Annotated in this window: 50 protein-coding genes (1 of these 50 running past the window's edge); 29 read left to right on the top strand and 21 right to left on the bottom strand. The window is 41.0% G+C overall.

Annotated elements, in window-relative coordinates; translation table 11 throughout:
- Nucleotides 1-433 precede the first annotated feature (433 nt).
- Nucleotides 434-754, top strand: a complete 321-nt coding sequence (locus J7338_RS10990) for a helix-turn-helix domain-containing protein (protein ID WP_228732967.1) — start codon at nucleotides 434-436, stop codon at nucleotides 752-754.
- Nucleotides 755-1,127: 373 nt separating this feature from the next.
- Here J7338_RS10990 and J7338_RS10995 read toward each other — a convergent pair whose 3' ends face one another.
- On the bottom strand, nucleotides 1,128-1,946 hold the full coding sequence (locus tag J7338_RS10995; protein ID WP_210797098.1) for a substrate-binding periplasmic protein: 819 nt from the start codon (nucleotides 1,944-1,946) through the stop codon (nucleotides 1,128-1,130).
- Between the two features lie 198 nt (nucleotides 1,947-2,144).
- Here J7338_RS10995 and J7338_RS11000 point away from each other — a divergent pair, with 198 nt between their 5' ends.
- Complete coding sequence (locus J7338_RS11000; protein WP_210797226.1) at nucleotides 2,145-2,384, top strand: putative quinol monooxygenase; 240 nt, start codon at nucleotides 2,145-2,147, stop codon at nucleotides 2,382-2,384.
- Nucleotides 2,385-2,652: 268 nt separating this feature from the next.
- Here the strand turns inward: J7338_RS11000 and J7338_RS11005 are convergent, their stop codons facing one another.
- Genes J7338_RS11005 through J7338_RS11015 form a run of 3 tightly spaced genes read right to left on the bottom strand, consistent with a single transcriptional unit; the run spans nucleotide 2,653 to nucleotide 4,060 of the window.
- Complete coding sequence (locus J7338_RS11005; RefSeq protein ID WP_210797099.1) at nucleotides 2,653-3,018, bottom strand: response regulator; 366 nt, start codon at nucleotides 3,016-3,018, stop codon at nucleotides 2,653-2,655.
- Nucleotides 3,019-3,071: 53 nt separating this feature from the next.
- Nucleotides 3,072-3,614: a DUF6942 family protein gene (locus J7338_RS11010; RefSeq protein WP_210797100.1), complete on the bottom strand. Its 543-nt coding sequence runs from the start codon at nucleotides 3,612-3,614 to the stop codon at nucleotides 3,072-3,074.
- Complete coding sequence (locus tag J7338_RS11015; protein ID WP_145239874.1) at nucleotides 3,611-4,060, bottom strand: YaiI/YqxD family protein; 450 nt, start codon at nucleotides 4,058-4,060, stop codon at nucleotides 3,611-3,613. Before J7338_RS11015 ends, J7338_RS11010 begins: the two co-directional genes overlap by 4 nt.
- Before the next feature lie 263 nt (nucleotides 4,061-4,323).
- Between J7338_RS11015 and J7338_RS11020 the strand changes: the two genes are divergently transcribed.
- Together J7338_RS11020 and J7338_RS11025 are read left to right on the top strand one after the other, a co-directional pair.
- Nucleotides 4,324-6,198 (top strand): alkaline phosphatase PhoX, encoded by a 1,875-nt coding sequence (locus tag J7338_RS11020; RefSeq protein ID WP_210797101.1) that lies wholly within the window; start codon nucleotides 4,324-4,326, stop codon nucleotides 6,196-6,198.
- A gap of 78 nt (nucleotides 6,199-6,276) precedes the next feature.
- On the top strand, nucleotides 6,277-7,953 hold the full coding sequence (locus J7338_RS11025; RefSeq protein WP_210797102.1) for a hypothetical protein: 1,677 nt from the start codon (nucleotides 6,277-6,279) through the stop codon (nucleotides 7,951-7,953).
- Between the two features lie 219 nt (nucleotides 7,954-8,172).
- Here the strand turns inward: J7338_RS11025 and J7338_RS11030 are convergent, their stop codons facing one another.
- From J7338_RS11030 to J7338_RS11040, 3 genes are read right to left on the bottom strand one after another with little or no spacing between them, the layout of a single operon-like run.
- Nucleotides 8,173-8,508, bottom strand: a complete 336-nt coding sequence (locus tag J7338_RS11030) for a DUF3325 domain-containing protein (protein ID WP_210797103.1) — start codon at nucleotides 8,506-8,508, stop codon at nucleotides 8,173-8,175.
- Nucleotides 8,508-10,115: a PepSY-associated TM helix domain-containing protein gene (locus J7338_RS11035; RefSeq protein WP_210797104.1), complete on the bottom strand. Its 1,608-nt coding sequence runs from the start codon at nucleotides 10,113-10,115 to the stop codon at nucleotides 8,508-8,510. The genes J7338_RS11030 and J7338_RS11035 overlap by 1 nt, the downstream gene beginning before the upstream one ends.
- Entirely contained in the window at nucleotides 10,112-10,456 is a 345-nt protein-coding gene (locus tag J7338_RS11040) for a hypothetical protein (RefSeq protein ID WP_210797105.1), read from the bottom strand. Before J7338_RS11040 ends, J7338_RS11035 begins: the two co-directional genes overlap by 4 nt.
- Before the next feature lie 259 nt (nucleotides 10,457-10,715).
- Between J7338_RS11040 and J7338_RS11045 the strand changes: the two genes are divergently transcribed.
- The 4 genes from J7338_RS11045 to J7338_RS11060 are packed head-to-tail and all read left to right on the top strand — an operon-like array spanning nucleotide 10,716 to nucleotide 12,641.
- A complete protein-coding gene (locus tag J7338_RS11045) occupies nucleotides 10,716-11,078 on the top strand; it encodes a VOC family protein (RefSeq protein WP_210797106.1) in 363 nt (120 codons plus the stop codon).
- A 46-nt stretch (nucleotides 11,079-11,124) separates the two neighbouring features.
- Nucleotides 11,125-11,301, top strand: a complete 177-nt coding sequence (locus J7338_RS11050) for a VOC family protein (protein WP_210797107.1) — start codon at nucleotides 11,125-11,127, stop codon at nucleotides 11,299-11,301.
- A complete protein-coding gene (locus tag J7338_RS11055; RefSeq protein WP_210797108.1) occupies nucleotides 11,291-11,881 on the top strand; it encodes a uracil-DNA glycosylase family protein in 591 nt (196 codons plus the stop codon). The genes J7338_RS11050 and J7338_RS11055 overlap by 11 nt, the downstream gene beginning before the upstream one ends.
- Before the next feature lie 4 nt (nucleotides 11,882-11,885).
- Nucleotides 11,886-12,641 carry a phytanoyl-CoA dioxygenase family protein gene (locus J7338_RS11060; RefSeq protein WP_210797109.1) on the top strand — a complete coding sequence of 252 codons (756 nt, stop codon included), beginning with the start codon at nucleotides 11,886-11,888 and terminating at the stop codon, nucleotides 12,639-12,641.
- Nucleotides 12,642-12,732: 91 nt separating this feature from the next.
- On the opposite strand, the gene J7338_RS11065 is transcribed toward J7338_RS11060, so the two are convergent.
- Together J7338_RS11065 and J7338_RS11070 are read right to left on the bottom strand one after the other, a co-directional pair.
- A complete protein-coding gene (locus tag J7338_RS11065; protein ID WP_210797110.1) occupies nucleotides 12,733-16,794 on the bottom strand; it encodes a DEAD/DEAH box helicase in 4,062 nt (1,353 codons plus the stop codon).
- A gap of 104 nt (nucleotides 16,795-16,898) precedes the next feature.
- Complete coding sequence (locus J7338_RS11070) at nucleotides 16,899-17,459, bottom strand: short-chain dehydrogenase (protein ID WP_210797111.1); 561 nt, start codon at nucleotides 17,457-17,459, stop codon at nucleotides 16,899-16,901.
- 134 nt (nucleotides 17,460-17,593) lie between these two features.
- Here J7338_RS11070 and arfB point away from each other — a divergent pair, with 134 nt between their 5' ends.
- On the top strand, nucleotides 17,594-18,007 hold the full coding sequence (gene arfB / locus J7338_RS11075) for an alternative ribosome rescue aminoacyl-tRNA hydrolase ArfB (protein ID WP_210797112.1): 414 nt from the start codon (nucleotides 17,594-17,596) through the stop codon (nucleotides 18,005-18,007).
- A gap of 1 nt (nucleotide 18,008) precedes the next feature.
- Here the strand turns inward: arfB and hemH are convergent, their stop codons facing one another.
- On the bottom strand, nucleotides 18,009-19,028 hold the full coding sequence (gene hemH, locus J7338_RS11080; protein ID WP_210797113.1) for a ferrochelatase: 1,020 nt from the start codon (nucleotides 19,026-19,028) through the stop codon (nucleotides 18,009-18,011).
- A 96-nt stretch (nucleotides 19,029-19,124) separates the two neighbouring features.
- On the bottom strand, nucleotides 19,125-20,411 hold the full coding sequence (gene nosR / locus J7338_RS11085) for a response regulator c-di-GMP phosphodiesterase, NosR family (RefSeq protein ID WP_210797227.1): 1,287 nt from the start codon (nucleotides 20,409-20,411) through the stop codon (nucleotides 19,125-19,127).
- 162 nt (nucleotides 20,412-20,573) lie between these two features.
- On the opposite strand from nosR, the gene J7338_RS11090 reads away from it, so the two are divergent.
- The 8 genes from J7338_RS11090 (at nucleotide 20,574) to J7338_RS11125 (ending at nucleotide 34,326) form a co-directional block, all read left to right on the top strand.
- Nucleotides 20,574-21,533, top strand: a complete 960-nt coding sequence (locus tag J7338_RS11090; protein WP_210797114.1) for a sensor histidine kinase — start codon at nucleotides 20,574-20,576, stop codon at nucleotides 21,531-21,533.
- 110 nt (nucleotides 21,534-21,643) lie between these two features.
- On the top strand, nucleotides 21,644-22,294 hold the full coding sequence (locus J7338_RS11095) for a UPF0149 family protein (protein WP_210797115.1): 651 nt from the start codon (nucleotides 21,644-21,646) through the stop codon (nucleotides 22,292-22,294).
- Between the two features lie 286 nt (nucleotides 22,295-22,580).
- Nucleotides 22,581-25,106 (top strand): TonB-dependent receptor plug domain-containing protein, encoded by a 2,526-nt coding sequence (locus tag J7338_RS11100; RefSeq protein ID WP_210797116.1) that lies wholly within the window; start codon nucleotides 22,581-22,583, stop codon nucleotides 25,104-25,106.
- 184 nt (nucleotides 25,107-25,290) lie between these two features.
- Nucleotides 25,291-25,491 (top strand): alternative ribosome rescue factor ArfA, encoded by a 201-nt coding sequence (gene arfA / locus J7338_RS11105; RefSeq protein WP_210797117.1) that lies wholly within the window; start codon nucleotides 25,291-25,293, stop codon nucleotides 25,489-25,491.
- A gap of 455 nt (nucleotides 25,492-25,946) precedes the next feature.
- Complete coding sequence (locus J7338_RS11110) at nucleotides 25,947-29,102, top strand: glycosyl hydrolase family 18 protein (protein WP_210797118.1); 3,156 nt, start codon at nucleotides 25,947-25,949, stop codon at nucleotides 29,100-29,102.
- A 58-nt stretch (nucleotides 29,103-29,160) separates the two neighbouring features.
- Nucleotides 29,161-30,756 (top strand): lytic polysaccharide monooxygenase, encoded by a 1,596-nt coding sequence (locus tag J7338_RS11115; RefSeq protein ID WP_210797119.1) that lies wholly within the window; start codon nucleotides 29,161-29,163, stop codon nucleotides 30,754-30,756.
- Between the two features lie 66 nt (nucleotides 30,757-30,822).
- Nucleotides 30,823-33,450 carry a glycosyl hydrolase family 18 protein gene (locus J7338_RS11120; protein WP_210797120.1) on the top strand — a complete coding sequence of 876 codons (2,628 nt, stop codon included), beginning with the start codon at nucleotides 30,823-30,825 and terminating at the stop codon, nucleotides 33,448-33,450.
- Between the two features lie 198 nt (nucleotides 33,451-33,648).
- Nucleotides 33,649-34,326 carry a substrate-binding periplasmic protein gene (locus J7338_RS11125; RefSeq protein WP_210797121.1) on the top strand — a complete coding sequence of 226 codons (678 nt, stop codon included), beginning with the start codon at nucleotides 33,649-33,651 and terminating at the stop codon, nucleotides 34,324-34,326.
- Between the two features lie 29 nt (nucleotides 34,327-34,355).
- Here J7338_RS11125 and J7338_RS11130 read toward each other — a convergent pair whose 3' ends face one another.
- Nucleotides 34,356-35,306 carry a helix-turn-helix domain-containing protein gene (locus J7338_RS11130; RefSeq protein ID WP_210797122.1) on the bottom strand — a complete coding sequence of 317 codons (951 nt, stop codon included), beginning with the start codon at nucleotides 35,304-35,306 and terminating at the stop codon, nucleotides 34,356-34,358.
- Between the two features lie 245 nt (nucleotides 35,307-35,551).
- Here J7338_RS11130 and J7338_RS11135 point away from each other — a divergent pair, with 245 nt between their 5' ends.
- Genes J7338_RS11135 through eat form a run of 3 tightly spaced genes read left to right on the top strand, consistent with a single transcriptional unit; the run spans nucleotide 35,552 to nucleotide 39,272 of the window.
- Nucleotides 35,552-36,958 carry an ethanolamine ammonia-lyase subunit EutB gene (locus J7338_RS11135; protein WP_210797123.1) on the top strand — a complete coding sequence of 469 codons (1,407 nt, stop codon included), beginning with the start codon at nucleotides 35,552-35,554 and terminating at the stop codon, nucleotides 36,956-36,958.
- On the top strand, nucleotides 36,955-37,824 hold the full coding sequence (eutC, locus tag J7338_RS11140; protein ID WP_210797124.1) for an ethanolamine ammonia-lyase subunit EutC: 870 nt from the start codon (nucleotides 36,955-36,957) through the stop codon (nucleotides 37,822-37,824). Before J7338_RS11135 ends, eutC begins: the two co-directional genes overlap by 4 nt.
- A gap of 50 nt (nucleotides 37,825-37,874) precedes the next feature.
- A complete protein-coding gene (gene eat, locus J7338_RS11145) occupies nucleotides 37,875-39,272 on the top strand; it encodes an ethanolamine permease (protein ID WP_210797125.1) in 1,398 nt (465 codons plus the stop codon).
- 52 nt (nucleotides 39,273-39,324) lie between these two features.
- Here eat and J7338_RS11150 read toward each other — a convergent pair whose 3' ends face one another.
- Together J7338_RS11150 and J7338_RS11155 are read right to left on the bottom strand one after the other, a co-directional pair.
- Nucleotides 39,325-40,830 (bottom strand): phospholipase effector Tle1 domain-containing protein, encoded by a 1,506-nt coding sequence (locus tag J7338_RS11150; RefSeq protein WP_210797126.1) that lies wholly within the window; start codon nucleotides 40,828-40,830, stop codon nucleotides 39,325-39,327.
- Between the two features lie 288 nt (nucleotides 40,831-41,118).
- Nucleotides 41,119-42,423: an NAD(P)/FAD-dependent oxidoreductase gene (locus tag J7338_RS11155; protein WP_210797127.1), complete on the bottom strand. Its 1,305-nt coding sequence runs from the start codon at nucleotides 42,421-42,423 to the stop codon at nucleotides 41,119-41,121.
- Nucleotides 42,424-42,690: 267 nt separating this feature from the next.
- Here J7338_RS11155 and J7338_RS11160 point away from each other — a divergent pair, with 267 nt between their 5' ends.
- Nucleotides 42,691-44,640 (top strand): RecQ family ATP-dependent DNA helicase, encoded by a 1,950-nt coding sequence (locus tag J7338_RS11160; RefSeq protein WP_210797128.1) that lies wholly within the window; start codon nucleotides 42,691-42,693, stop codon nucleotides 44,638-44,640.
- A gap of 45 nt (nucleotides 44,641-44,685) precedes the next feature.
- Nucleotides 44,686-45,012 carry a YkgJ family cysteine cluster protein gene (locus tag J7338_RS11165; protein WP_210797129.1) on the top strand — a complete coding sequence of 109 codons (327 nt, stop codon included), beginning with the start codon at nucleotides 44,686-44,688 and terminating at the stop codon, nucleotides 45,010-45,012.
- Nucleotides 45,013-45,095: 83 nt separating this feature from the next.
- Here J7338_RS11165 and J7338_RS11170 read toward each other — a convergent pair whose 3' ends face one another.
- Genes J7338_RS11170 through J7338_RS11185 form a run of 4 tightly spaced genes read right to left on the bottom strand, consistent with a single transcriptional unit; the run spans nucleotide 45,096 to nucleotide 47,676 of the window.
- Nucleotides 45,096-46,460, bottom strand: coding sequence for a TrkH family potassium uptake protein (locus J7338_RS11170; RefSeq protein WP_210797130.1), 1,365 nt, complete (start codon nucleotides 46,458-46,460; stop codon nucleotides 45,096-45,098).
- A gap of 2 nt (nucleotides 46,461-46,462) precedes the next feature.
- Entirely contained in the window at nucleotides 46,463-47,116 is a 654-nt protein-coding gene (locus J7338_RS11175) for a potassium channel family protein (protein WP_210797131.1), read from the bottom strand.
- A gap of 12 nt (nucleotides 47,117-47,128) precedes the next feature.
- Nucleotides 47,129-47,389 carry a hypothetical protein gene (locus tag J7338_RS11180; RefSeq protein ID WP_210797132.1) on the bottom strand — a complete coding sequence of 87 codons (261 nt, stop codon included), beginning with the start codon at nucleotides 47,387-47,389 and terminating at the stop codon, nucleotides 47,129-47,131.
- Nucleotides 47,377-47,676: a hypothetical protein gene (locus J7338_RS11185; RefSeq protein ID WP_210797133.1), complete on the bottom strand. Its 300-nt coding sequence runs from the start codon at nucleotides 47,674-47,676 to the stop codon at nucleotides 47,377-47,379. Before J7338_RS11185 ends, J7338_RS11180 begins: the two co-directional genes overlap by 13 nt.
- 189 nt (nucleotides 47,677-47,865) lie before the next feature.
- Here J7338_RS11185 and J7338_RS11190 point away from each other — a divergent pair, with 189 nt between their 5' ends.
- Nucleotides 47,866-49,203 (top strand): DUF4118 domain-containing protein, encoded by a 1,338-nt coding sequence (locus J7338_RS11190; RefSeq protein ID WP_228732968.1) that lies wholly within the window; start codon nucleotides 47,866-47,868, stop codon nucleotides 49,201-49,203.
- On the top strand, nucleotides 49,196-49,864 hold the full coding sequence (locus J7338_RS11195) for a response regulator (protein ID WP_210797134.1): 669 nt from the start codon (nucleotides 49,196-49,198) through the stop codon (nucleotides 49,862-49,864). The genes J7338_RS11190 and J7338_RS11195 overlap by 8 nt, the downstream gene beginning before the upstream one ends.
- A 52-nt stretch (nucleotides 49,865-49,916) precedes the next feature.
- On the opposite strand, the gene J7338_RS11200 is transcribed toward J7338_RS11195, so the two are convergent.
- A complete protein-coding gene (locus J7338_RS11200) occupies nucleotides 49,917-50,534 on the bottom strand; it encodes a glutathione S-transferase family protein (protein WP_210797135.1) in 618 nt (205 codons plus the stop codon).
- A 46-nt stretch (nucleotides 50,535-50,580) separates the two neighbouring features.
- Nucleotides 50,581-51,612 (bottom strand): NADP-dependent oxidoreductase, encoded by a 1,032-nt coding sequence (locus tag J7338_RS11205; RefSeq protein WP_210797136.1) that lies wholly within the window; start codon nucleotides 51,610-51,612, stop codon nucleotides 50,581-50,583.
- 655 nt (nucleotides 51,613-52,267) lie between these two features.
- On the opposite strand from J7338_RS11205, the gene J7338_RS11210 reads away from it, so the two are divergent.
- From J7338_RS11210 to J7338_RS11225, 4 genes are all read left to right on the top strand, one after another.
- Nucleotides 52,268-53,398 carry an alpha/beta hydrolase gene (locus J7338_RS11210; RefSeq protein WP_210797137.1) on the top strand — a complete coding sequence of 377 codons (1,131 nt, stop codon included), beginning with the start codon at nucleotides 52,268-52,270 and terminating at the stop codon, nucleotides 53,396-53,398.
- 185 nt (nucleotides 53,399-53,583) lie between these two features.
- Nucleotides 53,584-54,144, top strand: a complete 561-nt coding sequence (locus tag J7338_RS11215; protein ID WP_228732969.1) for an AHH domain-containing protein — start codon at nucleotides 53,584-53,586, stop codon at nucleotides 54,142-54,144.
- A 144-nt stretch (nucleotides 54,145-54,288) separates the two neighbouring features.
- Nucleotides 54,289-54,876 carry a hypothetical protein gene (locus J7338_RS11220; RefSeq protein ID WP_210797138.1) on the top strand — a complete coding sequence of 196 codons (588 nt, stop codon included), beginning with the start codon at nucleotides 54,289-54,291 and terminating at the stop codon, nucleotides 54,874-54,876.
- Nucleotides 54,877-55,455: 579 nt separating this feature from the next.
- A complete protein-coding gene (locus tag J7338_RS11225) occupies nucleotides 55,456-56,328 on the top strand; it encodes an SMP-30/gluconolactonase/LRE family protein (RefSeq protein WP_210797139.1) in 873 nt (290 codons plus the stop codon).
- Nucleotides 56,329-56,364: 36 nt separating this feature from the next.
- On the opposite strand, the gene J7338_RS11230 is transcribed toward J7338_RS11225, so the two are convergent.
- Nucleotides 56,365-56,892, bottom strand: coding sequence for a TetR/AcrR family transcriptional regulator (locus J7338_RS11230; protein WP_210797140.1), 528 nt, complete (start codon nucleotides 56,890-56,892; stop codon nucleotides 56,365-56,367).
- Nucleotides 56,893-56,959: 67 nt separating this feature from the next.
- Between J7338_RS11230 and J7338_RS11235 the strand changes: the two genes are divergently transcribed.
- Nucleotides 56,960-57,671, top strand: the 5' portion of a protein-coding gene (locus J7338_RS11235) for a DMT family transporter (protein WP_210797141.1). 194 nt of this gene lie beyond the right edge of the window; 712 of the gene's 906 nt are visible here — the first part of the coding sequence; it begins with the start codon at nucleotides 56,960-56,962; its stop codon lies off the right edge, out of view.

A 57,671-nucleotide genomic window follows, 5' to 3' on the forward strand; every position in this document is an offset into this window, starting at 1 on the left:
ATATTGCTTTAAAGAAAATAAGCCACACCTTAATTTAACTGACGTAGAGCTTAACGCATTAGTTATCGCTTAAGCAGATCTCAGGTTAATTAAAAACCAAAGCGCGAGGTAAACTCCCGCCTACAATTTTAAAGCTGCGCTTTTCGCGTCAGCAAGCTTAACGCCTACGGTAGTAAAAGGTGTTAGGCTTTAGGGAAGTGACTAGTGGCTAGGGTTAATTCGTAGCCTGTTTTTCAACTTGCCAGTTTTACGCTATAAACTAGTCAATTAAAATTTACTTATGGGTTTTAATTTAATTACAAGCCACCATAAGTTAAATACATTTTACTTATGGTCTTGTTGATTAATTATTTAGTCTAAAAGTAAAGTATCGTTGACTTTTTCTTAAGGTATTCTAGAATTGGTTGTATAAGTAAACTATAGTTGACCATAAATGAGCGATTCCTCCGTCAAAAAAACACTCGGAAGAGTTGTTAAGCGTACTGAAATGCCTGAGCTTTCTAAGCCATTTTCACCCATGCAGCTGGCTAAAGCCATTACTGCAAAGCGAACTGGTATGAAGCTGACATTAGTGGATGTATCACAAGCGCTTGCTATTTCTAAGCCTACGCTAATAAAAATAGAAAAAGGTGATGTAACTGTGCAACTGCATAATATACTAAAAGTTATGGAGTATTTAGGGTTGTCGTTCAGCCTTGTCAGTGATGATATAGCTCATAGCAATGAAGAGGTGAGCGATGAACAATGGTACTAACACCAATCGTTTAGATGTGTTTATCGGTCAATCGCAAAAGAAGGCTATAACTACAACGTTTGGCAATTAGTGGCTGTTGGCTGTCTTGCCTTTATGGGAGTGTTTGGCTGTTATCGCTGGTTTAAAGATTAAGCGCAAAACAAGTCGCGATATAAAATCGCTGCAACGAAGGTCGATTATTTAAATCTCAGCGGTAGTGCATTTTACAGCTTTTCTCTGTTAGCCCGCCAACTTAACTCTTTCTAACTCATCTAATGAGGCGAATGATAGTTGCAATGCCAGTATCTGATTAAAGTGTAAAAGGTCGCTCTAAGTATACGCCGGGTTAGGTTAGGCTTATTGTCACATAAAGCATGATCTACGGGTTAACTCGCTACTGTAACTTGACTTGGGGAAGATAATCACCTTGCTCTAAACCTTTAAAGTAAGCTTGGTAACGGCCGTTTTGCTTAAACTGTAATAAGTACTGATTAAAGGTGTTAAGCAGTTTTTCACTTTCGCTGCTATTTTTTGGAAATAGTAAGAAGCTTTTATTAATTAACAGGGGTTTGGGGTGATGGTTAATAACATTAACAAGCTCGGGGAGTTGATGTTTGAGGGTAAAGTAGCCAACACTTTGCTCTTCAGCAAAGGCGTCGATGCGCCCTAGTGCTAAACGGCGGAAGTTTTGCTCGGTATTACCTACCCGCGACATTTCAAAAGAGCCTTCGGCAAGGGCTTTATCAAACTCTGAGCCATAACTATAGCCAAGCCCACCACCGAGTAATAGGCCTTTTAAATCTGCAATATTTTGCCAATCAAAATGGCGTTGCTTTTGATAAAAAAACACAAATTTTTCACTGAGTACCGGTTCGCTATATAAGTAAGCCGTTGCTCTTTCGTCACTGAACATCCATACCGCAGTAGCGGCATATTTGTTATTTTCGGTATCGTGATATGCCCGTGACCAAGGTAAAAATGTAAAGTTAACGGTAATCCCTGCTTCTGCAAATATATCGCGAATTAAATGCGCTACTACACCTTGGTAGGGCAGCGAGTCACTAAGAAAAGGCGGCCATTCACCTGCGCTAAGTTGAATTGTCGTTGAGTCAATATTTTGCGCTGCTGGCACCGCTTTACTGGCGTTACTTACACACAACAGGAGTAACAGACTGACGGTGCATATGTTGCGTAATCGTTTAGCTGTTCGCATTGTGTAATTTAGTATTTATGAACATGGTAAAAAATCTGTGTTGGTTATAAATTATTCATTTATGATACTACAGTAGCGATCACGCAAAAGCGAATTAGTTAATAAACATGTGTGCGGCTTATAAGAGTTGTCTGATGAGTGAAACCTGATTGTGGTGTAAGGTAAAGCAACGTAAACCTCGCTGACAACGACGCTTTAATTGCTGAGTGTAAACGTAAATTACAAGCGATTGTGGCACCCACTTTAGCTGAAGCGGGCTGTATTCGCTTTGAGTTATACACGGGTGATAATAAAACATGCTTATTTTTGGTTGAGCGGTTTGTATCGCAACAAGCATTTGATGAGTATTATCAACAAGCTTATACAAAACAGGTTTTTACATTTTATGAGAGTGCATTAGCGAAAGCTGTGGAAATAAATAACTTAACTGAAACCTAAATATAGTGGCTTTATGTCGCTGAAAGGTTGATTTGGGCATTCGTTTTGGGGGGCAATATCCAGAGTTACACAGTTAGAATTCCCCTCCATTTTGAATATAACTGCCACTATAAATATTATTTAGTGGGCCCTAAGGAGCATTTTAATTGGCCAAAGGTAATCGCTTTTCAAGCTTGGTTATTATCTAGATTTGAGCAAGATGATGACGCACTTAAATAATGTTTAAAGTAACGTTGAGATTGACTAACTAACTTTCTCAATTTCTACTTCATAACTTCATAACTTTCTTTAACTGGCTATCTAACACATTTAAATTAAAAGGTTTTACAATAAAGCCAGACACTTTCGCGGCGATAATTTCTTTGATTGCTGTGGAGCTGTCTTCGCAGGTGATCATTAACACCGGAATTTCGGCTAACTCTTGGTCATCACGAATACGATTGAGTAAAGTTTTGCCATCCATTTTTGGCATATGCAAGTCGGTGATAACTAAATCATAGCCTTGGTTTTGTAATAAAGTTAATGCTTGTATTCCATCTGTCGCTTCAACAATATTGTGATAATTTAGTTTTCTTAACATATTTATTAATACATGGCGCATCAAAGGCATATCGTCAACGACGAGGATTTTCATAAAGTTAAATTGTCCATAATACTCAAATTACCTTAAGGTTAGTTAACAAAGTCTTACTCTGCCACAAAACACTGGGCAACTAGCTGACTAAGTCGTGCTATTTTTATATTGCTAAGTTGGCGGTAATCAAAGTATGGACACACAATCAACTTGTTTACTTTATCGATAGCAAATTCTTCATCTAACCACAGTAATTGGCACTGTAGGTGTCCTTGCTGAAGCAGCGCTTTAGCATAGGTGCGTCCGGCAATAATATGCAAGGTATTATTGTTATTTAAAACCGGAGGGCTAAAAAGTAAGGCAGTTTGGCTATTAAGCTGCAGCAGTTGTTCATCACGATAGTGTTGCCAACTCGGGGCGAGTTTGGCGAATTGGTAATGCTCGCTAGGCAGTGCAAATAACACTTTAGCATATACATTAAATACTTTACGCCAGCCATTACCACAGGCTTGGTTGATGCAGGCAATTTGTCCATCCACACATGACGTCACTGTTCTTAGGTTGGTGTACTGTGGCATCGGTGGTACATTTGCTATATACACAGCGACTGTAAAAGCTGGGTCACCAAAGCCTATATTACTTGCAGCCTTACTCATTTATTTTTAGCTAGAATGCGGTCTAGATTATTAGCAAAGTTTTGACGATCACTTTGGCTAAGTGGTGGCGGTCCGCCGTTCATTTCAACGCCACTTGAACGCATAGTATCCATAAAATCGCGCACATTTAGTAACGAGCGAATATTTTCACTGGTATACAGTTCGCCGCGAGGATTTAGCGCTTGGCCGCCATTATCGATTACTTCTGATGCTAGCGGAATATCACCGGTGATCACTAAATCATTGGCTGCAATACGTTTGACGATTTCGTCATCAGCCACATCAAATCCTGATGAGACCTGCAACCGGCTAATGTATTTTGAAGGCGGAATACGCATTGCATGATTAGCGACTAAAATTGTTTCAGTTTGCGTACGCTCTGCGGCACGAAATAAAATTTCTTTGATCACCACTGGACAGGCGTCAGCATCAACCCATATCTTCATTGTTAGCTTCTAATAGTTAGTAAAAAAATGATCCTAACCTAAGGCTTTTAGAACAACTAGTATTTTTTAGCTTTTAATAATTAATACCCCTTGTTAGTTAATGCAACTATGAAAATGTAATTCATTAGCCAAGGTGATGTCCCTAAAGTATCATTTATATGTAAGAAAATGGAAACAACTTCTGGTCATACTTATTCTTGAAATTTCTAACAATAATCAGGCTCGGTTAAAACTTTTAACAGGCCAATTTCAAGGAGTAAGTAATGAGGCGTGTAGCATTATCTTTAATTGCTGGAGCCGTCACTCTAGCACTAACAGCGTGTAACGGAGACGACGGAAAACAGGGCGAGATCGGTTCACAAGGCCCTGTTGGTGAAGCAGGTGTAGATGGCAGTAAGGGTGTGAATGGTTCTGATGGAACTAACGGCAGCGATGGCACAAATGGTGTTGATGGCAAAAATGGTGGCAGTGGCTTAACACGATTAGCAACTGTGCCAGCTGGTGCTGAAGTAACAGGCATTTTCTTAAGTGATGGCGGTGACTTATTTTTTAACGTTCAACATCCGTCAGATACAAATACGGCAAAAGATTCTGTTAATGATAAAATTATCGATCGAGGAACTGTTGGCGTATTACGTGGGGTAAACTTTAATAATTTACCGCGTAATATTATCAATTCACCAGTACCTGAAAGTGAGTTTGAACGCCAAACTGTGATCGCAGCGCTTGGTGAATATCAAATTCTTGGTCAAACCGGTGATACTTATACTGAGTTAGGTGACAGTGGTTTGGCAGGTGGTTTAGGTGTGCACTACGGTATTAACAATAATCAAAAAATCATCGAAAATAATAATCCAGATTTTAATGGTTATATTGCTGCAGGCGAAAACGAAGGCTATCTATTTACTAACTGGGAATCATACCCAGGTGGCGTAAGCCGATTAAAAATGTCAAAAAGTGCTGAAGGTGCTTGGTCTGTGACCGATGCTATGATGATCAACTTTGATGCAGTGAAGGGTACAGCTGCTAACTGTTTTGGATCCATTTCTCCGTGGGGCACCCCGCTAACTTCAGAAGAGTGGATCGTTAATTCAACAGTTAACTCAACCACAGATGCATCATGGAATGACCCCAGTGATACAGGTACAGATGGGATGGAAGCACTCGTTGCTCCTGATTTCCCAAATCCTTACCGCTATGGCTATATCGCGGAAATTCAAAAACCAATGACCGATGCGCCAGAAGTGGTAAAGCATTACACCATTGGTCGTTATGAGCATGAAAACTCAGTGGTTATGCCAGATCGTCGTACAGTGTATTCATCACAAGATGATACCGGTGGGGTATTATTTAAATTTATTGCCGACCAACCAGAAGATTTATCTGCAGGTACTTTATATGGCGCAAAATTGACTCAAGATGCCGGCTTAAACGAGCCTACTGTAACTGGTTTTGATGTGCAGTGGGTTGAGCTTGCCAGTGGTAGTAATGTTGATATTGAAACCTGGATTGCACAATATGATGGCATTAATACCAGCGATTATGTTGCTGGTAAAACAAGTTATTTGTCACTGGCTGATGTACAAGCATGGGCAGATGGTAAAGCTACATACCCTAGCGAGGCTGAAGGTGGTAGCCCTGTTACAGCAGGCAAACCGATGGATAACCGCGCAGCATTTTTAGAGTCTCGCCAAGCGGCTAAAATGAAGGGGGCAACCGCTGAATGGCGCAAGCTTGAAGGTATTAGCATCAATCATGATCGCGTACTCGAAGCGATCACAGGGCAAGATGTTATTGCAAATGAAGTTGTCACAAAAGCGTATATGTATATCGGTATTTCAGATCTCGATAAGACTATGGTTGATGATGAAGGGGATATTCAACTATCACGCCGAGTAAAAGACTGCGGTGGTGTATACCGCGCGCACATTGATTCAAGTTACAGCTTAACTCGTATTGAACCGGTGATTATGGGCGGTACATATCGTTCAAGCTTGACGGGCGCAGAGCGTTGTGATGTTGAACAACTTTCACAACCAGACAACGTGATTGTAATGCGTGATGGCCGTATCATTATTGGTGAAGATGGCTTCCAAGAAAACAACACATTGTGGATGTACGATCCACAGTCTAAGTAATTTAAGCGTTAGATAAAGCGTTTTTAGGTGGGTAAACCCTGCGTTTACCCATTTTTTGAAAAAAATAGAGTCATAAAAATGAAGTATTTATCCCCCTTTATATTACTGAACGTTGTTTTACTCTCTGGGTGTTTTGATAACGAGACGCCGATGGGCGACGTTGCGTATGTTCAACACTCTTCATCATCTGCCACAAAATATTCAGCGCCTTATCAAGAGGGCGATGATATTCCTGCACTTGCGTATATGCAACATGATGAAGAATATAATCCTGAATCGGTTATTCCACCGCAGTGTTATACCAAAACCGAGGGCAAAAATAACCCTTGCTATGCTTGTCATCAAACCGATAAGCAAGATAAAAACCGCCCAAATACAATGAATGATGGTCATTTACAAGGTGTGTACGAGTTTTCAGATCTTGGACTTAAAAACCATTGGAAGAATCTTTTTATTGATAGAAGCAATTTAATTGTGGGAATTTCTGACGATCAAATAAATAGTTGGGTAAATCAAGATAATTACAGTAATTTTATCAAAAAACTCAAAGCTAACCCTGATTGGCAAGGTGAAATAGCGGAAGTTAAAAATTTAGCTTACCCTGATCAAGCATTTAATGAGAAAGGTTTTGCTAAAGATGGTAGTCATTGGGTTGCCTTTAACTATAAACCTTTTCCAAGTACTTTTTGGCCAACCAACGGTTCAACCGATGATGTAATGATCCGCCTTGGTAAAGTATTTCGTGAACGTGACGGCATTTATAATCAGGATGTTTATATTGCTAACTTAAGTCTGGTTGAAATGGCGATAAAAGATTTAGCACAAATAAGTACACCAGATATTTCAGAGCAGCGTATTGGCCAGGATCTAAATAACGATGGCAGGCTATCAGCATTGGTAAGTAATATAACTAAGCAGCCCACTTATGTAGGGGATGCAAAAGGCATAGAGTTAAGTTATCAGTTATATCCACAAGATACTGAGTTTTTACATACGGTACGTTACATAGGTGTTGATGAGGCTGGTCAAGTCTACAATGCACCCCGCATGAAAGAAGTACGCTATATGAAAAAGCATCGCTTTAAATCTAAGCAACTGCTGGCCTCCTCGTATTATAAAGAGGCGAAAGAAAAGCACTTTGAAAACTTGCCACAAACTCGTTATCTAGGCGATAAAGGCATAAATAATATGTTTGGTTGGACTATAAACGGTTATATCGAAGATGCTCAAGGTGAGCTGAGGCCTCAACATAAACAAGAGCTGGCATTTTGTAATGGCTGTCATAAAACGGTGGGATCAACTTATGATCAAAGCTTTTCATTTCCGCGTAAAGTACAAGGGCGTGATGGCTGGGGTTATATTGATTTAAAAGCCATGACCGATGTACCAACTAAAGGTGAGCAGCAAGGGGAGTTTTTAACTTATTTTGAACGTGTTGGTGGCGGGGATGAATTTCGTCAAAATCAAGAAATGCTCATGCGTTGGTTTAATCAAGATGGCACTGTGAACAAGCAAAGAGTGAAACAGGCGAAAAATTTATATGAGTTAATTACGCCTTCTAAAGAACGCGCAACTAAGCTTAATAAAGCCTACTTTACGATCATGAAAGAGCAGAGCTACTTATTTGGCCGCGATGCCACATTACTAAAAGCTAAAAATGTACTGCAAACAGTTGACGACTCACAAGCACCACTTGAAGAACAAAACCGTTATGTGTGGGACATGCAATTAGATTGGTCTACTGCTACACAGTAATAGGTTTGATATTTTTTATATTAAAAAGTAATTACTAGGTAATAAATATGACACATTAGGGGGATATCATATTCCACATAGCTTGATTGGCAATAGCTTCAATCAAGCTATTTGTGACATGAGTATCCCCCTACTATTTATAACCAAATCATTTGGATAGAGGCAAACTAAGTTAGTTTGCCTTTTTTTTTGTTCAGATCATATTTTTACTAACTAAGCTTAAAAAACAGTTAAAAATAGTCCGCTGAGCATTACAACGGTGATATTTAAAGCACTCATTATTTTTACCCAAGATGCTTTGAAACTGTAAAAAATCATTAATATTAAGACACTTAGCGCCATATAACCACAAAATAGTAAAGCACCGTAGCCGTTATTTTGTACAACACTCAGCGCTAAGCTTAGTAAAATACTGATCCAAGCAGCAATCAAAAACTGTTTACTTAGTTTGTCGCTAGGGCGGGTTTTAAATACATCACGGTAATGATTAAATTTAGCCAAAGCAAAACAATTAAAGGCCAGTAAACATAGGTTCAATTGCAGTAATTCATGCATTATGATTGCTCCTGTAACTTAGTTTTTGCTGAACGGCGTGTCCGTTGTTGCGGTGTTTTAGCCGGAGTGTGAGTTGGTATTTTTTTGGCCTGAACTACAAATAAGGCTGCAAATACTAAACACATTAAATCAAAACTAAATAATGCCCACTGGCCGTTTAGTAAGTAGCTGATTAGATTGCCATTGGTGGTAAGAGCATTAATAACAGGCACGCTGATACAGGCGATAGCGTTTATCCACGCGAGTAAAATCCACTGCGGCCTTGCGCGTTTAAATAGCGCAAACAAAGCAACGGCTAGCCAAGTCATAAAGAATGCAAGTATTTCTTTATCTGCGCGCTCAGGGGTTGTCATAGGCAGTAACCGGTTGGCAATAAAAAATGCGCAGGTTGCAAGTGGTAAGCCCATTAATGTGGCAAGGTTTAACCCTTCTACCAACTTTAAGCCAATTGTAGCGGGTTGGTCTTTTTTCATGCGTTCGCGAATACGCTTAGCCCACATAATACAGCCAGTTGCTATCATTACACAGCCAGCTACGCCGCATAAAAAGTATAACCAGCGTAATAATGGGTTAGCTAAACGGCCTGTGTGTAGGGCTGTTAGCGAGTCATAGAACACCTCAGTATTGGTTAACTGGGCAGCAGTTTTAGCTATTAAGCTGCCATCTACACCGTTAAATAATAAGGTGGGTGTTTGGTCGCGAACTAGGCTACCGGTATCTGCACGGACTGTAATTGTGGCTGAGGCTTTATTTGGATCACGAATTGAAATTTGTGTTAAGTCAGCATCAGGCCAGTTAGTATAAACTTGATCTAAAATAGTATCGATGGCTATTAATGGAGCGCTATCAGGGCTAGTTTTGGTGCGTACATTAGTGGGTGACACATCGTTAAATAAACCACGAATGCCATCTTCGTATGCGGTCAATGCGGGATAGGGGAATAACATAAATATTAGCGTAATTAGGCCTGTATAGGTGATCATAATATGAAAAGGTAACGCCAATACTGACGATACATTATGACCATCTAACCAACTGCGGCTGCCTTTGTTGGCACGAAAGCTAAACATATCTTTAAAAATACGTTTGTGGATCACCACCCCAGATATCAGCGCTACCAACATAAATAAGCTCGCAAAGCAGACAATCCAACGAGCTGTGCGTACATCAATATAATGTAGGTCAAAATGCAGTCGATAAAAAAAGTTACCCCCTCTGGTGTCTCTTGTTTGTGCTATTTCGTCACCGGTTTGTGGGTTGATATTGTGCTCTTGCCAACCACCAAAACGCTTCCCTTCAGGACGAGGCTTTTCATAAGCATAGTTAAGCTGCGGTTTTCGCTCTGTGGGCAAGTAAATTCCCCAACGCGTAGACTCTGGGCCTGCATTTTGTAGGTAATTAATACCACTGATGATTTGGCTGCGCTGTTGCGCTACACGCTGTTCTGGCGCTTGTACATTGTGCAGTGCTGGTTGATTCCAAAGCGTTATTTCGTCCCGAAAAAAACTCACTGTACCGGCAAAAAATATTAAATAGAGTAGCCAGCATACTAATAACCCAACCCAGGTATGCATCCAGGTCATGGAGCGGAAAAAACTCTCTTTCATAGCCAACCTTTAAGTAATGATAAGATCAGAGCACACCCTGAAGTAGTTAGTAAAATAGTGATCCATATTTTATTGAGTGATTTAACTGCAAACACCCAAATAAACACGCAGCTGTACACTAAAATAGTCAGGGTGATACTAAGTAATACGGCATCTGACTTTTTCAATGGTAAAATAATACTCAGTAACGCAGTAAACACGGCAGTAAAGACATAACCACCAACAATGGCAGCAAAAAAGCGCGAGATAACAGCAAAACGATATGTATGAGCTTGATAAGCCTGGTTTAATTTAGATCTTATAGAGAGTATTTGGCTGTTTTTGACAGATTGAGCATGCATGATGATCCCTCAAAGTCCCAAGTGGGGGCGAATAAAGAGGCTATTATATATTATAGATATGGAAAAGATAGTGATTCGTATTTTCTTTGTTGTTTGTTGCGATGAGAGCTTGGCAATACTCAGCACATTTACTTAGTTAAATAATGATCTATTGCTATCCTTTACTGTTTTAATTGGAAAAGTTCGCAAATTTTTCAGCTGCTTGTATGCTTAGTTATTGGTAGGCTATAAGCAGTTAGTTTAATTTATAGGGATCACTATGTTAGCACATAAAAAACTTAATTATGTTGAATTCGCCGCCGTTGATTTAATTGCCACAAAGACATTTTTTAGTACGGTTTTTGATTGGCAATTTATTGATTATGGCCCTGAATATACGTCATTTAATGCTGAGACAGCAGGACTCGATGGCGGTTTTTATCAAGCACCACTTAGCTCATTAACGCAACATGGTGCAGCTTTGTTAGTATTTTATAGCGAGGATATTGCGCAAACACAGGCTAAAGTAGAGCAATATGGCGGGAGTATTATAAAACCAATTTTTGATTTTCCAGGGGGCTGCCGATTCCATTTTACCGAGCCCAGTGGCAATGAATTTGCAGTGTGGTCAGAACATAATTGAACGAAAAAATAGATCATAATTTTACTAACTCAAGGAAATGAATTGAATGACAGATTTGAGTTGCGAAGAAATTAAAGCATTTGTACCAGCAAAAGATTTTGCGCTTAGTTGTGCGTTTTATCAGCATATGGGCTTTCAAATCGCGTGGCAAATGATTGATTTTATTATTTATGATCCAAGTGGTGTGCTGTGGCGAATAGGGCAAAGTAGTGATGATGGCTAGCACCTTGTTAAAGCAAGTTAGTCAATGCGTGATCTGTGAGCCTGAGCTGGCGCTTGGCGCGCGTCCGGTGCTGCAATTTAATCCCAGTGCGCGTATTTTAATTGCAGGGCAAGCGCCGGGGCTTAAAGTACACCAAAGTGGCATTCCATTTGATGATGCCAGTGGCAAGCGGCTGCGCGAGTGGTTAGGGCTTAAGCCATGCGATTTTTATGATGCAACTAAGGTTGCTATTTTGCCGATGGGCTTTTGTTACCCAGGTAAAGGTAAGTCAGGCGATTTAGCGCCGCGTAAAGAATGCGCACCTGCATGGCGTTCGCAGCTTTTAGCGGCACTGTCCAATATTAAGTTAACCATAGTGCTGGGTAAATATGCCCAAGCGTACCATTTACCACACACAAAACATTTACCCCTCACTGAGTTAGTAAAATCATGGCGTGAGTATTGGCCAGAAGTTTTGCCATTGCCGCACCCGAGTCCGCGTAATAATATTTGGCTAACTAAAAACCCTTGGTTTGAGCGTGATGTGGTGCCACAGTTGGCGCAAACTATTCAAGCAATTTTGCAATGTGAGGATGATTAGTTTGATGATCAATACCCAATTTGAGCAGCATGGTTTTTTTCATGTAAAAGGTTTTTACACTGAACGTGAACTTGTGCATGAGCGAGAAGTGATCAATTGTTTTCATCATCAATGGATTGCTGATAATCAACAGTTTTATCAAACCAAGGCGGTTAATAGCGCTTACTTAACTGCAAACACCTATTTAGATGAAGCCCAGCGATTGGTGTTGTTTAAGTTTATTGCCAGCCATAAGTTAATGGCCCAAGTTGATTCGATACTTGAACCTGCGGCTTTTATGAATACTCAGTTGTTTTTTAATCCGGTTAACCCTGAGCAAGAAAATTATTGGCACCGTGATATGCAGTACCATTTAAGCCTAGCGGAGCAGCAAGCTGCGTTATTGGGTCCTGAAGTAATACATTGTCGGATTGCGCTCGAAGACGAGCCGGGCATTGAGTTAGTCCCAGGTACTCATCGGCGTTGGGATACACCAGATGAGCTGGCAACTAGGATGGCCATTGAACACAACAACACCAGTGATGATTTAGCCACCGGCCATGTGATAGAAATGCATGCGGGGGATTTATTAATTTTCTCGGCAAATATGATCCACCGTGGTTTATACGGTAAAGACCGTTTAGCACTGGATATTCTTTTTGGTGAGCCACAGCCCCATGTACTGCATTTTGTTCAGGATATCTGTCTGCCTACTCCAGCGATGCTTTCGACATTAGAAGATGCCAGTGCCTTTGCGGTTACTTTGGCACACCAAGAATAACCGCGCTACATAGACCTTGCATAAAACCACATAGGCCTTGCCTAAAACCACATGGGCTGCTGTTATATCTCGAAAGATAAACAGGTCTGAGCTACATTTCGCTGTTACTTAATAGCGCCAGTAGTTGATCTTTAGACATTTGCCCAGCATCACCACTGCCGGCGAGTACTTTATCTGCGAGTGCTTGTTTATGTTCGTGCAATTGCAGGATTTTTTCTTCAATGGTATTTTGTGCTATCAGCCGGTACACAGTAACGGGGCGTGTTTGCCCTAGGCGATGCGCGCGATCGGATGCTTGTTGTTCAACCGCAGGATTCCACCACGGATCGAGATGCAGTACATAATCAGCCGCGGTTAAATTAAGCCCCGTGCCGCCTGCTTTTAAGCTGATCAAAAACAGTGGTGCATGACCTGCTTGAAATTTATCAACTTGTTGTTTGCGTTTGTTAGTGCTCATGCTGCCGTCAAGATAACAATAATCGATGCCGCGTTTTTGTAAGCGTTTTTCAACCAGTTTTAACACATCGACAAATTGGCTGAAGATCAGCGCTTGGTGGTTGTTTTCTAGTAATTCTTCAATAATCGCTTCTGCAGTGTCGAGTTTACTCGATGGCAACTTACTATTTTCCAGTAACAACTGCGGGGCAATACAAGCGCGGCGTAATTTAGTTAATGACGCCAAGATAGCAATGTATTGGCTGTCTTCCTGATTTGCTTGTTCAAGTGCGTTTAAACGAGTTGCTTCGTACAGTGCTTGCTCTTTTTCACTTAATGCGAAGGTTAAGTTTATTTCGGTTTTTTCTGGTAACTCGGTCAATACCGTTTGTTTGGTTCGACGCAGAATAAATGGAGCAATGAGGGTTTTTAGAGTATCGGCTTGTTGTTGATTTTTATCGGCGTTACCAAAGCGCTTTTTAAATACTGGCAGGGTATGTAAAAAGCCTGGCATTAAAAAGTTAAACAAGCTCCACAGTTCACCTAAATGGTTTTCGATTGGCGTGCCTGACAGGCCAATTTTAAATTGACCATTGAGTGCAAATGCGGCTTTAGCTCTTAAACTCAAGGGGTTTTTAATTGCTTGTGCTTCGTCAAAGACAATATTAGCAAAAGAAAATTGCGCCAGTTGTTCACCAATTAGTGGCAGTAAACCATAACTGACGATCACTAAATCGTGTTTACCAGCCGTTGCCAGAATATCAGCGCATGCAGTGGCGTTTTCAATGATTTTTACATGCAAAGCCGGCGCGAATCGCTCGGTTTCAACTTGCCAGTTATGACACACAGATTTTGGCGCAACCACTACACTGGCACCTAAACTACTGCGCATTTGTAACACGGTTAAGGTTTGTAAGGTTTTACCTAGCCCCATGTCATCGGCTAAACAAGCATTGAGTCCCCAGTTGGCCAGTTGCATTAGCCATTTAACCCCGACTACTTGATAGTCTCGTAAAATATGGACTAAATGTGCAGGTAAGGTAGGGTCGATAGTTTGCTCAAATTTAGCTAAACGCGTTTTCCAGCTGTCACCAAATGTGACATCACCTAAGTCGGCAATGCTTTGGTGTAAAGGCAATGCACGCGCGTTGGCAATCCGTAGTTCATCACTTGAGTTGTGCTTATCAATATTTTGCATCCCTTCTAAGCGATTTAATAAGTTAGTTAAACGCTGATCCAATAATAATGAATTGCCTTCCGAAAACTCTAAAATGCTGCCGCGGCGCGGGGCTTTAAGCAGGGTTTGTAATTCGTATATTTGGCCGCTAGGGAGTGAGATTTTACCACTGACGCTTAACCAATCGTTATCATCATTTAAGTTAAGAGAAAGGTGCTGGCTTTTGGCAACTTTCATGCCTTGGCTCGTTTCGTCCCAACTTAATACCAGAGACTGTGCTTTTTGCGCAGCTTCAAGTAACTCAATTGCTTGGCTAATATCTTCAGGTAAATAAAATTGCTGTTGAATTTGATTATGTTGCGGTGATTGCCGATCAGCAAATAATCCGGCCATATTTTTCAGTAATTTTCTAAACGCTTTTTGCTCTGCTTTTAAATCACGTTTAATAACAATGCTGTCGGTTTGATCATCATCAGTATGTGCGAGTGTCAAAGCACCAATGCCGGGTTCAACCCAAGGGCCGTCTACGCCATTTGGCATGGCATAAAAGTTAATGTTGATACCTAATTGGGTAAGAGCGATCACTGCGGCAAATTCACACAAGCCTTGGCGTACGTTGTTGATATGAGCAAACTCGGTACGCTGGCTGCTAATATGATGCTCGTTAGCCAGTACTTGTAATGCGGCATTTAGTTGTGGCAGTTTTTCTTCGGTTAAATTATTGGGTTGTTGGTCAAATAATTGCAGTAATTTGAGCTGTTTGTCATCAATGGCGAATACTTGGTAACAATTTGCGTGACTGTGGATAAGTAAAAAGTCACAGTCCGGATCGCTGATACTCGGTTGCATTACCAGGCGATAGCAATCATTGCTGTCTTGTGCAATTTCAATGACAAACTCGCCTTTGATCAGCGTAAGTGGCTGTCCATTGTGATCTTCAAGCCCTTTAAACCCTATTAGTGCTTGTAATACCGCGGCCGTTGCATGTATTTCGTGATAACCAAATCCGGCATGGTTATTTAGCACTTGTACTAAGTTATGATCGGCGCTGGTTAATGCATCTTGATACTGGTTATAAGCAAGTTCTTGGGCGTTTACTTTACGACCTTTGGTCCATTCGCCTTTGGCATTGAGTTGCTGTACTTTGGCTTGTATGAGCGGTAAATCTAAATGGGTTAAATCCAGTTGCCATACAATTCGTTGCTGCGCAGTGGGCGTATCAATTTGGCTAATATCATTAAGCCAACGCTGCCATTGTGGGACGCGGGTAAAGTGCTGTAATAAACCAGTATTGGGTAATGGTGTGTCATCGCTAAGCCAATTAACTAAGTGCTGGCATTGCTCAGCTAACCAGTGTTGATGCGCACTAATTGCGCTATTGAGCTGTTCTAACAGTTCAGTATCACCCCTTAGATGATTTACCTGTTCGTCTGTGGCGTTTTTAATAATTGCCAGTAATAAGCAAAATAATGGCGCTAATGCATTCGGGTTACCAAGTAGATGACTTAAGCTGTTGCTTAAACGATGGTTTTGATAGTTAGCTAAATCCTCTTCCAGCAAATAATCAATCGCTTGGCTTGGGTGGCTTAATTCCCCAAGATTTTTTTGATACCATTTTCGACAGGTATTTAGTTGTTTAATATCTGCAGCGGTTGCACTGATAAATAGGCATACAGTGTAAAGTAATCCGGTGATCTCGGTCGGATAGATGCCTTTGCCAAAGTTTTTTCTAAACGCTGTTAAAGCGCTTTTATACTGTATCAAAGCAATATCAATAAACTCACCCTTGATGGCATTGGTATTTGCTTCATAAAAAGTGGCTAAAACACGGTCTCTTTTATCATCTAGCAATTCAGCAAAATTATCTTCTTGTAATAATATGGCTAAATTTTCATTCAGATAAATGCGTTTTCTCAGCTCTGTTGTTGGGAGCGCTTTGGCAATCAGAGTCGGCCATGCATGCTCACTGGTGAGGTTGAAAAATTGACCGCGGATAAAGTTATCTAAGCAAAGCTGTTGCCATTGCTCAGGAAGGCATTGCCACAGTTGCTCGCTGTATGGTGATTGCGCGAGCAAATTAACAAAAGCGCTATCAAGCTCAAGTGATAAATCACTAGGGAGCGGTTTTTTTCCGCTTTTTGCGCGGTCAAGATCATTAAATAGCAGGTGCAGAAAGTGCACGGCTTGATCGTGGTAATAATAGCTTTTTGTAGCTTCGGTTAAAAAAGCATGCAATAAAACTGGCTGATGTTTTATCGCATTAATAGCTACATAAGCAACTGCGCTAACTGATATACGAAAGTTTGGTCCGTAGGGGAGCTTCCAAATTAAATCTTTAGATTCGAGTTGTTTAGTGTATTTAGCGACTTCAGCTTGAGAAAACGAATAGCCATTTTTAATGTGACTATAAAGACGTTTAGTGAGCTGCTGGACAGAGTTCTCATAGCCATGCGATGAGCCACTTATGATCAGTGCAAGTAATACACACAGTTGTTTTTGGTCGTTATCAGTTGTGGCGGGCGAAAAAGTACTTAATGGCATAAAATCAATAATTAAAGTCGCTAACGGTTGCAGCCAGTATAAGTTTCAGCTGGGGGAGTTACAACTATAAAAAAGCGACCCTAAGGTCGCTTTTTTATAAAAACCTATTGCACTCTGGCAAATAGTTTTTGTAGTTGCGGCATATATTCTTTAATTAGTTTTAAATTACTTTCGCTAACAACCGGCGCATCTGTATTAGCAGCATTAGCTGAGTTACCAAGTGTGCCCATCATTGAACTAGCGCTGTTATTTTTCGAGCCGCCCATACTTTGCAAACCGCCCATTAACTGATTTACTTTATCTTTGTTTTCTGGCGATAAATTACCTTTGATGTTTTCAAGGTAAGCCATCGAGACTTCAGAACCCACAGTAATTAGTTGTTCAGGCGTGAAACCATATTTATTGGTAAGGGCTGCAAACTCTTTGTATAAATCATTATTTTTGATTGTACCAAGGGCGCCTAATGCCATTGCCGTCGAGCCCCCTTCAGAGCCACCTAACATACTACCCAAATCCATGCTTTTTAATGAATCTTGATTTTGTGACCAATCAACAACCGCGGGTAATGCTTGCATATAACCTTGTAAATCTTTTTCTGTGATATCTGCCGCAAGGCTTGAAAAACTCATTGCTAACAAACTAAGAGATAAAATTATTTTTTTCATGTTGAGCACCTTTTTTATTCAATTGTTAGTTGCATTAAAGACTATTAATTAGATAACCGCTATAAATTAAAGAGGGTTTTAGTCTGTTAACATCAGATGATATACTACATTTTTGCCTGATGTAGCTGAACCACATGTTAATTATTTCAAATACCGTAACAATCGATGAATGGGAAGTCGAGCTGTCAGCTATTCGTTCACAAGGAGCGGGTGGTCAAAATGTTAATAAAGTGGCCAGTGCGATCCACCTTCGCTTTGATATTAATCGCTCAAAGTTACCAGAGTTTTATAAAGAGCGGTTGTTGGCGTTAAATGATAGTCGTATCACTAAAGAAGGTGTGATTGTTCTCAAAGCGCAAAGTCATCGAACTCAAGAGCTAAACAGGGAAGATGCGTTAAAGCGACTAAAACAGCTTATTTTATCAGCCACTAAGGTCGAACGTGCTCGTCGTGCTACAAAGCCTACACGTAATTCACAGCGCAGACGCATGGATAAGAAAACCAAACATGGTAATACCAAAGCGCTGCGCGGCAGTGTTAAAGTTTAATTTATAAGTTTGGTTTAAGCACCTCAAATAACGCGTTAATATGATCGTCTCTATCATTTAGCGCAGCTATATAACGGTATTTTTCACCGCCAGCTTGTTCAAAAATCTCTCGGTTTTCACCTTCTAATTCTTCAAGTGTTTCAAGGCAATCAGCGCTAAATGCAGGGCTGATAATAGCCACGTCTTTAATCCCTTCTGCGGGAAAACTTTCTAATGTGGCGTCTGTGTATGGTTTTAACCACTCAGCTTTACCAAAACGGCTCTGAAAGGTGCTGATAACTAACTCTTTATCGAGCCCCAGCTTTTCGACCACTAAGCGAGTTGTTTGCAGGCATAAGCAATAATACGGGTCGCCGCGTTCTAAAAACAGTTTCGGCATACCATGATATGAAAACACTAATTTTTGTGGTATGCCATTAGTTTGTAAGTCTTCACTAATACTATTAGCTAGGGATTCTATGTATGTGGTGTTTTTATGATAACCATTAATAAAATGCAGCTCTGGCACCCAGCGCCATTTGCGCAATACTTTAGCCACGGCATCAAATGTTGAGCCTGTGGTTGGGCTTGAATATTGTGGGTAAAGTGGCAACACAACAATGCGGGTTAAGCCTTTATCTCTAAGCTCTTCAAGGCCGGCTTCGATTGATGGATTACCGTAGCGCATCGCCATAACCACTTCGGTATTGGTATAGCCATGCTGTTTTAATAAGGCATTTAATTTAAGGCTTTGCTGGCGTGTAATATGGGTCAGTGGCGAGCCATTTTCAGTCCAGATACTTTCGTACAATTTTGCTGAGCGCTTCGGACGAATACGTAAAATAATGCCATGGAGGATAATCATCCATAGTAAGCGAGGGATCTCGACAATACGTGGATCAGATAAAAATTCTTTTAGGTAAATTCGAAGTGCTTTAGCGGTTGGCGCATCTGGGCTGCCTAAGTTGGTGAGTAAAATCCCTGTTTTTTGATTAAAACGCTGATCATGAGGGTTATCGGTAACGGCTGAAAATCGCGACACGCAATGCTCCTAAAGCAAAATAGACGGTTATGGAATATAGGCTATTAATATTAATAGCCTATTGTAACGAATGAAAGGGTAAATAGGATCACTGATTTACAATGATTTGATCATGATCCTAAATGGAGTCGGTTTTTTAGCTTCTAGTTGCTGTAACTTTTCAATGGATTTAGCACTAAATATATGCCCCTTTGGTAGCAACATTATACCCGTGTGACTATGCAGTGCATGGCTAAGTACCATATTGATGGCTAGCTCTTTGGCCGTTATTATTTTCATCGAGCCTACTTTTGCTTGCTGCTTAATGCATTTAACTCGGCAAGCCTCCAAAGCTTGCACTAATTTAGGATGGTAAAAGTTACCGCTGTACATTTTTACTGTTTCGAATGCATGTTGGTGCTTTTCTTCATCTTTTAAATTACTTTGTTCAAATGCATCCCAATAGTCACGTGCCAGCGCGAGTATCATTGCACTAAGAGGAATATCATTACCTTTTAATCCTTTAGGAAGGCCATTCCCGTTATAGCGTTCGTACTGGTGATAAATGGCATCAGACACTTCATGCAGATGAGTCGCAGGCATTAACATCAATTGTGCGGTACTTGGATGCGTATAATAACTTTTGCGTTGCTGTTCATTAAGCGCATGCACGGGTTTTTCATAAAGTGCGGGATCCATTGCTAACAGCCCTATTTGAGCTAAGTAACCAGCCATTGCCGCCATTTCGATATTTTTTGGTGGTAGCTGCAACTGTTTTGCTATTTGCGTACAGGTATTGGCAATGTTCTGCGCTTTGGTGCCATCTAAATATGGATTGGCATTAATGAAGTTATAGAGCAATTCAACGGTTGAACTATGTTCGTGTTTTTCATGGGCGTTGGCAATTTCGAGTTTTTTAAGTACTTGTTTTATTTGTTTGGTTCTTTTTTCAACGCGCTGTTCAAGGGAGCTATTAAGTTCTTTGAGGACTTCATTATGGCGATTAATTTGTTGTTGGAGTTTCAGGTTTTGTTTTTTAAGTTGATATTTTTCAATGCTATCGGTGATGCAACGTAGTAATAAGTCATTTTGCCATGGCTTTTGGATATAGCTATGGATCTTGCCTTGATTCACCGCAGCTAAGGTGATTTCTATATCGGCATAACCGGTAAGTAAAATACGTTGAGTATCAGGTGCTAATTTTTGCGCTTGTTGAAAAAACTCAGCGCCATTCATTTTTGGCATCCGCATATCGCTAATAATTACATCAAATTCATACTGTTTGATTAATTTTAGTGCATCTATGGGCGAGTCACTGGTAAGTACCGTAAGTTGCTGCGTTTTGAATAGCCTTGATAAAGAACGTAGCACAATCTCATCATCGTCAACGCATAAGACTTGCATGGTTGGTAGGTCTGCTGATTGACTCACGATTGTACCTATGGATAAACAATATTATTAACCATAGCTTGTCTGCTATGGTTTTTCTAATTAAACCGTGTCATTAGCATTAGGTGTGCTAATTTTAATGACACGATAATCGTTTTTAATTGCTGGTTAATTAAGATGGATACGATAGATGAAGACTACAAGCAAGCTTATTTTCGTGAACGTGCCGCACGTATAAAGGCGGAGCAGCTGATTGAAGATAAAAGTCGTGTATTATATGCACTAAATGAAGAGTTAATAAAAAAAGTAGCTGATCTTGAGTATCAACAACAGTTATTTATTCAAGCAGAAAAAATGGCCACTTTAGGTACTTTATGTGCCGGGGTTGCCCATGAAATTAATAATCCCTTAGCTTATGCAATGAGCAATGTAGAAAGTTTGCAACAGGGCATGGATGGCTTTCGTGAGTTACTTGATTTAAATCAGCAATATTTAGCCAAGAGGATTAGTGAAACAAATTTTCAACAACAGTTAGCATCACTTAGTGAGCAGCAATCATTTGCTGAACTGCAGCAAGATATTCATCAACTAGTGGCAGATAGTGCTGAAGGTTTACGGCGTATTAATCAAATCGTGGGCAATTTGCTTAATTTTGCGCGACCAACAACTAACAAGAAACAATTGGTTGATATGACAGATGCCGTAAAAAATGCACTTAAATTGCTTAAAAATCAATTAAAAGGTTGTCAGCTAACCACCGCTATTGCGGCATTGCCGCTAAGTTATTGTGATTTGGCAACTATCAATCAAATAATGGTTAACATACTTATTAATGCAAAACATAGCTGTGAAGCGTTAATTGATAGACAAGCACATATTCATGTGCAAGTTGATAGTGACGAGCAACAAATAATTATTAGTGTTAATGACAATGGTTGTGGCATGAGTGAGCAAGTGCTTGCAAAAGTTTTTGATCCATTTTTTACTACTAAACCAGTTGGCAGAGGGACCGGTATGGGCATGCCATTAGTGTACACTATGGTTAATGATCATCAGGGTAAAATTGAAATTGAGAGCACTGTAAATGTAGGTACATGTGTGCGATGTATATTTCCAGTATTGAGTGAACGACCTTAACTCTAGCAAAAACCATTTAACCGTAGTTAGGTTAAGTAATAATTTGCTTTTAAATTAGCCAATTGTTGGTTAGTGTAGGAATGAATTTTATAACAACTTGAGGGTGAATAATGCTTAATGAAAAAAGTACATTGGTTCTTAGGGATTATCTAAGTCAGCACCCTGAACTAAAAGTGGTGAGCACTGACAGTGTGATTGGTTTTATCAGTGGTTTATTGGCGTGCTCGGAGTTTTATGGTGAGTCAGAAATTGCCAATTATATTGCTGATAAAAATGACCCTATTTATACCCGATTAATGACAAGCTCAGCGGAGCATGATGCAATGATCACTCTGCTGGATAATGTGACCGAAGCTCAGGTCGCGCAGCAGCATATACTGGTAAGTATTTACCCTCATGGTAAAGATGCTAAAGCGCCGAGTGAGCAACTACAGCAATGGTGTGTAGGTTATTTAGCTGCTTATATGGTGAATCAAGAAGTCTGGCAGCATGACTTTAACTTTTTACTCAGTGCCGATAAACAGGTAGTTGAAAATCAGGCGGATGGACAGTTATTTATTGATAACTTTGAAGCGACGCTTAATTTACTCGCCACTTTTGCGATGTGGCCAGACTCGCTTAAAGAGCATCCAGAACCGGCGATACTTAGTGAAGGCTTTACGCTACTTTATAGCGGGTTAGATGAAAGTCTTACTGGCATTGCATCCATGGCATTGATGCTAGAAGACGAGAAACTGGCTTTGTGGGAAGAAGAAGGCTAGTAAACTGAGTTTTAACAACCAGCATGATTTGAATAATCATGCTTTTTTTTGTTCGAAATTCAATCAAAAACATAAAATAATAGAAAATTAAGCTAATTTTTGCATATATCGACCATTTTCGCAGTTAAATATGTTTCTTTTTAGGTGTGTATGTTGCTAGGATGTTTGCCAAGGCGTGATTTTGTAAATCATGCTTGATCATACTAATTATAACTTTTATTAATCTACCTGTTTACTACTGCAATTGAGTAAATAGGTGAAGAGTCAACAGGGTCGAATAACACACATGACAACACTTCGTTTAAATACATTGGCTATTGCCGTAGGACTTGCATTTAGCGCCTCTTCAGTTATTGCTGAAGAAGCAACAGTTCAAGCAGATAAAAACATAGAACAAATTTCCGTTTTAGGTTCGCGGGTCTCTAACCGCACAGCAACGGAATCTTCGTCACCCATTGATTTGATTGACGCTGATGATTTAAATAAAGGCGGTTTTACTGAGCTGGGTCAAAGCTTACAAGCTACAGCACCATCGTTTAACTTTTCGCGTACTCAAGTATCAGACGGCTCTGATTTATTCCGTCCTGCAACATTACGTGGCTTACAGCCAGATCAAACACTGGTTTTAGTCAATGGTAAACGCCGCCATAACCAATCTATTTTTGGTCTAGTGGGTACTATTGGTGCAGGTGCTGCGGGTACTGATATGAATGCGATCCCGCTATCAGCCCTTAAAGGGGTTGAAGTATTGCGCGATGGTGCAGCGGCGCAGTACGGTTCAGATGCGATTGCTGGGGTCATTAACTTATCATTGAATAACTCAACGGGTATAACAACGGGTTATGTGCAATACGGCGAAACGGCAGAAGGTGATGGAGAAACAATTTCTGCAGGTTTAAATCGCGGTTTTGATTTGGGCACTGAAGGCGGTTTTATTAATTTATCACTTGAGTATCGTGATGCTGAAGGTACTAACCGCGCAGAGCGTGATACCGGTGGTTCGCTTGATGTAGAGCCTGGTACGTTATCTGAGAATGTTCGTTGGAGCCAAGGTAATGCTGAAAGTGAGTTTACTTCCGTATTTTACAATATGGCATTGCCTATGGGTGAGGGCGAGCTTTACTCATTTGGTGGTTACTCTGAGCGCACAGCACTGGGTAACGGCTTTTATCGTAACTTTAATGAAGCAGCTAAAAATGTTACTCAAGTATACAGTGATGGTTTTTTACCGCGCATTTATAACGAAGCACAGGATATTTCAATTGCGCTAGGTTTTAAAGGTGATATTAATCCAGATTGGAACTACGATGTATCGGCAGTGTATGGTGAAAACCAATATGACTTTACATCACGCAATACATTAAACGCTTCCTATGCGGCGGAGTATTTATTTAATAACCCAACGGCAAGTGATGCTGATATAGCAGCAAATACAGGCCCTAGTGGTGGTTATTCGGGTGGTTTTAGGTTCGATCAAACAACAGTTAACCTAGACGTAAATGGTATTGTTGACATTGGTCGCAATGAACCTATTTATCTGTCATTTGGTGGCGAATATCGAAAAGAAAATTACGAAATAGTACCAGGTATTGCAGCATCATACGCCTGTGGTTTAGCTAATAATAATACTTTGTACCCTTCAGTAAACAATCCTAATTTTGTTGCTGAGTGCGGTTTTCAAGCTTATAACGGTTTAAGGCCAGAAGCATCAAACAAGCAAGGTCGTGACAGTTATGCATTTTATGTGGATGCAGAAACCATGCTCACTGATGACTGGAATATCAGTGGTGCACTTCGCTATGAAGACTTCTCTGACGCTGGAGATGATTTAATTGGTAAGTTAGCTACGCGTTATGAATTTAACGATGACTTCGCAGTTCGTGGCGCGTTATCAACTGGTTTTAGAGCGCCATCACTTCAGCAAAGCGCATACACTGCGTTTACCACAAATTTGAATGATGTTGGTGAACTTGAGCAATCATTTATTGCTAAAGCAGGTTCAGATCTTCCTGTTGCTTTAGGTGTTGAAAGTTTAGAATTAGAAAGCTCCAGAAATACTAGTTTTGGTTTTGTTTATGATGTAAGCAGTGAGTTGTCATTAACAGTAGACTTTTATCATATAACAATAAAAGATCGAATCACTTTGGGTAACTTTATTAAAGCTGAAGATCTTGCATTTAACCCTACTGCTGTTGCTGCTCTTCAGGCAACAGGATCTGACCAAGCTGCTTATTTTTCAAACTCAGTCGATACAACAACAGAAGGTGTCGATATTATTGCGTCATACCGCACCGATTTATACGACGGTAATTTCTCTGCAACGTTTGCCGGTAATTTAAACGAAACCAAAATTGACCGTATCAATGCAGCACCTGGTATTCCTGAAAATCTAGCACTTGATGATATTCAAAGTAGCTTTTTAACTGATGGGCAGCCGGGTGAACGTGCAACGTTAACCTTTGATTATGAGCGTGATGCATACAGCTCAATGATCCGCTTTAATTACTTTGGGGAAACTGATGTGAAGTACTTTGGCAATGACCATATTGAATTTGCAACAGATGGTTCATTTAAAGCAACCAGTACGGTAGAACCAGCCGTATTAGTGGATTTAAATGTAAGTTACCAAATTAACGATATCTTTACGTTATCTGTAGGTGCTGACAACGTATTTGACGAAACACCAGATGAGTTAGGTGATGACGAAGTATTAAACGCTATTTCAAATGGGGCATTTAAATACCCGTTACGTGCCGTACCATACGGTTTTGATGGCCGTAGTTACTATGCAAAAGTAAGCTTTAGTTTTTAATTTTTTAGGCTAAGTTAAACCAGCAAAGGCGCTGTTATAAACGGCGCTTTTTTTATGGCAAAAATAGATTAAAAAGAGCATTAAAAATGATTGCATGCTTGAAAATTAAGCATACAATCGCCATCAATAACACGGTGGGATGGTATCCCTCGTTATACTTTAAACTTACTTAATAGGAAATAATATGGCTAAAAAATCGAAAGAAAAAACGGTTAGCAAATCCGCAGTAGACACTGGGCGCGGCGTGATAAAGCACAACGCATTGGCAGCGCTGGTTACCTCTAAAGTATTTAAACCGCAAGTGGTTAAAGCTAAAAAAGGCAAAGGCGCTTATCAGCGCAACAACAAACATGTAGGACGAGAGTCCTATTTAATCGCAGCCTAATGATGTAGCGATCAAATAGAGCTTTTATTCTAAATGCTGTTTTTACAAAAAACAGCAAACACGCGCATTTTTATAAAACCTCGCTTAGATAATTTTTTTCTAGGCGAGGTTTTTTGGTTATATAGCTATCTATTATTGTTGTTTTATCCACTTTCACTCTCATTTACGCTTTCGTAAAGGTTGCTAGAGCCCACTAGGTACTTGTAAATAAACCTTAACCAGAAGTTAACCTTATGTTCATTTTTTGTGTGCTAATTTACCGACTATTTAGACTAGGTGGCTTTTTTTAGTGTTAAATGACTATTAAAAATATTTTTAATAGTCCTTTTTAACTGTTTTGCAGGCTGTTTTATATACATTGCATATCCAAATTAAGTTGACGTATGGGTAAACTGTGGTAGTTTTTAAAATGAATTGTAAATTTGATGTTATTTTTAACCTTGGGTGGAGGAGCTATGAGCTCACAAATGGCAATAAAAAATGCATTTAAGCTAAGTGCTGTATCACTTAGTTTTATAGGCTTGAGTGCCCATGCAGCAGTTGACTGTAGTGTATTAACACAATGGCAAACGGGGCAAACTCACAGTGGTGGCAGCCAAGTACACGCACAAGATAATGCGTATGAGGCAAAATGGTGGACACAGTCAAATCCAGTTGAAAATGCTGGTGACTGGCAAGATTGGAAACTTTTGGGTTTGTGTGACAGCGCTGTCACAGAGAATCAGGCGCCAAATATTACAGTATTAACCCCAGTAAACAATTCTCAATTCGTTGATAAAGACAGCGTTGTCATAGCTGCGCAAGCAACCGATGATGATGGCTCTGTAACAAAAGTTGAGTTTTTTGTTGATGATGCATTAATCGCAACTGATAGTAGCGCACCGTTTAGTACTAATTGGCCTGCGGTTGTCGGCACTCATCAAGTGAGTGCTGTGGCAACTGATGACGACGGCGCGCAATCTACGCAAGTGATCAATACGATCAGTGTTACTGATATTGTGGATCCGGTTAATCAAGCACCGGTGGCAACAATTAGTTTTAGCAGTTTACCAACAGAGTTAACGGTTGGTTCGCAAGTGGTGTTTGCGCTTGCCGGTACTGATAGTGATGGTCAAGTAACGGCGCTTAACTTTGCTGTTAATGGTGCTGATGTGCATCAAGCAAGCACGGCATCAAGCAGTTATGCTTGGCAAGCAACAGCGCTTGGTCAAGTAACCTTTACGTTAACGGTAACCGATAATGAAGGCGCCGCAGCCCAAGTCACAAAGGTGCTTACTGTTGTTGAAGAAAATACCGGTGGCACTGATTGTCATCCGCAGGGGTTATATCAAACACCGGGTGTCAATACGCCGTACTGCACTGTGTATGATGCAGATGGTCGTGAGATCATGGGGGTAGATCATCCGCGTCGTGTGATTGGTTACTTTACCAGTTGGCGCAATGGCGAAAATGGCCAACCGAGCTATTTAGTCAATGATATTCCATGGGATAAAATAACTCATATCAACTATGCGTTTGCTCATGTTGATGTCAATAATAAAGTATCGATTGGCGATCCAAATGCAGCAGGTAACCCAGCTACAAATATGGAATGGCCAGAAGTGGTAGGTGCCGAAATGGACCCAAGCTTCTCGTATAAAGGTCACTTCAATCTTTTAAACAAATTCAAAAAACAACACCCACACGTAAAAACATTAGTATCTGTTGGAGGTTGGGCTGAAACGGGTGGCTTTTTTGATGAAACAGGCCGTGTTGAAAGTGGCGGCTTTTATACCATGACTACTAATGCCGATGGTTCAGTTAATCAAGCGGGCATTGATGCCTTTGCAAAAAGCTCAGTCGAATTCATTGAAAAATATGGTTTTGATGGTGTTGATATTGATTATGAATACCCATCATCAATGAAAGACTCAGGCCATCCTGATGATTTTCCTATTTCAAATGCACGCCGCAGTGGTTTAAATGCATCTTACCAAGTACTAATGAAAAAGCTGCGCGAAGAGTTAGACCGTGCTGGTGAAAAAGCGGGTAAACATTACTTATTAACGATTGCATCGCCTTCTTCAGGCTATTTACTGCGTGGTATGGAAACATTTCAAACGGTTAAATACCTCGATTATGTCAATATCATGTCTTATGATCTTCACGGTGCATGGAACTCTCATGTTGGCCACAACGCAGCCTTATTTGATACCGGCCTTGACTCCGAGCTTGCGCAGTGGAATGTATATAGCACTAAAGAGTTTGAAGGGATTGGTTATTTAAATACTGATTGGGCGGTTCGCTATTTTCGCGGCGCAGTATCGGCAGGGCGTATCAATATTGGTATTCCTTACTACACCCGTGGTTTTAAAGATGTTAGTGGTGGTACTAATGGGTTGTGGGGGCAATCTGCTTTACCTAACCAAGCGGACTGTGCAAAAGGTACTGGTGTTGGCGAAAAGAACAAGTGTGGTAATGGCGCATTAGGCATTGATAATCTTTGGCATGATAAGAACGATGCAGGTCAAGAAATGCCTGCAGGCTCTAACCCTTTGTGGCATGCTAAAAATCTTGAAAATGGTATTGCTGGTTCGTACTTAGGTGTGTATGGCTTAACGCCAGAGACTGATGCTGATGATCAATTAACGGGTACTTATACACGTCATTATGACAGCGTTGCTGTTGCACCTTGGTTATGGAACGCAGAGAAAAAAGTATTCCTATCTATTGAAGATGAGCAGTCTATGGCAACTAAAGTTGATTACGTAATCAACAATGGCCTTGGCGGTATCATGTTTTGGGAACTTGCTGGTGATTATGATTTTGATTCAGCAAAAGGCGAGTACTTCATGGGCTCTACCTTAACAGCTTTGGCTTATGACAAGTTTAACCAAAGTGGCGTGGCGTATGACACTCACCCAGGCAATCCAAACTTTGTACTACCAACCGAAGCGGTAGATGTAACGTTTGCAGCCAAAGACTTTCCAATTGGTGATGATAACTACCCAATTAGCCCAACATTTGCGTTCACTAATAACTCAAACATTGATCTAAGCGGTGCGAAAATCTCGTTTGATGTGCCGGTATCAACATCGGCTATTTTTAAATCTAACTGGAATGCACAAGAAAAATTGGGTATGGCAGTTGAAGTAAATGGCTCAAATGCAGCAGGTAACAACATTGGTGGTTATGAAAATGAATTCCACCGTTTTTCAATCACTCTTAACAATGAATGGGGCGGTCAACCGAAAGATTTCAGTGGTGGTAAAACAGTTAATGCGCAGGTGATGTATTACATGCCAATTACCGGTCCTAGTAACTTTACTATAGAAAAAGACGGCAAAGTTTACGCGTTCAAATTTGAGTACCCGCAGTTGCCCGATGGTACTACCGGTGGCGGTGATACAACGGATCCAGGTGATGGTGATACATCTGGTATGTGTGAAGGTGTGGCTGTGAGCTTAATTCCAGTATATCCAAACTTCCCTCAAAAAGATTGGGCTGGCAATCCAAGCCATGCCGCAGGCGGTGACTTAATGGTTCATAACAATGCGGTTTATAAAGCAAAGTGGTGGACAAGTTCTGAGCCAGGATCAACGGCTGACTGGACTAAAAGTTGTAGTCTGTAAGTAATAATAGGGGCTAGTTCATTAGCCCCAAAATTTTAGCTTTTTTAAGGATAAAACAATGAGACTTATTAATTATAAAACATTATCACTTTCGGCAGTGGCAGGCAGTGTATTACTAACAATTATGTCTGCGCAAGTGAACGCCCATGGCTATATGGATAGCCCAAAAGCGCGTCAAGCTTTTTGTAAAGCCGACGGAGGGTATTGGTGGCCTGAAGATGGCAGTAGCATTCCAAACCTTGCTTGTCGCGCCGCATTTTTAGAGTCGGGTACTGTGCAATTTGTACAAGATATTGAGTTTTCAGCTAATACACCAGATTACTTAAATCAAGCAGCGGTAGAGGCTAAGGTGCCAAATGGGTCGTTATGTGCTGGTGGCGACAACGCAAAGCGTGGTATGGATCTACCTTCTGCGCATTGGCAACGCAGTGATGTGGTGCCCAATGCCAATGATGAAATTCAAATTCGTTACTTAGCAGCAACGCCGCATAACCCCAGTTTTTGGCAGTTTTATTTAACCAAGCCAAGTTTTAATGCGACAACTGATGTATTGACATGGGCTGATTTAGAGCTAGTTCAACAACATGGCAATATTGACGTTATTAAAGATACCGATGGAAAGCGTTATTACGAAATGAATGTTGCTATTCCACAAGGGCGTAGCGGCGATGCTATTTTGTATAGCCGTTGGCAACGTAACGATGCAGCGGGTGAAGGCTTTTACAATTGTAGCGATATTACCATTGTGACCGACGTAGGCCCAACGGATCCAAGTGTTTGGACAAGCGTGGGTTATTTTGTTCGTCAAGGACAAGATGCAATTGCTGGTGACACTGTGTGGGCACGTTTGTTTGATGAAAATGGCCAAGAAGTGATTAACCAGCAGTTAAAAATCACCGCTGAAAACCAAGTGAATTGGCAACAAACACTCGCTGCGCAGCTGAACTTAGATTATGCCCACTTAATACAAATTGGCGTGCAAAATCAAGCTGGTGACGTGGTTTATAACAGTACAGATGTGCTGACTAATCAAGTATATAGCAGTAATGAAAATTACACTTATACCTTAAGTGTGCAGAGCGCTCCAGCTAACACTGCACCAATTGTACATACGCCAGATGATGTAGTCATGGAAGAAAATACTACGACAGCAGTGCATTTACATGCTTTTGATGATGAACAAACGCAATTGACTTACAACTGGTCAGTGCCAGCGCCGCTGAGTTTTACTGGTGGTGATGCAAACGTGGTGATTAGTGCGCCAGAAGTATCGGCAAGCACCGATTATACCGTGTCAGTGTCGGTTTCAGATGGTCAATTAAGTACTCAAACTAGTTTTAAAGTCACCGTAAATGACAGTGTTATTACTGATCCTGATGTTGCTGCTTGGAATAGTAGTGCTGTTTATCAAGCTGGGGACAAAGTCAGTTTTCAAGGTGTTGTTTATACAGCGAAATGGTGGAACCAAGGTCAGCAACCTGATAGCTCTAATGCATGGCAAAGCGATTCACAACCGGATAGGAACAGTGATTGGAATGCAAGTAAAGCCTATCAAAGTGGTGCTGAAGTAACGTATCAAGGACAGCGCTATAGCGCTAAGTGGTGGACTCAAGGTGATACACCTGGACAAGCCAATGTATGGACCAAACTTTAATAAAAACCTAAGTTTTGTAGTTCAAACTTATTAGATAATTAAATTAATAATGGATAAGAGAGAAATATGAATATTAAAAAATTAACCGCAGCCATGGTGGTTGCTTTATTCGCAGGTGCTGTATCAGCGGCACCATCTACACCAAGCATCAATTGGGAACCGCAACAATATTCTTTTGTTGAAGTGAACTTAGAAGGTAATGGGTCATATAAGCAACTGGTTACTCGTGTTGATCAAGTCGCTATCAACATTCAATGGAGTGCATGGAGTGGTGATGGCGGTGACAGCTATAAAGTTTACTTTGATGATATGTTGGTAAACGAAGGCACACTTACAGCAGGCACTAAAACAGGAACTATTTCATTTCCTTATGACAAAGCCGGTCGTCACACTTTATATGTAGAGCTATGTGAAGGTGGCACTACCTGCGCACGCAGTGCTGGTAAGCCAATCGTGATTGCCGATACCGACGGCGGGCACTTAGCGCCATTACCCATGGATGTTGACTCTAATAACCGTGATATTGGTATTAAACAAGGATTAGTTACAGGTGCTTACTTTGTTGAGTGGGGTATTTACGGTCGTGATTACGACGTGACGAATGTGCCAGCACAAAACTTAAGTCACATTTTATATGGCTTTATTCCAATTTGTGGTGAAAATGCATCATTAACTGGCGGCCCTAAGCGCGCACTTGAAACAGCCTGTGCTGACTCTGCTGATTATGAAGTGGTTATTCACGATCCGTGGGCGGCTGTGCAAAAAGCGTTACCAGGAGTGGACGCGACCGATCCAATCCGCGGTACGTATGCACAGTTAATGGCCCTTAAACAGCGTTACCCAGATTTGAAAGTTTTACCATCAGTGGGTGGCTGGACATTATCAGACCCATTCGGTGGCTTTACAAATAAAGCTAACCGTGACATTTTTGTAGCATCAATGGAGGAGTTTTTAAGAACCTGGAAGTTTTACGATGGCGTTGATATTGACTGGGAATTTCCTGGTGGTGACGGCCCTAACCCTGATATTGGCGATCCGATAAATGATGGTCCAGCCTATGTGGCATTAATGCAAGAACTGCGCGCTATGCTTGATAAGCTTGAAGCTGAAACTGGCCGTACTTACGAGCTTACGTCAGCAATTGGTGCAGGTTACGATAAAATTGAAGATGTTGACTATCAAGCGGCTAGTCAATATATGGATTATATCTTCGCGATGACGTATGACTTCTACGGCGCATGGAGCAATGTAACAGGCCACCAAACTGCGCTTTATTGTGGTGAGCATATGAGTGTCGGGCAATGTAATGGTACGGGAGTTGATGAAAATGGCGAGCCACGTAAAGGTCCTGCATATACAACTGATAACGCCGTCCAATTATTACTAGCGCAAAATGTACCATCGAAGAAAATCGTTGTTGGTACGGCCATGTATGGCCGTGGTTGGGAAGGCGTATATCCTCAAAATACTACAATAGATGGTAATCCGATGACCGCACCTGGCAATGGCAAATTAACAGGCTCTACTGCACAAGGCGTGTGGGAAGATGGCGTTATTGATTATAAAGGCATTAAAACACATATGATTGGTGCCGCAGGCACAGGTGTAAATGGCTTTGAAGTTGGCTACGATGACCAAGCGCAAGCGGCGTACGTGTGGAACCGCTCTACCGGTAAACTAATCACTTATGATAGCCGTGAATCAGTACTTGCTAAAGGTAACTATGTTAATCAATACAACCTAGGTGGTTTATTTGCATGGGAAATTGATGCCGATAATGGCGATATTCTCAATGCAATGCACGATGGCTTAGGTGGAGTTGTTACACCGCCAAGTAATAAAAAACCTGTGTTATCAGTATCTAGCACTGTAGCCATTAACGCTGGCGAAAGTGTTTCTGTTAGTGCCTCAGCAACAGATGCCGATAATGATCCATTGACGTTTAGTTGGACTGCATCACCTGAATTAACGGTATCTGGTAGTGCAACAAATACATTGGCAATTACTGCGCCTAACGTAACCCAAGATAGCCAGTTTACGGCAACCGTCAGTGTGACTGATGGCAAAGCAACAGTAAGCCAAAATGTTGTAGTTAATGTAATCGCGCCAACAACAGGTGACAACACTGCACCGACAGTTGATGCAATTGCTGATATTACAGTTGAAGAAGGCGCTTCTACAGCGGTAACTGTTGTTGCCTCTGATGCGCAAAATGACGCACTGACTTATACATGGAATGTCCCTGCAGGCCTTACATTAGTAGGCAGTGGTGCCAATATTAACCTTACGGCGGGCGCAGTCGATACGGATACTAACTTGACAGTATCTGTGTCCGTAAGTGATGGCCAAGTTGCTACCACTCAAAGCTTTACTGTAACGGTGACTAACACCGATACCACGCCTCCTACAGGTGATACGTGGGATGCGAGTAAGGTATATGTTGGTGGTGATACTGTTGTTTATAACGGCGTTACATACAAAGCTAAATGGTGGACTCAAGGTAATCGTCCTGACTTAGGTGGCGTTTGGGAAGCAACAACTCCACCAGTAGATGATACAGGTTCATTAGTTTGGCAATCTGCAGCTGTTTATAATAGCGGCGATGAAGTAAAGCACCAAGGCAATAAATACCAAGCGAAGTGGTGGACTCAAGGAAATGAGCCAGGCGTAGCAGACGTATGGAAATTACTTTAATTAGTCATTACCCAAGCCGGTAATAAATTAAAGTGTAATTCACTCACCTAAAGCAGCCTCGGGCTGCTTTTTTTGTTTTTTGAGTCAGATACACCATACTGTACAAAACGTTTATAATTTTACTAGGCTGTTGTTATTAAATTCATCTACTTATTTTTTATATTATTGAGTCCAATTAGTAGCAGCTGCGAAAAAACTTTGCTAGTAGGGGTAATATTACCTTGGCCACCGTTTGTCTTTGATGGTGATCAGGCTCTTACTGGAATAGATGTGGAGATCAGCCGTTTGGTGTTAACGCATGCTGGATTCTGTAGTAAGTTTGTGCCTCTTCCATCCTCAAAGCGCGGCTTGGTCGAACTTGAAAAAGGCCGCGTAGATCTATTAACTGCTGCGAGTTTCAATCAACAACGTGCCCAATATAGTCACTTTTCAACCCCGTATAGACGTGAGAAAATACGACTATTCTGGTATGAAGATGCTAACTACCTAACACACGATTTAGCCAGCCTGTTGGCGCAACAAAAAACCATCGCCGTAAATAATGGTGGTTATTATGGTAAAGAATTTGAGCAGCTAAGCAAAGTTACAAACTATAAAGATTTACTTGTAAGAGTACCTTTGCTCAAGCATCGGCTATACATGTTAAAAGCTAAACGCGTCGATTTTATGATTGATGATGAGATATCTGGGTTATACCTCATAAGCCAAGAAAAAATCCCCGCTATTACACTGCATCCTTATGTTATTCATGATAATCCAATCCATTTTATGCTCAGCAAAAAAACGGTCACAATTAATAATGTGCACTCGATCAATGCTGCGATCATTGATATGCAATCGAATATCAAGCAAATAATTGCCAGCTATACCGACTAATTTACTGCACCTAAGCGCAATTGATGCTACTAAAGTTGCGCACGTTTTACTGTGTCTGAAGGGTTTTCGCCAAATAGTTGTTTATAGTCTTTAGCAAACTGGCCCGGATGCCAAAAACCCCAATTGGCGGCAATCATTGAAATAGGTTTATTTTGTTGCGGTTCACTGAGTTCACGGCGTATTTGGTTAAGCCGGGTCATGCGTAAAAAACGCAGCGGATTGATGCCTAAAATACTTTCAAAGCTGTATTGTAAAGTCCGTCGACAAACGTAGGTAAACTCACATAATTGGGTGATAGTTACTATGTTGTCTGGGTGATCGTGAATAAATTCTTTCGCTCTATCAACAACGTTTTTACGGTGTTTATAACTTGGGGTGACTTTTTGCTGGGGGAGTTGTGATTGCAGTAAGTGCAGCACTAAATTTAATAAAATATCGTGTTGTAAAGTCGCACTTGCTCCACCGCCATTAGCATAAATGACTTGTTCAATGCATTCTCGAGCACGTTGCAGTGCTTGTGGTGATGTTGTAATTCGCGGTGATCCATGCTCACAAATGCCCTGTAGCGACAACCCTTGTCGCTGAGCAATTTGATGAAGCGTATCTTGATTGATCACCATGCCATAGATATTAAACTGCTCAGGGGTGATCAGCTCAAAGTTGCAATCACTTGGGCGGCACATTAATTGATTATCAGCGATGCTAAGGCCGTTAATTTTACTGTTTTGTGCGTTTACCGGAATACCAAGCCATAACGCATTTGGCCACACTTTACACTGTTGTCGTAATCCGCATTGAGTATACTCTTTAAATACTTGTAAACCATCAAAAGCTACTTCATCAATACAGCCATAAAAGCGGCCATCACTGACTTGGTCATATTTTTGTTGCCAGTTTGTTAGGTTTTCTGCCTGCTGGTCCACATCGGTCGTAGCTAAAGTGCACTTACTTGGTGCGTTAGTCGGTAAATTATGTTGCATAGTTGCGTATTACACCCCAGGCTAATTATTACAAGCAAACAGTAGTTATCCGATTTTAAATTTTAACTATTTGATTTTTATTGTTTAAATTACATTTGCCAAAACTTGATAGTTGCTTGGTACGCTATAAGCTACCTTAAAAGAATCGTTGCACTGTTTATTGTTTTTTTATTGCTTTTAATTGTAGTGGAAGCAATAGCTGTGACTATCCTTTTTAACACACATTTTGTCAGCAAGGTAAGTTTATGAGTCAATCGTATCGATACACGTTAGGAAGTAAAACCTACCAATTTAACAATCTCGCACAGTTAATGGCTAAAGCGACCCCGCAGCGCTCTGGTGATAGTTTGGCAGGTGTTATTGCCAGTTCTGCCGAAGAGCGAGCCGTGGCACAAATGACGCTGGCAGAAGTCCCTTTAAAAACATTTTTGAACGATGCCTTGATCCCATACGAAGACGATGAAATTACTCGGCTAATAATAGATGAACATGACACTAACGCATTTGCAGCAATCGCACATTTAACGGTAGGTGATTTTCGTAATTGGCTGCTGAGTGATCACGCAACAAGCCATGTTTTAGCGACAATCAGAGCGGGTATTACCCCCGAAATGGCTGCTGCTGTTAGTAAAATAATGCGTAATCAAGATCTGATCTTAGTTGCCAAAAAGTGCCATGTCACGACTGCATTTAGAAATACCATTGGCTTACCTGGCCACTTATCAACACGCTTACAGCCTAATCATCCAACAGATAATGTAAATGGCATTGCCGCGAGTATTTTAGATGGGCTGCTGTATGGCAGTGGCGATGCCGTAATTGGTATTAACCCCGCGACTGATAATGTTGCACAAGCGATTAAATTAATGCGGTTAATGGATGATGTGATTGAAAAATACCAGATCCCGACTCAAAGCTGTGTTCTTACGCATGTAACTAACACCATTGAATGTATTGAGGCCGGTGCGCCGGTTGACTTAGTGTTTCAGTCTATAGGGGGGACTGAGGCGACTAACTCAAGTTTTGGTTTTAATTTAAATACACTTGCTGAGGCGCAAGATGCAGCACAAAGTTTAAAGCGCGGAACAGCAGGCAATAATGTGATGTATTTTGAAACGGGGCAAGGCAGCTCGCTATCAGCAAATGCCCACCATGGGCTTGATCAACAAACGTGTGAAACCCGTGCTTATGCCGTAGCGCGAAAATTCAAACCGTTACTGGTCAATACCGTAGTGGGTTTTATTGGCCCTGAATATCTATTTGATGGCAAAGAAATTACTCGAGCAGGGCTTGAAGACCATTTTTGTGCCAAATTACTGGGTGTGCCTATGGGCTGTGATGTGTGCTACACCAACCATGCTGAGGCAGATCAAAATGATATGGACAACTTACTGACCTTACTCGGTGTAGCGGGGTGTTCGTTTGTAATGGGGATCCCCGGATCTGACGATATTATGCTTAACTATCAAACCACCTCATTTCATGATGCTCTGTATGCAAGGCGGGTATTAGGTTTGCGTCCAGCACCTGAATTCGAACTTTGGCTGGCAAAAATGAACATTATGACAGATACCCAGCAGCATATTTTGTCTGACACGTTACCGTCACAATTTGCGCGTTCTTTGAAAGCTTTAAGTGGTGGACAGCCATGAAAAACTCATCTCCCAAAACGGCACAGGAAATACAGCAACAACATCAAGATAATGGCAAAGTGGTGCATAACCCATGGCGGCAACTACGCAGCTTTACCGATGCACGCATTGGTTTAGGGCGCGCTGGGATCAGTCTGCCGACGGCTGAAATGTTGGCGTTTCAACTCTCCCATGCGCAAGCACGAGATGCGGTTAATTTTCCATTGGATTTGGCTGCATTATGTGAACAGCTAGAGGATTTTTGCGCGTCACCACTGCATTTACATAGCCAAGCCGTGGATCGCAATCATTATTTACAACGCCCTGATTTAGGTCGAAAGCTGGATCAAGCATCACGCGATCAGCTAAGCAATTATATGAGGAAAGCGGCTGTGGCCGCTGAGTTACACCATGATATCGCAATCGTTATTGTGGATGGTTTATCGTCTTTAGCTGTGCAAAAAAATGCTCATCCTTTTCTTGTTCAGTTGCTGACAATACTGCGTGAACAACCCGAGCCATGGCGCTTAGCACCGATCAGCTTAGTGGAGCAAGGTCGAGTGGCGATAGGCGACGACATAGGCGAGCTCCTTAATGCCAAGGTGGTGCTGGTATTAATTGGTGAGCGGCCAGGGCTGAGTTCTCCAGATAGTTTAGGGTTGTATTTAACTTGGCAGCCAAAAACAGGGTTGAATGATGCTTGTCGTAATTGTATCTCTAATATTCGCCCAGCGGGTCTGTCATATCAGGACGCAGCACAACGTACTTTATATCTTTTACAAGAGGCGAAGCGTTTAAACCTGTCGGGGGTGGGGCTAAAAGATCGCAGCCAAGATGATGTGATAGAACATCAAACGCAAACAACAAACTTTTTACTATCAGAATAACCAACAATAAAACATAACGTAATTACAACATAATATAGCAGGAGAAGATAATGTCAGATAATAAAGAGTACCTTGCAAAAAGACAGTTAAAACGAGGTTCAGCAGGTTGGATTTTACTGGCGGGATTAGGTATATCGTATGTGATATCGGGGGATTTTGCGGGTTGGAACTTTGGTATTGCAGAAGCTGGTTGGGGCGGCTTTGCAGTGGCTGCTGTGTTAATGGCGGTGATGTATTTAACCTTGGTTTTGTCATTGGCAGAAATGTCGGCGGCCATTCCAGCATCGGGTGGTGGTTATAGCTTTGCGCGTCAGGCAATGGGCCCTGCTGGTGGTTATCTGACCGGCTTGGCGGTGTTAATCGAGTATGCGTTAGCACCCGCTGCGATTGTTATTTTTATTGGCTCGGCAGTCGAAGCGCTACTGGGTTTTAATGGCCCTTGGGTGTATGCGCTGTTCTATATTGTGTTTATCAGTATTCATTTAGCGGGAGTGGGTGAAGCATTAAAAGTGATGATGGTGATAAGTGGCTTAGCGGTTTTTGCCATTATTGCCACTGCGATCGCATTATTTACACATTTTGATGCGTCACGATTATTTGATATTGCCATCACCGATGCTGCGGGAGCCACCGAATTTTTACCCTTTGGCTGGTATGGGGTGTGGGCTGCACTGCCGTTTGCAATGTGGTTATTTTTAGCCGTTGAAGGCGTACCATTAGCGGCAGAAGAAGCCAAAGATCCAGCTAAAGACGTGCCAAAAGGAATTATAGGCGCAATGTTGTTTTTATTGTTTACTGCTGTGTTAGTTGTTGTATTGATCCCTGGTGCTGGTGGTGCCAGCGCTATGGGCGCTAGTGCCGTTCCGTTAGTTGATGCGCTAAATGTAACAGGTAATGCAAGCTTAGCAACACTCGTTAATATATTAGGTTTAGCGGGTTTAGTGGCGTCGTTTTTCTCGATTATCTATGGGTATAGTCGGTTAGTGTTTGCGCTCTCTAGAGCTGGCTACTTTCCAAAAAGTTTGTCGGTTACAACTTCACGAAAAGTGCCTGCACGTGCCTTAATTGTGCCGGGTATTTTTGGCTTCTTAGCATCACTCAGTGGTGAAGGGGATTTAATGCTGGCGATGGCCGTGGTCGGCGCTACGGTTTCGTATGCATTGATGGCATTGAGCCATATTTTACTGCGTATTAAACAGCCTGAACTCGCACGACCTTATAAAACGCCTGGTGGCATGATAACCTCAGCAATTGCGCTGGTCTTATCTTTGGTGGCTTTAACAGGGGTGTACGCGTTTGATCCTCGTGCATTCTTGTTTACTGTGGTGTTATTTGTGATCGGAGCGATTTATTACTTTGCATACAGTAGTAAGCACTTAGTCGCACACAGTGCCGATGAAGAGTTTGCTATGTTGGCTGAAGCTGAAGCCGCTTTAAGTGCAAAATAGTGATAGTTTAATGCTATTAATAGGCCGTTTGCACGGCCTATTAATAATGTAATTAACCAAGGCGAGTCACGTTTATTTTTATACGCCCTGCATTAGCGCCATAAAAACGCACTAAATCATTTGCAAAAGGCGTAAACTCCCCTGAGTGAGTCATTTTAAACTCACCCCCATCGGCAATCTCAAAAGCATCATTATCGCTATGGGCAATAGCACCAATTAAGGCAAACCAGTTTGCATGTGGTAAACGACGAAAGGGTTCGAGCAATGCCATGGGGATCTCTTTTACACCCAACTGTAGGTTATCTCGGTGCCAACCTTGTGGCCCACATTTTACGCCATCGTCATACCAAAATTGTTCTGGATAAGGGCTAAAGCGATAAGTTGCTCCTTGTTCAAGCATTAGTCCTGTTGCATTGTATTGCTCTGCGGCATAAATCAACACATCTTGGCTTTGACCAATCTGCAACACCGACATGTTTTGATTTCTTAAAGCAATATGGGCAGATAAACCTTTAAAATTCAATGTACTTTGATCTGCATACAACAGTTGATAACTGAGGTTTTTTAAAGATTCAGGGCGATAACTGGTTAATTGGTTGATACGTGTTGCAACACTGTGGTGGACAATGGGTAACAGCTCACTTTGTTCGTCATTAACCAGTACAGTGCATTCACGGTCAATGAGTTTAAACAAAGGATTAAACCAAAAATAATTCTGTTGATGGCTTAATGCAAAAGGGTCCGGGGTGATGGTCATATCATCTTGGGCGATAAAGCTATTTTGATCAGCAGGAAATAACGATGAATAATCGATTTCTTGACTAGTTAAAAAGGATAAAGCCACAGGTAGTTGAAGTAACCACTCCATTGCAAAGCGTAAGCAAATATCCGCGAGCCCATCTCGATAGTAGCCGCCACCGATATCGGAATGCGCGCCTGCAAACCATATTTCATGTACATTGTTTTGATGATTTATAAGAGTAGGCTCAAAAGCTCGACGCTTTTCATCCAGTGCCACACAATGCAGAGCCTGCTTTATGTTGGTCGCTAAAGTATGGTTTTCAAAAATAACATGTTCAGCACCTCGGGTGGCCTTGGTGACTTTGGATAAACCAATGGATGCCACAGTATCAAATACGCATAAATAAACATTATTAGCTATGAGCGGCTCTAAGCACTTTGCAAAACGTCGTGCTAGCGCTGCGCCACGACTAAAGCCGGTGAGTAACAGTGTATCGCCAGCTTTGTAGTAGCGTTCAAAATCATTTATAGCATGATTTAAAATACTGGCAACATCATCATCGCGTGGTGCGAAAGATTGATTGAGAAATCGCTTTAAACGACTTCCTTGGGTTCCAATACCTTGGTAATAGAAGCTGAGTTGATTAGTAAAAGGAGTAACGGGCTCGTTATTTAATTGGCCACCCATTAATAAATGAAGTTTGAGAATATTCGAAATGCTTGCATCTTCCTTAAAGTGCGCAGAGCTGAATTGCTCAGCATCACGTGGCTCACTACCTGTGCCATCAAAGTTGAAAATCAGCGTTTTCGCGGTCATAGCATCATTCCTTATGTGGTTTTTTATAACTTACAGGTAAATTATTTAAATTTGAAGACAATCCAAGTAAATATGCAATAAGGTTTTTTTGCTATCTATTAAGCGTACAAAGTACTGCTGCGCCTTTTTATTCAATAACACAACCTTTAGTAGCAGCTCATAATGAATGACTATATTTGTAGTATTACCTTGAGGAGCTAGTATTTCATAAAGAACGTGATGCCTGAGGTATTTATGGTTATTGAGTGTGTAAGTGAAGCGGCGGCTCCACTTACTCTCATTAGTTGCTTAATGTAATTTCATCTTTGGTCTAACGACCCGGAGCACTTTTTCGCTGATCCATAATGCAAAGGTTTTGGCGCTGCCGTGGATGGCGCGTTGATGCATGCGATAGAGCGAAATATACATAAAGCGGGCTATCTTGCCTTCAATAAAAAAGCTATTACTAGTGAGGTTGCCCATTAAGCTCCCCACGGTACTGTAGCGTGACAAATTGACGAGCGAACCATGATCGCTGTATTCAAAGCCAGTTAACGGCTGTTGGCGTAGTGTCGCAATTAGGTTTTTTTCAACACATTGTGCCATTTGATGGGCTGATTGCGCACGAGGCGGTACTAATTTGCCATTTTTTTGTGTAAACGCGCAACAGTCACCTAATACAAAAATGGTGTCATCGCTATTACTTTGCAAATAGTCGTTCACCATGATTTGGTTATTACGAGTTAGTTCAAAAATCCCGAGATCTTTTATAAAATCGGGGGCTTTTACACCCGCTGCCCATACCATAATGTCGGCATCGAGGTGTTCATCATCTTTAGTGATGAATCCTTGATTTGTTGCCTGCTTTACTTGGGTGTTTTCTCGAACGTTAACACCAAGCTTTAGTAGCTCTCTTTTCGCTGAGTTTGCTATACGCTCTGGTAGGGCGGGTAAAATACGCGGGCCTGCTTCGATTAAGTGAATGTGTAAGCGCTTTGCCGACATATTTGTCAAACCATAAAGTTTTAATAACTCAGAAACATGATACAGCTCAGCTGAGAGTTCAACGCCTGTGGCACCACCACCAACAATAGCAACATTTAGCGTATGTTGTGGGTCGTTGTCTTGGTGTAACCGAGTAAAGTTATCAAGTAGCGCGTGTTGAAAGCGTTCCGCTTGTTGGTTTGAATCAAGATAAAAGCAATGGTCTTTAATTCCGGGTGTATTGAAGTCGTTACTGACGCTGCCGACGGCAATCACCAAATAGTCATAATGAACGGTGCGTTGTGGTAAAATTTGATGGCCAAGTTCGTCATTAAAGGCACTGAGTGTGATGGTTTTATTGGTGTTATCAAGGTCGCAGAAAGTACCCAGTTGAAAGTTATAATGATGTTTTGCTGCGTGTGCTGAGTAAACTACGCCATCTAAATCGGCATCTATAGAACCTGTTGCCACTTCGTGCAGCAAAGGCTTCCAAATATGGGTGCGATTTTTATCAATTAGTAGAATATCTGCGTGTTTTTTCTTGCCTAGTTTATGCCCTAATTGCGTTGCGAGCTCTAAGCCGCCGGCACCGCCACCGATGATCACGATTTTAGGATGTGTGGTTATCATTTCATTGCCCTCAAAAGAATTATACCTAAATGCTCTTATGATGATGAAACGTATAGAACATTTAGGTATTGAGCTGAACAAAAATGTTCAAAATACCTTTTCAAGCAACGCATTTATAATGCGCCTTTTTCCACAATTTGTCAGTAAAATTTAATAGGAACAAATAGATAAGCCAAGAAAATAAAGCAAAAAAACGTTACCATGGCAAACATTGCATTTTCAAACTATGATTTCCTTTATTAGGGAATATGAATAAAGGGAAATATTATGAGCGGATCGATACTTTCTTCACTTGAGCAACACTTTGGGTTTAGTCAATTTCGCCAAGGTCAACAGCAAACCATAGAGCAACTGCTAAATAACCAATCATCATTGGCAATTTTCCCCACTGGATCTGGTAAGTCATTGTGTTATCAGTTAACTGCATTGCACTTGCCGAATTTAACCTTAGTGGTTTCGCCATTATTGGCATTAATGAAAGATCAAATCAGCTTTTTAAATAACAAAGGAATTTATGCCGCAAGCCTTGATTCGAGTCAAACCGCTGAGCAAAGCCACACTGTAATGAGCGATGTGCGTGCCGGTAAAGTGAAAATTTTAATGGTGTCGGTAGAACGTTTTAAGAATGAGCGGTTTCGTGAATTTATTAACCAAGTGGCTATTTCAATGCTGGTGGTTGACGAAGCTCACTGTATTTCCGAGTGGGGCCATAATTTTAGGCCTGATTATTTAAAACTGCCGCGCTATCGTGATGAGCTCAATATTCCCTTGGTATTATTATTAACGGCCACCGCCACTAAAAAAGTAAAGCGTGATATGAGTGAGCGTTTTGCAATAGCGCCAGAATGCATTGTACAAACTGGGTTTTATCGGGCTAATTTAGACTTATCGATACTCAGCGTGAAAAGCGCTGATAAAGCAAGTACATTGGCTAATATTGTGCGCGAGCAAACCGGCCCTGGGATTGTTTATGTGACCTTGCAACATAGTGCAGAGCAAGTCGCTGAAGCGCTTAGTCGCCAAGGCTTACACGCTGTGGCTTATCATGCTGGGCTTGAAGATACCTTGCGTTATGGTATCCAAGATGATTTTATGGCGGGTAAAATTAATGTCGTAGTGGCCACGATTGCGTTTGGTATGGGGGTTGATAAATCAGATATCCGTTTTGTTATTCATTATGATTTACCAAAGTCGATTGAAAACTACAGCCAAGAGATTGGTCGTGCAGGGAGAGATGGACAACCATCGCAGTGTTTTACATTGGCTAATTTAGATGGCTTAAACACGGTTGAAAACTTTGTTTATGGCGATACCCCAGAGCTTAGTGGTATTGAGCATGTGCTCAACGATATCCGCCAACACCAAAGCGATCACTCAAAACAAAGTCAGCAATGGGAAATGCAAGAATACAGCCTTTCAAGTGATAGTAATATTCGCCAATTAGCGCTTAAAACCTTGTTAGTACAATTGGAAATGCAAGGTGCAATAACACCACTTTATGCTTATTACGCCGACTTTAAATATAAGTTTTTGGTTGATAAAGCCGCTTTACTTGGTCACTTTGATGCTGATAGACAAGCATTTTTACAGTTAATATTTGGCCATACCCAGTTTAAAAAAATCTGGGGCACACTAAATTTTGACACGCTTACCCAAGCCGCTCAGGTGGATCGCAAACGCGTTGTTGCAGCGCTTGATTATTTAGCCGAGAAGAATTTAATTGCACTTGAAACAAAGCGAATCACCCAAGTCTATCAAGTACATAATGAGGTGATCAATAACCCTGAGCTGGCTAAGCAGTTACACGATTACTTTGTTGATAAAGAGCAAGCGGAGATCAAACGTATTGCGGCACTTATTCGCTTTTTTGAGCTAAAAAGCTGTTTGAGCTATAACCTTGCTCGTTATTTTGACGACCATCAAGCGCCACAGCAATGCGGGCATTGCTCAGTATGTAGAGGCCAAGCTGTAACACTTGAGTATTCATTAGAGCATCGCTTTGTTGACGATGCTGTAATTTATCAAAAAGTTGATGAGTTACTTAGTCACCTGGCCAGTAAAGGTATGCATAATATAGGTATTGAAACCCAATGCCGCTTTTTAGCGGGCATGAGCGTGCCGTTATTTGCGCGTAACAAAGTGCGTCAACTCAGTGGTTTTGGTTTGTGCGAACAGCAACGCTACAGTGAAATAAAAACGAAATTACTGGCGCGTTAAATTCACTCAGGTATGCTAGGGGCTTATTCTTAAAAGTAAGCCTTTATGCCCCAGATTGTTCACCCCGATGAAACCGTCATTGCAGTAAAAAATATTACATCAGCTCCTGAGCCTGTTACTTGTGCTAATTGCCAAGCATGCTGTTGTCAGTTAGAAGTGCGTATTGTGACCGACACCGGTGTGCCATTTCATTATATTGAGTATGATAAATGGGGCAGCGAAGTGATGAAACGCGCCGACGATGGCTGGTGCCAAGCGCTCGACCGCAATACCTTAATGTGCTCTATTTATGAAAACCGCCCACTGGTTTGCCGCGAATTTGAGATGGCGTCCGGGGAGTGTATAACTGAGCGTGAATTGGCGGGCATTTAGTTTTTAACTGGTGTAGTTGTTATTATCGCCTAGTAAAATATTCGAGCTCGGGTTAAAAATAGCTGATCCCGAGCTCAGGTTTATTAGCCAATCGATAATTGTGCGCTTGGATACCTTAGTTTCCTACTGCGAGGACTCGCTAAAAAGTAGGCAATGGTTAAGGGGCCAATCCTTCCCATAAACATTAAAAACATAATGATAAATTCGCCCTGCGGAGAAAGAGAAGCAGTTAAACCTCGAGACAATCCTACAGTGCCAAGTGCAGACACAGCCTCAAAGGCGACATCTAAAAAAGGCGCATCTTCAACAATCAGTAACGTAAAAATAGCCAGCCATGCTATACCCGCTGAAACAAGGGTTAAAGCCAGTGCTTTATAAACTGATTCTTTGTCGATTTCTCGGCGTAACACGGTAACGCCTTTATCGCGGCGTAAGTAGCTGTAAGTCGCTAAAATCAACACCACAAAAGTCACTACTTTTATACCACTTGCGGTACTGAGTGAGCCTCCACCAATAAACATTAACATCATTATTAATGCGGTACTGGCATTTCTCAGCTCTTCTATAGCAATGGTATTAAATCCAGCTGTACGCGGTGTTACGGCTTGAAACCAAGCAGCTAACCATTTACCGACTTCTGACAAGGGTTGCAGTGTTTTTGGATTGTCATATTCAATAACGTAAATCAGCACCAGCGCGACAATATTGATGATAACCGTGCTGATCAGCATTAACTTACTATAGGTGCTAAGGGCTGCCCAACGTTTTGATTTATACACATCCATAAGAACCGTAAAACCTAGGCCACCGATAATAAACAAACCAGTAATAGTGAAATTGATCACGGGATCGTCAACATACTGCATCAGGCTATCGGGGCTAAGCGCAAACCCCGCATTATTAAATGCACTGATGGTATAAAACAACGCATGGAAAAAGCTGGTTTGTAAGCCCAGTTCAGGGAGCCAGTACAGCGTTAAAATAACAACACCGAGTGACTCAACAATGATGGCAAAAAGCAACACTGATTTTGCCGTACTCAAAAGTTTTGATGTATCTGTTTGATTAAAAGCGGCTTTAGTCACTGTTTTTTGAATAAAGCCAACTTTGTTACCCAGTGCCAGCAAGGTTACCACTGCAAATGTCATCAAACCCAAACCACCAAGTTGAATTAATAGCGCGATCACCCCTTGTCCAAAAGGCGTAAATGCGGACCCGGTGTCTACCACAACTAATCCAGTGACGGTTACCGCCGATGTTGCAGTAAAGGCACTTTGTATCCACGAAATAGGTTCATTGGTGGCAAAAGGCAGCTTTAATGCTAAAGCCCCAAGTGCGATTAATATCAAAAAGCTGCAGCACAAAATAAGCGGCGGTGCAGCATTGATTTTTTTATTGCCGCTAGGGCTGTGCTCGATAGCAGTTTTTAGTGGGTGCCATAAAACCATGGTTATAACAGCCTTGGCGCAAGATAGTTTAATTGTACACGGTTACCAGATAACAGCAGCGTGTCGTATTCGAGCAATTCAAAGTCATCTGTTAATTTTACAAATGTTTGTTTGCCTCGTTTAACCAGTAGCGGGTCAATTGACGCTTTGATTTCTTTTAGTAAATGGCCTAATTGTGTTTGATGTAAATGCGCTTTGATACTCACTTCTACCACGTATAAACCATTACCTAAGGAAATATAATCATTCACTATTGGGTAGTTTAGCGCTTGTGCAACGCGCACTCCCATTTCTTCTTCTGGGTGAATAATACGCGTGACCCCCAACTTTGATATAATCGTATGATGCGCTTTGGTGCTGGCTTTAACCCATATTTGTTTAACCGCTAAATTTTTTAGTGCTAAGGTACACAATATGCTGGACTGCATATCTTCACCAATCGCGACTAACACCGTTTCACTATTTGCTAAATCGAGCTCTTTTAGCGCCGCTTCATCCGTTGAATCGCATACCACTGTCTCTGATAAGTGCTCAACATATTTTTCGGCGAGTTTTGGGTTGCTATCAACGCCAGTCACTGTGTGTCCTAAATGGATCAACTCCAAGCTTGCTGCAATGCCAAAGCGGCCTAAACCAATAACTGTAAAATGTGCCATATTATTCCTTCGTTATTTTTTCCAAAAACTATGAGTAAAAAGTGCAAAAACAGTAAAATATTCTAACCGACCCACGATCATAGCGACCGAGAGTATCCAAATACCGGTGTCTGAAACAGGTTGAAAGTTAGCGCTAATTTCACTAAACCCAGGGCCAAGTACATTGACGCATGCAGCTCCCGCAGTAAATGCGTTCCAAAAATCCAGACCCGTTGCCATAAGCAACATTATAAACAGTAAGCTTGAATCAGCAGCAAAGGTCATAAATGCCATAATTGCATGGCGTACATCTGCTTTAACGGGCGAGCCTTGATATTTAAGTGTAAATATCGCTCTTGGGTGAAGTGGCTGTTTAATATTGCTGTGGTTAAATCCGTTTTTCGTAAATTGATCAGTAGCACTAAAGCAACGCAGATCATTGTTGCAGCAGGAATAAGAAAAGCCCCAATAACCCGATCTTTAAAAATAAATAATGAAAGGGCGGCAAATACCAATTGTACAACCCCCATCCAAATAATTGGAAAGGCGAGTAGTCTTAAGGTGATTTTCCAATTTATCATCAATACGCCTTATCAAATACCGACACTAGGTAAGCAGCAATTACTAAAGTGGCGCTAAATATACGGTAAGAAATAGTAAAGTCAGCGTTGCAAAGCAAAGCTTTATAAAGATTTAATATCTAGAGCAAAAAACTTTATAAAAACTTTATAGTCCCTGCCTAGTAATCACAGTAAGCTAAGAGGGAGTCTATGAAGAGCGATAAAATGAAGATAAAACAATACCTCAGTGCAATTGCTGCGAGTGTACTAATGCCAATACTGATTGTGTTGGCTATTTTTCCGGTGCGAGATTGGTTTACCACCACAGATATTGTGATGCTGCAATTATTGTGGGTTACTTTGGTGGCGCTGCGCAGTAATCGTCGCGTAGCGGCAATTACCACTTTAGTCAGTGTGGCCTGCACAGACTGGTTTTTTGTTACCCCGTATTTCACTTTTCATATTGAAAATATTGAGTATATGGTGACCTTTGCGGTCATGCTGATCGTGGGATTGGTGATAAGCCAATTAGCAGGTCAACTTACAAGAAAAATTAGTGATATTAAACGCCATGCCAGTAACACCAGTTGTTTGTATGAGCTTGCCAAAGGTTTAAATGGCCTCGATGAAATTGATCGTCAGCGCGGCTATTTTCAAACGGCGATTGAGCAACATTTACAGATTCAACTTGATTGGCTGCAACTTATACCAGCTCAGCAAGGGCTACCAATAAATTACTTTGCGATCGGTGAAGTTGATAGTCGTTGGGGCGGTTTTACTGCATCGCAGCAACTTGATGAGGAACAAAGTGCATTTTTAAACACTGCAATCTCAGTGTTATATCAGGCTCATGAGAACACGCAGTTACGCCAGCAATCGGCTGCTATTTCTGTGCAAGCAGAACTTGAGAGAGCTAAAAATGCTTTATTGCGCAGTTTGTCGCATGATTTACGAACCCCACTTGCAACGATCATGGGCGCATCGAGCATGCTCGCGGATGAAAAAATTGTACTCACCGAGGCAATGGCCGCAGAGCAAGCGCGTAATATTTATGAGCAAAGTAAAATTCTTAACGAACATTTTGATAAAGTGATGGAGCTTAGTCGGGTCAATAAAATGGGCGAAGACTTGCAATGGCAAGCCATTAGCTTGCAAACCTTGATCAGCGAAGCTCAAGCGCGTCGTCAGCAGCTGTTATTTGATTTTCAGCTCGTTACACAAATAAGTGAACAAGACAGCTGCGAAGGGGATATCACCTTGCTTGAAATTGCTTTAGCGAATATGTTTGAAAATGCCAGCCGCTATGGTGATGGTCACGCGGATCTCAGCTTCAATAGTCAGCAACATACGCAGCAAGTTGACTATCAATTGTGTATTACTAATCAATTGGCAACATTACCGCCAACAAGCACTGATCAAGGTGTTGGTTTAGGCAGTGTCATTTGTGATGTGGTGGCTAAATTTCACCATGGAAGTTTTACTTTAGATATTAATGAGCAACAACAAAGTGCTACTGCCTGCTTAGTATGGAGTAAGTTAAATGATTAATATTTTAGCTTTAGAAGATTCACCACCACTGCAGAGCTTTTTAAAAACGTTATTAGCTGCCAGTGGTTATCAAGTGAATGTTAGAGCAAAAGGGCTGGATGGTTTTGCATTGCTGAGTGAGCAAAGTTTCGACTTAGTTCTGCTTGATTTAGGCTTACAAGATATGGATGGCCAAGATTGGCTACTAGAACTTAGGCAGTGGAGCCAGTTGCCAGTGCTGGTACTCTCAGCACGCGATGGTGAAGTTGAAAAAGTCACCGCCCTTGATAATGGCGCTAATGATTATCTCACCAAGCCTTTTAGTGCTAATGAATTACTGGCGCGAATTCGCGTGTTATTACGTACTAATACGCAAACGAGTTTAGCTTTAACCTGCGGCAACATTACCATTGATCCACATAAACACACTGTTACACTCGCGCAGCAAGAAGTTAAACTTACCAAAAAAGAATATGCAATTTTACTGTTAATGCTACAAAACAAAGATAAAGTGCTCACTCACAATGCGATATTAAGTCATGTATGGGGAGAGCAGTATATTAACCGCCCTGAATATGTGCGTGTGCATATGGCTCAGCTAAGGCAAAAACTCGAAATAAACCCCGCCAGTCCAAAGCATTTACTTACAGAGCCGGCGGTAGGCTACAGGTTAGTTGATTAACAAAGGGTGTAAAGGGGCTTTACACCCCTTTTAAGCTTGCACTGGTAAGGGCTTAAGCGTATTTTGCTTCTAGCTCATCTGCTGTATGGTACTTTTCATGGCTTTTTAATTGCTCTAAGTAGCGGGCAATTTCAGGGAAGTGGCTAATAGCGCCAGTTTCGGCTACTTTTTCAACCACAAACGACAGCATAAAGTCGGCGCCAGTTAACTGCTCGCCTACTAGGTAGTTTTTTCCCGTTAGTTTTAGGTTGATATAACTTAAAATTTTGCCAATTTCGTGATCAGCGTAGTCGGCAATAAAATTAGTTTTACAGCCATCTTTGGTAATAAATAACTTCAACAAAAATGGCACCATGGCAGAGCTTTCAGCAAAATGTAGCCATTGCTGGTAGTCAATATAGTCTTTACTATCACGACTAGGCGCAAACTTGCCGTTACCATACTCAGTGATTAAATAATCAGTAATGGCGCCTGATTCAGCAATAATTTGACCGTTGTCTTCAATCACTGGGGATTTGCCTAGTGGATGAATCGTTTTAAGCTCATCAGGAGCTAAAAAGGTTTCACTGTTGCGTTGATAAGCCACAATTTCGTAGTCAACGTCTAGCTCTTCGAGTAACCAAATAATACGTTTAGAGCGGGATTTATTTAAATGATGTAACTTGATCATAGTATTCCTTGTAAGCGCAGTAATAACTGCGCTTGAAAAATAAAGTTTATAGTGGCTGGTTAACTTGTATTACAGTTTTGCCAAAGTTTTTGCCATCCAGCATATCGTTAAAAGCAGACACTGTATTATCAAGCCCGGTTACTAAATGTTCACGGTAATGAATTTTTCCTTCGCTAAGCCATTTTTTCATATCAGTGGCAAATTCATCATAACGATGGGCATAATCATCAAAAATTATAAAACCTTGCATACGAATGCGCTTAGAGAGAATTTGCCCCATCAGAGCACCCATGCGATCGGGCCCTTGTGGTAACTCAGTCGCATTATATTGAGACACTAAGCCACATAATGGTACGCGCGCAGCGGTGTTTAATAATGGTAATACGGCATCGAAGACTTTTCCGCCCACATTTTCATAATAAACATCAATACCTGCATCACAGGCTTTAGCTAATTGCGAGGAAAAGTCATCAGCTCGGTGATCAATACAGGCATCAAAGCCAAGCTTTTCAATGGCGTATAGGCACTTTTCACTACCGCCTGCCACACCGACTACTTTGCAACCTTTGAGTTTTGCAATTTGCCCAACAGTGGCACCAACAGGGCCCGTTGCTGCGGCTACCACCACTGTTTCACCTGCTTTTGGTGCGCCGATATCTAGTAGCCCCATGTAAGCAGTAAAACCAGGCATACCCATAATTCCCAGTGCATACGATGGGTTACTTGGCTCTTTACCTAATGGCATTAAGCCTTCGCCATTTGAAATCGCATATTCCTGCCAGCCTGTATAGGCTAGTACCCAATCGCCTTTTGCAAACTTGTCGTTATTTGATTGCTCAATTTGACATACGGTTGCACCCACCATTACATCGCCAATCTCAACAGGGTCAGCATATGATTTGGCATCACTCATACGACCGCGCATGTATGGGTCGAGTGATAAATAAATAGTGCGTAGTAATACTTCACCTTGTTGTAATTCAGGCATTTGTTCGCTTTTAAGTGCAAAGTTATCAATCGTTGGCGCGCCATGCGGGCGAGATTTAAGAGTAAATTGCTTGTTTGAGATAGCTTGCATAATTGTTTTCCGTATCGAGTTAAGAAAATGCTGCATAACAACTGTAAATCTAAATGCTCAGTCGTTATGGTATTTGCAGCGAGTTAAATGCTTAAGTAATGAACTTAGGGCTGTGCTTAGTAAATTCAACACTTAGCATAGATTAGTTTATCGCTATACGGAGAATCACTTTTGCAGCAATGCAACAGTGACACTATTTACTGCCATTTGGGAACAAGTGTTCTTTCTGTTCCAAAGTTGGAATGGTTTCTTACAAGGCTGGAATGCAGAGCCATATTTAGCAAGGGCTACAGAGGAGGTACTCTCGTTCCCTATTTGGGTCTTTCTGATAGGGTTTAGAATCAGCGTGTTGAGCTACCAATAGTTTGATACATGAAACCCATAAACACTGAGTCAATACTATATCTTTTTTGCAATTAATACAGCATCGGGAGCGATCTACATTTATGCGGGATGTTGTGAATGAATTAATTAGACCCTTAAAGTTTATAGGGCAGGTTTGAGGGAGATATAGTCATTAAAAAGTTAAATTTATTCCTGTTTTGATGAGTCGAATCCTAATTTTGTCTGATAACATTATTAACTAAACGCCGTTTAGGTGTGTTATAAACCACCTAAATAGTGTTGAATAAGCCATTAACTTTAAAGGTATCCAATGAGATTTATATTAATCGTTTTATTTTTTTTAAATTCTACTCAAGCTCTTGCGCAGTATGACCGTTTGAGTCTAAGTTCTGAATTCCTAGGAAAAGACGTTACCGTTCAGATATCATTACCAGACACTTATCGACATTCTGATAACTTTTCATACCCTGTACTGGTTGTATTAGATGGCGCCACTCAATTCAATCACGCGGCAGCTAGCGCGCATTTTTACAGCACTTATGCAGCAGTACCGGAAATGATTGTTGTAGGTGTAAGTCTAAAAAATAGATTAGCATTTTTTACTCATACTGAGCCTGAAGCATTTGTCGGTCGAGCCGGTAAAGCTGACTTACTCACGCGTTTCCTACAAGAAGAGTTATTAAACCAACTTAATAAGCAATATAGAGTTGCGCCTTATTATATTATCGCAGGCCACTCACTTTCTGGTTTATATACCAGTTACCTTGCAGTTAAAGGTAATACTAAATTTAATGCTGCGATATCGATTAGCCCAAGTCTTTGGTGGGATGAAGCTACAATAGTTGCAGACTTTGAAAAGAAGCACTCAACCAGTGGAGCAAAAACTTTTCGGTGGTTTCTAAGTATGGCAAGTGAGCCGAACGAAATGCCCGAAGCTTTTGATCGCATGTTATTGGCATTGGAAAAAAAATCAAAATCAGGGCTTTATTATTATTACGCAAGGTTCCCCAATGAAACACACGACACCACTCCCGTAGTAGGAATGGCAAAAGGGTTACAAGCTATTTTTTCTGATTGGAATGCGGTACCTGAGATTGATATCATGCCTCTGTCGAACCTAATAAAGTTTTATGAGGATAAAGCTAAAGAGTTCGGTTATGCATTTCCTTTATCGGCACATCAGTATAATGTTTATGGGCTCAAAGCTACGTATGAAGGTAAGCTAGGATGGGGCGTTGAAATTTTGGAAAAAGGTACTGAGACTTTTCCTAATTCTGAGATATTGTGGGATAGTTTAGCAACAGCTTACAGTTTGAATAAGAATTTACCCGATGCGTTAATTGCATCTGAGCGTGCGCTGGAACTGGCTGTCGCCAATAATTCAATTTTTATCGCTGAGATCAAGGCGCAAAATATGGACTTGAAGCTAAGCAAAAAATAGATGGTCATTAAGTAGCCTGTAAAGTAATACAGCTAACAATCAATAAAGCGCTGGTTGTGACTTTAGTAATTCATTGTAAGCAATAAAATGATCTCAGTTATTTGGTGTGTAACGTTTATAATTGCACCTTAATAGTCTATTTGCTATTTTACTCGCCAATAAAAGGAAATTTTAAGGATTTAAGGATGATTCAACTACAGCGCTACCCAATGCCAGATCGACCAAGTAACCCCAGTCCTTTGGAAATGGCTATTTATAATTATGAATTACTAGCCAAAAAACACTACGACGATAAGCGCCGTAAATCTGCTGCGTCTAAGGAAAAGCTGCAAAGAGATTACGACCACTTACAAAAAGAACGCAAGCGTTTAGAGCACTTGCTTATTGCGCAACAAAGCTTAGAGTCTTACCGCGCAGAAAACGAAGGTACTTCTGTTAAAGAGCTAGCAGAAGAAGAGCATCATCCGACGGAAAAACTTGCTAAGTTTTTACGAGCGGCAGGCGAGCCAAAACCGACTTCATATCATGAAGCGCATCATATTGTGTGTGGTAAGGGACGTTATAGACAGCGCCTTACATATGCTACGCGTTTAAGAATGCACTCGTTTGGTATTGGTATTAATGATCCAACGAATGGGGTGTGGCTAAGAAACTTTGAAAAAAATAAGTCAGATGATTGGGCTACGCCTGACACTGTTTCTCACAGAAGGCTGCATCGCCATAATTATGAAGTGTGGGAATTATGAAGTGTGGGTGTCTACTAGTTTAAGAACCAAAGTAAATAAGCTCGATTTCATAAATGCATTACGTGGCGTGAAAATAAAAATTAAAAATCATATGATGCCAGCCAGCGTTATGATGCGTAAAAATGCTAATTGGGATGGCAAATCATGAAGTTGTTCTCGTTAAAGCCTGTTACTAATTCTTACGACATGGTTGAGTGGGACATACTTTCATTCGCTGAAAAAATACAACCAATGTTGCCATCTAATCAAGATGCTTGCATGTTTCTACTTGATATCCATATGAATAATGACTCTTTATTAGAGTATTGGCCTAAAGGTTATGAGTTGTCTTTTTTACCTGGTTATCTAAAAGATAACTACGATATAAGTATCATGGATGGGTTTATCGCTCTTCGGATGAATGCTTATGAAGCTTTAAAAGATTTATTAGCGCCTTTAGGTGAGTTTATTGAAACAAAAGCTGATGGTGAACCTATTGTAATCTTTAACTTGCGTACATTTGGACTAGAAGATGAAGCCAAATGTGAACGCGAATATTTAGATGGTTATCCTTTAGATTATATCAAGATTGCTTTCATAAATGATGATGTAAAAAATAAGCCTGTTTTTAAGAGTAAATTTACAGGTGGTTCTTGTTTGTATTGTACTGATAAGTTTAAATCTGCTGTAGAAGACAATGGATTAACGGGTGTTTATATTGACGAAGATCTCGATAATATTTTTTCTAATTAAGTTAATTTAGATAAAGAAAATATTATTTAGGCAGCGTTATATAAAACGAAAATAAAATCTACCTTTTAAAAAATAGCTATTATATTTTAGTAATTTCAATATCCACATGGTTGTGGGTCTTTTAATTCCTGAAATAAATCGGATGCTATATGCCAATAAACTTTAACAGCTTTTCTGTTGGTTGTTTTTACCAATTTCTCTTACATAAAAATTTAACAACAAATTTTTAGTAGTCCACATCTCAGTTTGAAAAGAGTGTTTTGATTTTATCTGACAGTCCCTAATGAGCGAAAAACAGATCGTCGTTGTTTTGATTTTCTTCAGCTTGTTTACCAGTTTCTCGTATAGTCAGGAAATCGAGCCGTTAGGTCGTTTTCATCCTAAAGTAATTTAAACTTTAAAGGCAGAAAGCTATTTGTAGTAAGAAGTTATCCATTATGATAAAAACTACTGTAAGTAGAAACTCGATATGGTTCACAGCAGAAAAACGACCCAGTCGCTTGTTGTCGTTTGGCGAAGATAATTACCCGATCTTAACTATCTTCACCAGTAATAATTTAAATTAGGAATAATAATAAAATGAAAGCGATGATCTGTGGATTAAGCTGTGCTGCAGTTTTGCTAAGTACCGCCTGTTTAGCAACGAATACAGTAACTAATACAACAGCTAATAGCAGTCGTGACTTTGTTGCAGATAATACCTTTACGCAAGGCATAGAAGGGCCGGTATTTTATAAGCAACATTTATATGCGGTTAACTTTGCTGAACAAGGCACGATTGGTAAGGTTGATAGCAATGGCAAAGCCAGCTTATTTTTAAAGCTGCCAAATGACAGCGTTGGTAATGGTTTGCAATTTGATAGCCAAGGCAATTTATACATAGCTGATTATGTTAATCATAATATTTTAAAAGTGCCTGCTAATAGTCAAAACGTTGAGGTTTTTGCTCATAATAAAACCATGAATCAACCTAATGACATTGCTATAACTAAACGCGGTGATTTATTTGCTAGCGACCCAAATTGGGCAAACAGTACCGGCAAATTGTGGCGTATAAATGCTGATGGCAGCACTGAGTTACTAGAGGATGATATGGGCACTACCAATGGTGTGGCGGTCAATAATGACAACAACAAGCTCTACGTGAATGAGAGTGTGCAGCGGGTTATTTGGCAATACGATCTTGATAGTGAGCTAAACATCAGCAATAAGCAGCCGCTGATCACATTTGACGACCATGGTATGGACGGCATGCGTGTTGATAACCAAGGCAACTTATTTGTGGCGCGCTATGGCGCAGGTGTTATTTTAAAAATTAGCCCCGCAGGTAAGATATTGCAAACCTATACTTTAACAGGGCAGCATCCAACCAATGTGGCATTTAATGATGGGCAAAAAAAGCTGTTTGTCACCATGCAAAAACGCGGTGCGATAGAGGTTATTGATTTATAATGATTCGTGGGAATAGACCCACGGATGCCGCTTTATCTACGGGCTTCGATCTTCTAAGTATTCACTTACTAACTTGTTTGCAACGAGGAGTGCTTTATTGCCCAGTAAAGGCCAGCTTTGCATCAACCCTTCATGTATTAGTAGTAACTCATCCTCATAGCCTTTGAGATTTAGGGCTTGGGCTAAGTTAGTGGCTACCTCAAATTTATGTCGAGCTAATAGCCGTGATAATGCTTCACTGTTTGGATAGGCGGCCACTGCATTGTGGAACAAACAGCCGCTAGGTGCATATTCGCTCATCCAGAATTCTATTTGGTTAAATATATGCTCAGCTTTAGGGCTATCACTATCATTTAACGAATTGAAAATAGTGTTTAAATACCGAGTGTGACGGTACTCAAGCGCAGTGATTATCATTGCTTCTTTTGAAGGACAGTATTTATACAGGGTTCTTAGGCTTACCCCTGTGGCTTCTTTTAACGCATCAACACCTTGTTTTGCAAAGCCATGTTGGGCGAAAGCAGTTTCTAAAGCGCTGGCTATCTTTTCTTGGGTCTTGTTCATAGTTGACATGGTAAAACGATCACTCTACCATTGCAAGTAGAGTGATCGTTTTACTTTTGAGGTGAGTGTGTTTGATAAGTTAAAATCAATACCGGTTTTAGAAATAGGCTTGGTTATAGCGTGGAGTTCTGGCTTTATCGGAGGGACGCTAGCGTCTAATACAGGCTCAATTTTTACCGTTTTGTTTTGGCGGTTTTTAATTACGTCAGTCATCTTACTGCCCTTTTCAATAAGGGTTTTAGCAAAGCTAAATAAACGGGAGTTACTACAGCAATGTGTTATTGGCGGCTTTGCTATGTTTGGCTATTTAGCAACAATTATCGCAGCAATTGATATGGGCGTTTCTCCAGGAACCGCAGCGTTAATAGCGTCTTTACAGCCTATAGTCACCGCGGCACTTGCTGGTATTGTGTTGTCTGAGAGAGTTGTTTTAAAGCAATGGGTAGGTCTTTGCTTAGGGTTTATTGGTGTAGCAGTCACTGTGGTAGGAGGAATAAACGATTCGCCTTTATTTGCATACGCTTTAGCTTTGCTTAGTATGATATGCATTGTAGTTGCAACCTTTGTAGCAAAAGCGAAGCCGAGTAAAGTGACTATATTGCCATCGCTCACCATACAATGTTTAATTACCAGTGTATTGTTTATGCCGCTTGCCTATTTTAATGGCGGCTTAGTACCTGAAATTAGCCTGAATTTTGTTTATGCTGTGGTGTGGTTTATACTATTTTCTACCTTAGGCGCTTACGGGCTTTATTGGCAGATCTTATCAAAAAGTTCTG

It is taken from the genome of Pseudoalteromonas ostreae (genome assembly GCF_018069805.1).
Taxonomy (GTDB): domain Bacteria; phylum Pseudomonadota; class Gammaproteobacteria; order Enterobacterales; family Alteromonadaceae; genus Pseudoalteromonas; species Pseudoalteromonas ostreae.

Bases quoted from the DNA above. Each gene is read 5' to 3' on its own strand.
- J7338_RS11120 (WP_210797120.1), top strand. From the start codon at position 30,823: ATGAATATTAAAAAATTAACCGCAGCCATGGTGGTTGCTTTATTCGCA.
- J7338_RS11095 (WP_210797115.1), top strand. From the start codon at position 21,644: ATGCTTAATGAAAAAAGTACATTGGTTCTTAGGGATTATCTAAGTCAG.
- J7338_RS11115 (WP_210797119.1), top strand. From the start codon at position 29,161: ATGAGACTTATTAATTATAAAACATTATCACTTTCGGCAGTGGCAGGC.
- J7338_RS11175 (WP_210797131.1), bottom strand. From the start codon at position 47,116: ATGGCACATTTTACAGTTATTGGTTTAGGCCGCTTTGGCATTGCAGCA.
- J7338_RS11190 (WP_228732968.1), top strand. From the start codon at position 47,866: ATGAAGAGCGATAAAATGAAGATAAAACAATACCTCAGTGCAATTGCT.
- J7338_RS11050 (WP_210797107.1), top strand. From the start codon at position 11,125: ATGACAGATTTGAGTTGCGAAGAAATTAAAGCATTTGTACCAGCAAAA.
- eutC (WP_210797124.1), top strand. From the start codon at position 36,955: ATGAAAAACTCATCTCCCAAAACGGCACAGGAAATACAGCAACAACAT.
- J7338_RS11205 (WP_210797136.1), bottom strand. From the start codon at position 51,612: ATGCAAGCTATCTCAAACAAGCAATTTACTCTTAAATCTCGCCCGCAT.
- J7338_RS11065 (WP_210797110.1), bottom strand. From the start codon at position 16,794: ATGCCATTAAGTACTTTTTCGCCCGCCACAACTGATAACGACCAAAAA.
- J7338_RS11070 (WP_210797111.1), bottom strand. From the start codon at position 17,459: ATGAAAAAAATAATTTTATCTCTTAGTTTGTTAGCAATGAGTTTTTCA.
- J7338_RS11180 (WP_210797132.1), bottom strand. From the start codon at position 47,389: ATGGCATTTATGACCTTTGCTGCTGATTCAAGCTTACTGTTTATAATG.
- J7338_RS11005 (WP_210797099.1), bottom strand. From the start codon at position 3,018: ATGAAAATCCTCGTCGTTGACGATATGCCTTTGATGCGCCATGTATTA.
- J7338_RS11170 (WP_210797130.1), bottom strand. From the start codon at position 46,460: ATGGTTTTATGGCACCCACTAAAAACTGCTATCGAGCACAGCCCTAGC.
- J7338_RS11150 (WP_210797126.1), bottom strand. From the start codon at position 40,830: ATGACCGCGAAAACGCTGATTTTCAACTTTGATGGCACAGGTAGTGAG.
- J7338_RS11155 (WP_210797127.1), bottom strand. From the start codon at position 42,423: ATGATAACCACACATCCTAAAATCGTGATCATCGGTGGCGGTGCCGGC.
- J7338_RS11230 (WP_210797140.1), bottom strand. From the start codon at position 56,892: ATGAACAAGACCCAAGAAAAGATAGCCAGCGCTTTAGAAACTGCTTTC.
- J7338_RS11035 (WP_210797104.1), bottom strand. From the start codon at position 10,115: ATGAAAGAGAGTTTTTTCCGCTCCATGACCTGGATGCATACCTGGGTT.
- J7338_RS11100 (WP_210797116.1), top strand. From the start codon at position 22,581: ATGACAACACTTCGTTTAAATACATTGGCTATTGCCGTAGGACTTGCA.
- J7338_RS10995 (WP_210797098.1), bottom strand. From the start codon at position 1,946: ATGCGAACAGCTAAACGATTACGCAACATATGCACCGTCAGTCTGTTA.
- J7338_RS11020 (WP_210797101.1), top strand. From the start codon at position 4,324: ATGAGGCGTGTAGCATTATCTTTAATTGCTGGAGCCGTCACTCTAGCA.
- J7338_RS11185 (WP_210797133.1), bottom strand. From the start codon at position 47,676: ATGATAAATTGGAAAATCACCTTAAGACTACTCGCCTTTCCAATTATT.
- J7338_RS11130 (WP_210797122.1), bottom strand. From the start codon at position 35,306: ATGCAACATAATTTACCGACTAACGCACCAAGTAAGTGCACTTTAGCT.
- J7338_RS11110 (WP_210797118.1), top strand. From the start codon at position 25,947: ATGAGCTCACAAATGGCAATAAAAAATGCATTTAAGCTAAGTGCTGTA.
- J7338_RS11160 (WP_210797128.1), top strand. From the start codon at position 42,691: ATGAGCGGATCGATACTTTCTTCACTTGAGCAACACTTTGGGTTTAGT.
- J7338_RS11215 (WP_228732969.1), top strand. From the start codon at position 53,584: ATGATTCAACTACAGCGCTACCCAATGCCAGATCGACCAAGTAACCCC.
- nosR (WP_210797227.1), bottom strand. From the start codon at position 20,411: ATGCAAGTCTTATGCGTTGACGATGATGAGATTGTGCTACGTTCTTTA.
- J7338_RS11015 (WP_145239874.1), bottom strand. From the start codon at position 4,060: ATGAAGATATGGGTTGATGCTGACGCCTGTCCAGTGGTGATCAAAGAA.
- J7338_RS11030 (WP_210797103.1), bottom strand. From the start codon at position 8,508: ATGCATGAATTACTGCAATTGAACCTATGTTTACTGGCCTTTAATTGT.
- J7338_RS11055 (WP_210797108.1), top strand. From the start codon at position 11,291: ATGATGGCTAGCACCTTGTTAAAGCAAGTTAGTCAATGCGTGATCTGT.
- J7338_RS11135 (WP_210797123.1), top strand. From the start codon at position 35,552: ATGAGTCAATCGTATCGATACACGTTAGGAAGTAAAACCTACCAATTT.
- J7338_RS11010 (WP_210797100.1), bottom strand. From the start codon at position 3,614: ATGAGTAAGGCTGCAAGTAATATAGGCTTTGGTGACCCAGCTTTTACA.
- J7338_RS11090 (WP_210797114.1), top strand. From the start codon at position 20,574: ATGGATACGATAGATGAAGACTACAAGCAAGCTTATTTTCGTGAACGT.
- J7338_RS11060 (WP_210797109.1), top strand. From the start codon at position 11,886: ATGATCAATACCCAATTTGAGCAGCATGGTTTTTTTCATGTAAAAGGT.
- J7338_RS11025 (WP_210797102.1), top strand. From the start codon at position 6,277: ATGAAGTATTTATCCCCCTTTATATTACTGAACGTTGTTTTACTCTCT.
- J7338_RS11040 (WP_210797105.1), bottom strand. From the start codon at position 10,456: ATGCATGCTCAATCTGTCAAAAACAGCCAAATACTCTCTATAAGATCT.
- J7338_RS11220 (WP_210797138.1), top strand. From the start codon at position 54,289: ATGAAGTTGTTCTCGTTAAAGCCTGTTACTAATTCTTACGACATGGTT.
- J7338_RS11210 (WP_210797137.1), top strand. From the start codon at position 52,268: ATGAGATTTATATTAATCGTTTTATTTTTTTTAAATTCTACTCAAGCT.
- J7338_RS11195 (WP_210797134.1), top strand. From the start codon at position 49,196: ATGATTAATATTTTAGCTTTAGAAGATTCACCACCACTGCAGAGCTTT.
- J7338_RS11045 (WP_210797106.1), top strand. From the start codon at position 10,716: ATGTTAGCACATAAAAAACTTAATTATGTTGAATTCGCCGCCGTTGAT.
- J7338_RS10990 (WP_228732967.1), top strand. From the start codon at position 434: ATGAGCGATTCCTCCGTCAAAAAAACACTCGGAAGAGTTGTTAAGCGT.
- J7338_RS11200 (WP_210797135.1), bottom strand. From the start codon at position 50,534: ATGATCAAGTTACATCATTTAAATAAATCCCGCTCTAAACGTATTATT.
- eat (WP_210797125.1), top strand. From the start codon at position 37,875: ATGTCAGATAATAAAGAGTACCTTGCAAAAAGACAGTTAAAACGAGGT.
- J7338_RS11165 (WP_210797129.1), top strand. From the start codon at position 44,686: ATGCCCCAGATTGTTCACCCCGATGAAACCGTCATTGCAGTAAAAAAT.
- arfA (WP_210797117.1), top strand. From the start codon at position 25,291: ATGGCTAAAAAATCGAAAGAAAAAACGGTTAGCAAATCCGCAGTAGAC.
- arfB (WP_210797112.1), top strand. From the start codon at position 17,594: ATGTTAATTATTTCAAATACCGTAACAATCGATGAATGGGAAGTCGAG.
- J7338_RS11225 (WP_210797139.1), top strand. From the start codon at position 55,456: ATGAAAGCGATGATCTGTGGATTAAGCTGTGCTGCAGTTTTGCTAAGT.